Origin of the sequence: Comamonas composti DSM 21721 (assembly GCF_000429845.1) — a bacterium.
In the GTDB taxonomy this organism is placed as follows: domain Bacteria; phylum Pseudomonadota; class Gammaproteobacteria; order Burkholderiales; family Burkholderiaceae_C; genus Comamonas; species Comamonas composti.
Map to the genome: position 1 here is coordinate 1 of NZ_AUCQ01000017.1, position 55197 is coordinate 55197.

50 protein-coding genes and 2 pseudogenes (1 of these 52 only partly in view) are annotated in these 55197 nt (G+C 64.6%); 29 read left to right on the forward strand and 23 right to left on the reverse strand.

Annotation, left to right across the window (positions count from 1 at the left end; translation table 11 throughout):
• From G486_RS22160 to G486_RS0111695, 7 genes and pseudogenes are all read right to left on the reverse strand, one after another.
• A pseudogene (locus G486_RS22160) lies at positions 1-254 on the reverse strand (IS481 family transposase); the annotation flags it as partial.
• Between the two features lie 189 nt (positions 255-443).
• A complete protein-coding gene (locus tag G486_RS0111670) occupies positions 444-872 on the reverse strand; it encodes a PaaI family thioesterase (RefSeq protein WP_027015698.1) in 429 nt (142 codons plus the stop codon).
• A complete protein-coding gene (locus G486_RS0111675) occupies positions 869-1081 on the reverse strand; it encodes an acetyl-CoA carboxylase biotin carboxyl carrier protein subunit (RefSeq protein ID WP_027015699.1) in 213 nt (70 codons plus the stop codon). Before G486_RS0111675 ends, G486_RS0111670 begins: the two co-directional genes overlap by 4 nt.
• Positions 1082-1092: 11 nt before the next feature.
• Entirely contained in the window at positions 1093-2463 is a 1371-nt protein-coding gene (locus G486_RS0111680) for an acetyl-CoA carboxylase biotin carboxylase subunit (protein WP_027015700.1), read from the reverse strand.
• Entirely contained in the window at positions 2460-4532 is a 2073-nt protein-coding gene (locus G486_RS0111685) for an acetate--CoA ligase family protein (RefSeq protein WP_027015701.1), read from the reverse strand. Before G486_RS0111685 ends, G486_RS0111680 begins: the two co-directional genes overlap by 4 nt.
• Positions 4533-4542: 10 nt before the next feature.
• A complete protein-coding gene (locus G486_RS0111690; RefSeq protein WP_034387455.1) occupies positions 4543-5547 on the reverse strand; it encodes a tripartite tricarboxylate transporter substrate binding protein in 1005 nt (334 codons plus the stop codon).
• A 29-nt stretch (positions 5548-5576) separates the two neighbouring features.
• Complete coding sequence (locus tag G486_RS0111695) at positions 5577-7124, reverse strand: acyl-CoA carboxylase subunit beta (protein WP_027015703.1); 1548 nt, start codon at positions 7122-7124, stop codon at positions 5577-5579.
• Between the two features lie 229 nt (positions 7125-7353).
• Here G486_RS0111695 and G486_RS0111700 point away from each other — a divergent pair, with 229 nt between their 5' ends.
• The 5 genes from G486_RS0111700 to G486_RS0111720 all read left to right on the forward strand — a co-directional run bounded on the left by G486_RS0111700 (position 7354) and on the right by G486_RS0111720 (position 12496).
• Entirely contained in the window at positions 7354-9027 is a 1674-nt protein-coding gene (locus G486_RS0111700; RefSeq protein WP_027015704.1) for a sigma-54 interaction domain-containing protein, read from the forward strand.
• Positions 9028-9194: 167 nt separating this feature from the next.
• Positions 9195-9560 carry a hypothetical protein gene (locus tag G486_RS23135; RefSeq protein WP_156920011.1) on the forward strand — a complete coding sequence of 122 codons (366 nt, stop codon included), beginning with the start codon at positions 9195-9197 and terminating at the stop codon, positions 9558-9560.
• 114 nt (positions 9561-9674) lie between these two features.
• The gene (locus G486_RS0111710) at positions 9675-10166 is read left to right on the forward strand and encodes a copper chaperone PCu(A)C (protein ID WP_027015705.1); all 492 of its coding nucleotides are present in this window, start codon (positions 9675-9677) and stop codon (positions 10164-10166) included.
• 141 nt (positions 10167-10307) lie between these two features.
• Positions 10308-11189 (forward strand): PhaM family polyhydroxyalkanoate granule multifunctional regulatory protein, encoded by an 882-nt coding sequence (locus tag G486_RS0111715; RefSeq protein WP_027015706.1) that lies wholly within the window; start codon positions 10308-10310, stop codon positions 11187-11189.
• A gap of 77 nt (positions 11190-11266) precedes the next feature.
• Positions 11267-12496 (forward strand): FIST signal transduction protein, encoded by a 1230-nt coding sequence (locus tag G486_RS0111720; protein ID WP_027015707.1) that lies wholly within the window; start codon positions 11267-11269, stop codon positions 12494-12496.
• A 62-nt stretch (positions 12497-12558) separates the two neighbouring features.
• Here the strand turns inward: G486_RS0111720 and G486_RS0111725 are convergent, their stop codons facing one another.
• Together G486_RS0111725 and G486_RS22170 are read right to left on the reverse strand one after the other, a co-directional pair.
• On the reverse strand, positions 12559-12954 hold the full coding sequence (locus G486_RS0111725) for a YXWGXW repeat-containing protein (protein WP_034387458.1): 396 nt from the start codon (positions 12952-12954) through the stop codon (positions 12559-12561).
• Between the two features lie 168 nt (positions 12955-13122).
• Entirely contained in the window at positions 13123-13842 is a 720-nt protein-coding gene (locus G486_RS22170; RefSeq protein ID WP_051303451.1) for a TetR/AcrR family transcriptional regulator, read from the reverse strand.
• Positions 13843-13931: 89 nt separating this feature from the next.
• On the opposite strand from G486_RS22170, the gene G486_RS22175 reads away from it, so the two are divergent.
• From G486_RS22175 to G486_RS0111755, 5 genes are read left to right on the forward strand one after another with little or no spacing between them, the layout of a single operon-like run.
• Positions 13932-14480: a TRAP transporter small permease gene (locus tag G486_RS22175; RefSeq protein ID WP_084455231.1), complete on the forward strand. Its 549-nt coding sequence runs from the start codon at positions 13932-13934 to the stop codon at positions 14478-14480.
• Complete coding sequence (locus tag G486_RS0111740; protein ID WP_027015709.1) at positions 14477-15775, forward strand: TRAP transporter large permease; 1299 nt, start codon at positions 14477-14479, stop codon at positions 15773-15775. Before G486_RS22175 ends, G486_RS0111740 begins: the two co-directional genes overlap by 4 nt.
• 45 nt (positions 15776-15820) lie before the next feature.
• Positions 15821-16843 (forward strand): TRAP transporter substrate-binding protein DctP, encoded by a 1023-nt coding sequence (gene dctP / locus G486_RS0111745; RefSeq protein WP_027015710.1) that lies wholly within the window; start codon positions 15821-15823, stop codon positions 16841-16843.
• 18 nt (positions 16844-16861) lie between these two features.
• Complete coding sequence (locus tag G486_RS0111750) at positions 16862-18046, forward strand: lipid-transfer protein (RefSeq protein WP_027015711.1); 1185 nt, start codon at positions 16862-16864, stop codon at positions 18044-18046.
• Positions 18047-18055: 9 nt separating this feature from the next.
• The gene (locus tag G486_RS0111755; protein ID WP_034387461.1) at positions 18056-19612 is read left to right on the forward strand and encodes an AMP-binding protein; all 1557 of its coding nucleotides are present in this window, start codon (positions 18056-18058) and stop codon (positions 19610-19612) included.
• A 406-nt stretch (positions 19613-20018) separates the two neighbouring features.
• On the opposite strand, the gene G486_RS0111760 is transcribed toward G486_RS0111755, so the two are convergent.
• Positions 20019-20759, reverse strand: a complete 741-nt coding sequence (locus G486_RS0111760) for a helix-turn-helix domain-containing protein (protein WP_027015713.1) — start codon at positions 20757-20759, stop codon at positions 20019-20021.
• A 112-nt stretch (positions 20760-20871) separates the two neighbouring features.
• On the opposite strand from G486_RS0111760, the gene G486_RS0111765 reads away from it, so the two are divergent.
• From G486_RS0111765 to G486_RS22180, 7 genes and pseudogenes are all read left to right on the forward strand, one after another.
• On the forward strand, positions 20872-21651 hold the full coding sequence (locus tag G486_RS0111765; RefSeq protein WP_051303455.1) for a hypothetical protein: 780 nt from the start codon (positions 20872-20874) through the stop codon (positions 21649-21651).
• Positions 21652-21719: 68 nt separating this feature from the next.
• Positions 21720-22700, forward strand: a pseudogene (locus tag G486_RS24790) (MFS transporter); the annotation flags it as partial.
• Positions 22701-22919: 219 nt separating this feature from the next.
• Positions 22920-23681, forward strand: a complete 762-nt coding sequence (locus G486_RS24795) for a 1-acyl-sn-glycerol-3-phosphate acyltransferase (RefSeq protein WP_407059796.1) — start codon at positions 22920-22922, stop codon at positions 23679-23681.
• A 157-nt stretch (positions 23682-23838) separates the two neighbouring features.
• The gene (locus tag G486_RS0111775; RefSeq protein ID WP_027015716.1) at positions 23839-24327 is read left to right on the forward strand and encodes a YiaA/YiaB family inner membrane protein; all 489 of its coding nucleotides are present in this window, start codon (positions 23839-23841) and stop codon (positions 24325-24327) included.
• Between the two features lie 54 nt (positions 24328-24381).
• Positions 24382-24837 (forward strand): hypothetical protein, encoded by a 456-nt coding sequence (locus G486_RS0111780; RefSeq protein ID WP_027015717.1) that lies wholly within the window; start codon positions 24382-24384, stop codon positions 24835-24837.
• Between the two features lie 8 nt (positions 24838-24845).
• Entirely contained in the window at positions 24846-25631 is a 786-nt protein-coding gene (locus tag G486_RS0111785) for a DUF2145 domain-containing protein (RefSeq protein ID WP_027015718.1), read from the forward strand.
• Positions 25632-25839: 208 nt separating this feature from the next.
• On the forward strand, positions 25840-27075 hold the full coding sequence (locus tag G486_RS22180) for a diguanylate cyclase (RefSeq protein WP_084455234.1): 1236 nt from the start codon (positions 25840-25842) through the stop codon (positions 27073-27075).
• Positions 27076-27097: 22 nt separating this feature from the next.
• Here G486_RS22180 and tgt read toward each other — a convergent pair whose 3' ends face one another.
• Positions 27098-28270: a tRNA guanosine(34) transglycosylase Tgt gene (gene tgt, locus G486_RS0111795; protein WP_027015719.1), complete on the reverse strand. Its 1173-nt coding sequence runs from the start codon at positions 28268-28270 to the stop codon at positions 27098-27100.
• 136 nt (positions 28271-28406) lie between these two features.
• On the opposite strand from tgt, the gene G486_RS0111800 reads away from it, so the two are divergent.
• On the forward strand, positions 28407-28892 hold the full coding sequence (locus tag G486_RS0111800) for a universal stress protein (RefSeq protein WP_027015720.1): 486 nt from the start codon (positions 28407-28409) through the stop codon (positions 28890-28892).
• Positions 28893-29019: 127 nt separating this feature from the next.
• Here G486_RS0111800 and G486_RS0111805 read toward each other — a convergent pair whose 3' ends face one another.
• Positions 29020-29418, reverse strand: coding sequence for a hypothetical protein (locus G486_RS0111805; protein WP_027015721.1), 399 nt, complete (start codon positions 29416-29418; stop codon positions 29020-29022).
• Between the two features lie 123 nt (positions 29419-29541).
• The gene (locus G486_RS0111815) at positions 29542-30705 is read right to left on the reverse strand and encodes a helix-turn-helix domain-containing protein (protein WP_027015722.1); all 1164 of its coding nucleotides are present in this window, start codon (positions 30703-30705) and stop codon (positions 29542-29544) included.
• A 256-nt stretch (positions 30706-30961) separates the two neighbouring features.
• Between G486_RS0111815 and G486_RS0111820 the strand changes: the two genes are divergently transcribed.
• Together G486_RS0111820 and G486_RS0111825 are read left to right on the forward strand one after the other, a co-directional pair.
• Positions 30962-33070, forward strand: coding sequence for a PQQ-dependent dehydrogenase, methanol/ethanol family (locus G486_RS0111820; protein WP_027015723.1), 2109 nt, complete (start codon positions 30962-30964; stop codon positions 33068-33070).
• Positions 33071-33165: 95 nt separating this feature from the next.
• Entirely contained in the window at positions 33166-34053 is an 888-nt protein-coding gene (locus G486_RS0111825) for a transporter (protein WP_027015724.1), read from the forward strand.
• 90 nt (positions 34054-34143) lie between these two features.
• Here the strand turns inward: G486_RS0111825 and G486_RS0111830 are convergent, their stop codons facing one another.
• Genes G486_RS0111830 through G486_RS0111840 form a run of 3 tightly spaced genes read right to left on the reverse strand, consistent with a single transcriptional unit; the run spans position 34144 to position 37894 of the window.
• A complete protein-coding gene (locus G486_RS0111830) occupies positions 34144-35346 on the reverse strand; it encodes a phospholipase A (protein ID WP_034387465.1) in 1203 nt (400 codons plus the stop codon).
• A gap of 26 nt (positions 35347-35372) precedes the next feature.
• Positions 35373-35813 (reverse strand): hypothetical protein, encoded by a 441-nt coding sequence (locus G486_RS0111835; protein ID WP_245587302.1) that lies wholly within the window; start codon positions 35811-35813, stop codon positions 35373-35375.
• Positions 35814-35830: 17 nt separating this feature from the next.
• Positions 35831-37894 carry an ATP-dependent helicase gene (locus G486_RS0111840; RefSeq protein ID WP_027015727.1) on the reverse strand — a complete coding sequence of 688 codons (2064 nt, stop codon included), beginning with the start codon at positions 37892-37894 and terminating at the stop codon, positions 35831-35833.
• A gap of 164 nt (positions 37895-38058) precedes the next feature.
• Between G486_RS0111840 and G486_RS0111845 the strand changes: the two genes are divergently transcribed.
• From G486_RS0111845 to G486_RS0111860, 4 genes are all read left to right on the forward strand, one after another.
• Complete coding sequence (locus tag G486_RS0111845) at positions 38059-38790, forward strand: hypothetical protein (RefSeq protein ID WP_027015728.1); 732 nt, start codon at positions 38059-38061, stop codon at positions 38788-38790.
• A complete protein-coding gene (locus G486_RS0111850; protein WP_051303457.1) occupies positions 38787-39350 on the forward strand; it encodes a GTP-binding protein in 564 nt (187 codons plus the stop codon). Before G486_RS0111845 ends, G486_RS0111850 begins: the two co-directional genes overlap by 4 nt.
• Entirely contained in the window at positions 39347-39748 is a 402-nt protein-coding gene (locus G486_RS0111855; RefSeq protein WP_027015730.1) for a roadblock/LC7 domain-containing protein, read from the forward strand. The genes G486_RS0111850 and G486_RS0111855 overlap by 4 nt, the downstream gene beginning before the upstream one ends.
• A gap of 66 nt (positions 39749-39814) precedes the next feature.
• Positions 39815-40174, forward strand: coding sequence for a hypothetical protein (locus G486_RS0111860; RefSeq protein ID WP_027015731.1), 360 nt, complete (start codon positions 39815-39817; stop codon positions 40172-40174).
• 24 nt (positions 40175-40198) lie between these two features.
• Here the strand turns inward: G486_RS0111860 and G486_RS22185 are convergent, their stop codons facing one another.
• Positions 40199-41383 carry an ABC transporter substrate-binding protein gene (locus G486_RS22185; protein WP_051303459.1) on the reverse strand — a complete coding sequence of 395 codons (1185 nt, stop codon included), beginning with the start codon at positions 41381-41383 and terminating at the stop codon, positions 40199-40201.
• Positions 41380-42699, reverse strand: a complete 1320-nt coding sequence (locus tag G486_RS0111870; RefSeq protein WP_027015732.1) for a CitMHS family transporter — start codon at positions 42697-42699, stop codon at positions 41380-41382. Before G486_RS0111870 ends, G486_RS22185 begins: the two co-directional genes overlap by 4 nt.
• Positions 42700-42810: 111 nt before the next feature.
• Between G486_RS0111870 and G486_RS0111875 the strand changes: the two genes are divergently transcribed.
• The 5 genes from G486_RS0111875 (at position 42811) to G486_RS0111895 (ending at position 47704) form a co-directional block, all read left to right on the forward strand.
• Positions 42811-43761 carry an AEC family transporter gene (locus G486_RS0111875; protein ID WP_027015733.1) on the forward strand — a complete coding sequence of 317 codons (951 nt, stop codon included), beginning with the start codon at positions 42811-42813 and terminating at the stop codon, positions 43759-43761.
• A 68-nt stretch (positions 43762-43829) separates the two neighbouring features.
• Positions 43830-45422, forward strand: coding sequence for a glycosyltransferase family 39 protein (locus tag G486_RS0111880; protein WP_027015734.1), 1593 nt, complete (start codon positions 43830-43832; stop codon positions 45420-45422).
• A gap of 21 nt (positions 45423-45443) precedes the next feature.
• On the forward strand, positions 45444-46448 hold the full coding sequence (locus G486_RS0111885) for a glycosyltransferase family 2 protein (protein WP_027015735.1): 1005 nt from the start codon (positions 45444-45446) through the stop codon (positions 46446-46448).
• A 3-nt stretch (positions 46449-46451) separates the two neighbouring features.
• Entirely contained in the window at positions 46452-46874 is a 423-nt protein-coding gene (locus tag G486_RS0111890; protein WP_027015736.1) for a GtrA family protein, read from the forward strand.
• Positions 46871-47704, forward strand: a complete 834-nt coding sequence (locus tag G486_RS0111895) for a ChbG/HpnK family deacetylase (RefSeq protein WP_027015737.1) — start codon at positions 46871-46873, stop codon at positions 47702-47704. The genes G486_RS0111890 and G486_RS0111895 overlap by 4 nt, the downstream gene beginning before the upstream one ends.
• 574 nt (positions 47705-48278) lie before the next feature.
• Here the strand turns inward: G486_RS0111895 and priA are convergent.
• The 5 genes from priA to G486_RS0111920 all read right to left on the reverse strand — a co-directional run.
• Positions 48279-50429, reverse strand: a complete 2151-nt coding sequence (gene priA / locus G486_RS0111900) for a replication restart helicase PriA (RefSeq protein WP_027015738.1) — start codon at positions 50427-50429, stop codon at positions 48279-48281.
• Between the two features lie 560 nt (positions 50430-50989).
• A complete protein-coding gene (gene hemE, locus G486_RS0111905; protein WP_027015739.1) occupies positions 50990-52102 on the reverse strand; it encodes a uroporphyrinogen decarboxylase in 1113 nt (370 codons plus the stop codon).
• 111 nt (positions 52103-52213) lie between these two features.
• Positions 52214-53179, reverse strand: coding sequence for a Bug family tripartite tricarboxylate transporter substrate binding protein (locus tag G486_RS0111910; protein ID WP_027015740.1), 966 nt, complete (start codon positions 53177-53179; stop codon positions 52214-52216).
• 106 nt (positions 53180-53285) lie between these two features.
• A complete protein-coding gene (locus G486_RS0111915) occupies positions 53286-53549 on the reverse strand; it encodes a DUF2783 domain-containing protein (protein WP_027015741.1) in 264 nt (87 codons plus the stop codon).
• Between the two features lie 19 nt (positions 53550-53568).
• Positions 53569-55197, reverse strand: the 3' portion of a protein-coding gene (locus tag G486_RS0111920) for an FAD-dependent oxidoreductase (protein ID WP_027015742.1). Its footprint extends 54 nt past the window's final position; only the last 1629 of its 1683 coding nucleotides appear in the window; its start codon lies off the right edge, out of view; it ends in the stop codon at positions 53569-53571.

Here is a 55197-nt window from a genome sequence, read left to right on the forward strand (position 1 = left end):
ACCAAGTCATCCAAGGGCAGAAGCAACAGACGACGCAACTCCACGGTAATGGCCTCTTGCATGGGCGAGAGTGTCGTATGAAGCGTGTGGGGCCTGTGTGAAAGGTCTTGGGGACTCTCACGACGCTTCCATTTACGAACCGTAGCCAGGCTGATGTTGTAGCGCTGAGCCAATTGCTCATGGGTGGCTGACGAGGCCTTGATCTCAGCCCTTGTTTTGGGGGTGGTGCGCGCCTGGGCATGTACTTGGCTCATGTGATCTGCTCCCGTTGAAAGGACTCCAGGACACTGAGCATGATCTCTTGCTTCAAAGAGTGCCCAGCTTCTACGAGGGACATGATCACATGAGATGGAACAGCTACTCCAAATTTTCCAGATCTTGCGCCCCAGTCGCCTGCATGCGACTGGGGCTTGTGCAATCGCGCCTCGCTGAGCAGGTAATGCTCAAGCAAGGGTCACCAGCTTGAAAACGGCACGTGCGGTGCAGACCTTGCCACCGCTTTGATCGAGCACATCGCCCTCGCAGAACACGGTGCGTGCGCCCTGGCGCAGAATGCGTGCCTCGATCAGCATGTCGGTGCTGGCCGATGCCAGAAAATGGGTGTTCATCTCCATGGTAATCACGCCCAATCCCAGTGGGTTGTGGGAGCGTGCCACCGCGCTGAGGGTGAAGTCGAGGGCGCTCATCAGTGCTCCCCCATGGCCATGGCCTCGGCTGTTGACCAGTTCGGCGCGAAGAGGCAGTCGCGTGCGTGCCAGACCAGGCTCCAGGCTGACGGGAAGCAGGCCTATGTGCCGCATGAAGGGCACATCTATGCCGAAGTAGCCGCATTCCAGGGCCTGAGCTTGTAGTTGGCTGGCCTCGGGGCTCATTCGATTTCGGCCACGGCCTGGCCTTCTGCGATCTGATCGCCCACGGCCACGAGCATGCGGCGGACCACGCCAGGGGTTTGAGCCTCGACGGGAATTTCCATTTTCATGGACTCCACGATGATCAAGGTATCGCCTGCGGCGAGCTGTGCGCCTTCGGCGGTTTCGACAGCGGCCACCAGGCCGGCGATGGGGCTTTCAATCATGGTCATATCGGACTCCTTCAAGATGTCTGGTTTGTCAGCACGCGTTGGACAATGCCGGTGTCTATGCGGCCTGCCACAAAGTCTGCGTGGCTGAGGATTTGTTCTATGAACGGGATGTTGGTCTTGACGCCCTTGATCTGGGTTGCGGCCAGCGCCTGGCCGAGCCGCAGGATGGCATCGGTACGATCACGGCCATGGACCACGATCTTGGCAAGCATGGGGTCGTAGAAGGGTGTCACGCTGCAGCCCTGGGCATAGCCGGTCTCCACGCGCAGGCCTGGCCCTGGATCCGGCAGCACGAATTGCTCCAGCCGCCCTGGCGAGGGGAGGAAGCGCAGCGGGTCTTCGGCATAGATGCGTGCCTGCAGTGCATGGCCGCTGGCGTGCACTGGCTGCGGCAGCACGGCCTGCATGGACTCGCCTGCGGCGAGGCGAAGCTGGGCCTCGACAATGTCAATGCCCGTGATCTCCTCGGTCACTGCATGCTCTACCTGTAGCCGGGTGTTCATTTCCAGAAAGGCAAAGCCGTGCTCGGGGGTGTAGAGCGTCTCCACCGTGCCGATCACGTCATAGCCGATGCGGGAGAGCATGTCTTGCAGCAGTTCACGCATGGCAGCCAGCTGTGCTTCTGGAATGCCGATGGGGCGGGCCTCCTCCACTATCTTCTGGTGACGGCGTTGCACCGAGCAGTCGCGCTCGAACAGTATGCGCGCCTGGCCGTGGCGGTCAGCCAGGACCTGAAACTCGATATGGCGCGGCGCCTCGATGAGCTTTTCTAGGTAGAGCTCGGGCGTGGCAAAAAACTTGCTGGCGATGCCGCTGGCCTTGGTCCAGGCGGTTTGCAGTTGCTGGGCATCATGTGCCGGGAGCATGCCTATGCCGCCGCCGCCGCCGGCGGGCTTGACCAGCACCGGATAGCCTATGCGTGCGGCGGCTTCGCAGGCCGCTGTGGCGCTGTCCAGCACTGCTGAGCTGGGTGCCTGGGGCATGCCTTGCTTGGCCATGAATTCGCGAGCCTGGGTCTTGTGGCCCAGGGTGCTGATCCAGTGCGACGAAGGTCCGATGAAGCACAGACCCTGCTGTTGCACTGCCTCGGCAAAGCCCGCGTTTTCGGCCAGAAAGCCATAGCCGGGATGCAGGGCATCAGAGCCGGTGGCATGCGCAACCTCCAGCAGCCTGGCCTGGTTCAGATAGCTGTGCTGCGCAGCCGGCGGACCTATGCATACGGACTCATCGGCCTGCTGCACATAGGGCAGGTCGGCATCGGCCTCGGAGTAGACGGCCACGGCCTGCAGTCCCATGCGCTGCAGGGTGCGAATGATGCGCGCGGCCACGGCACCTCGATTGGCAACCAGTACGCGGCGCAGGGTATGAGGTGTGCAGTTCATGAGCGCTCCTCGCAGGCCACGGCCACCACGGCATCCACGATGACCGGGGGGCGTGCGCCACGCGCCACCAGCACCGGATTGGCATCCACTGACTGCACGTGGCCGTCTTGCTCCAGCATCCAGTCGCCAAGGCGGACCATCATGTCGGCCACGGCGCTCAACTCCACTGCCGGCATGCCGCGTGCAGCGGCAAAGGCCGGGGCAATGCCCAGCCGCTGGATGGCCGCCAGTGCCTGGCTCTGGTCAAACGGAGCCAGCAAAAACTGCACATCCTTGAGCGTCTCCACCAGGACTCCGCCTTGGCCGATCATGACGACGACGCCGAATTCGGCATCGATATGCGCCCCCAGTGCGAGCTCGAAATCGGCCTTGTGCTGCGTGCACAGGAGCATGCCTCCGTCATTTGCCTCAAGGGCGCGCAGTTTGGCGGCGAAGTCATGGAAGGCCTGAAGAGCACTTTCCTGCCGGTCTATGTTCAGGCGCACCAGGCCATGCTCGGACTTGTGGGCCAGATCGGCGGAGATGCCCTTGGCCACCAGGGGCGTGCCCAGGGCTTCGAGTGCCGGCAGTACATCGGATGCGCGGGTGCAGACCTGGTGGTGCATGACGGGCAGGCCGGCTTGCTGCAGCCGCGCCAGGCTGCCTGGCTCATCCAGTGTGGTGCTGGCGGCCACGGGCGGCTGCTGCGGGCTGCTCATGGAGGCCGGTGCACATGCCTGCTCGGACAGCAAGGCCAGGCCCCGCATGGCTGCGCGCTCGCTCCAGAAGGTGGGCACGCCTTGCTCCTGGAAGGCCCGGGCCACCCATTCCTGGTTGACACTGACGGCTATCGGTATGCCGCTGTCGCGTGCAAAGCGGCTGGCCTGGGCCGCAAAGTCGGCAAAGTCATAGCCTTCCCCTCCAATGGGAAAGCCTACATGCACCAGGTCGGCGGCATTGCTGCCGCGCAAGGCTTGCAGCGTGTGGCCAAAGGTGTCCGGCTTGCCCAGCAAGGCCGTCGTCATGTCGATGGGGTTGCGTGCTGTCACATAGGGCGGCAATGCCTGCTTGAGTCCTGCCAGCGTGGCCTGATCGAATTGCTCGACGGCAAGTCCGTATTCCTCGGCGGCGTCGGCAGAGAGCACGCAGGTGGCGCCAGAGTTGCTGATGCTGACCACGCGCTGCCCGCGCGGCATGGGCTGAGACAGGAACAGCGGCGCGTAGTCAATGAGCTCGCGGAAGTCGGCCAGGCGCAGAATGCCGTGCTGGCGCAAAAAGCTGTCGGTCAGGGCATCCTCGGCCGCCAGCGCGCCGGTATGAGAGCTGGCCGTGGCCTGGCCCGCGCTGGTGCGGCCGGCTTTGACTGCCAGGATGTGGGCGCCGCGCTCGCGAGCCAGCCGGGCGGCCTGGGCCAGCTGTGCACTCTGGCTCAAGGTCTCCACGTACAGCACCACCAGGCGGACCTGTTCGTCGCCCAGCAGGGCGCAGGCGGCTTCGGCCGCGCAGACATCGGCCTCGTTGCCCGTGGAGACCATGTAGCGCACACCAAGGCCTGCGCGGCGCAGGCCGCCATAGAGGATGGCGGCTCCGGCGCCGCTTTGGCTGACGATGGCCACGGGGCCATCGGCCGGTGGGCTCTCGTTGATCATGGTCGAGAAGTTGAGGATCGCGCCCTGGGCGAAGTTGGCCACACCCTGGCAGTTCGGGCCGAACAGGCGCAGTCCGCCCCGCCGTGCGCGTGCCAGCAGTTCGCTTTGCTGGGCCCGCCCCGCATCGCCAAGCTCGGCAAATCCCGAGGAGTAGATCACGGCCATGCGGGCGCCCAGGTCTACGCATTCATCTATGGCATTCGCGACTTCCTCGCCGGGAAGGCTGATGACCACGGCGTCGGGCGCCTGTGGAAGGACGCGTAAAGATGGATAGGCGGGCAGTCCCTGGACCTCGTTGCGCTTGGGGTTGACCGGGAGGATGGCACCCGAAAAACCATGACGCAGCATGTAGTCGATGGGGCGCCCGCCCGGCTTGATGGGATTGTCCGAGGCGCCAAGGATGGCGACCGAGCGAGGATTCAAGGCTTGAAGCAAACTCATGCAGCCACCTTCAGTCCAGCGACAGCGCTTCGCGCCGTATGACCTGGCCCCAGTCCGCGACTTCCTGGGTGATGCGCTGGCCGAACTGGGCTGGCGGCAGCATCACGGGCTCGCCCTGACTGTCGAGCACGGCGCGTATGCGCTCGTCCTTGAGCATGCTCTGGCTGAGCTCATGGAGCTTGTTGACGATGGCTGGCGGTGTGCCAGCTGGAGCCAGCAGGCCGGCCCAGAATGTGGCGTTGAAATCTTTGTAGCCGGCTTCACTCATCGTGGGGACATCCGGCAGTTGCTGTATGCGCTTGGGCGCAGTCACGGCCAGTGGCAAGAGCTTGTCTGCAGCGATATGGGGCAAGGCGCTCCAGGTGTCGAACTGGGTGTCCAGCTCGCCGCTGAGCACGGCCATCTGGGCTTGGGAAGCGCCTTTGTAGGGCACATGCGTGGCCTTGATGCCTGTGCGGTTGCTCCAGGAGGCGTAGGTCAGGTGGGCAATATTGCCCGGGCCGGCAGAGCCGTAGCTGAGCTTGTCCGGGTTGCGCTTGGCAAAGCTGATGACGTCCTGGGCCGTGCGGATCTGGTTTTTCTTCGCCCACTCGGGATTGACGGTGAGGATGAAGGGCGAGTCCAGCACCATGGTGATGGGGGCGAAGTCCGATGCCCGGTAGGTGATCTTCTTGTAGAGCTGCGGGTTGAGCGTGATGCTGCTGGAGTTGGTGACCAGCAGCGTATAGCCGTCAGGCGCGGCGCGCGCCACCTCGCCCACGCCGATGGCACCGTTGGCTCCGGGCTTGTTGTCCACGACCACGGGCTGGCCTAGCTGCTTGCTCAGGTGCTCGGACAGTGCGCGGGCAATGGTGTCGGTGAACGATCCTGCAGGAAAGCCCACGACCATGCGTACGGGGCGAGTGGGCCATTGGTCGGGCTGTGCGGCCCAACCGGCCTGACCTGACAGGGCCGCACAGGCGAGAGCGGCCAGGGCAGCTCGACGCGGTACTGTAGGCAGTTGGTTGTTTGTCATCATTGTCTCCTTGTTGGTGTGGATGGGGCTCAGGGGCGCAGACCAAACCGCGGCGCGCCCGGCTCTCGCAATGGGGCGGCCAGATCGGCGAACTCGCAGAGCAGGGCGCGTGTACTGCGAGGGTCTATGACCTCGTCTATGCCAAAGGCTTCGGCTGTGCGGAAGGGGGAGGTGAGGCTGCGCACGCGCTGCTCTATTTCGGCGCGCTTTTGCTCGGGGTTGTCGGCGCCTTCGATCTCGGCCTTGTAGGCCACTTCCAGCCCGCCCTCGATGGGCAGAGAGCCCCAGTTGGCCGAAGGCCAGGCGTAGCGGAAGTTAAAGCGCCCCATATGCTGGTGGCCGGCAGCAGCCACGCCATAGGCACGGCGTACGATGATGCTGCACCAGGGCACGGTGGCCTGGTAGACGGCGGCCAGGGCGCGTACACCGTAGCGCATGATGCCGGCCTTTTCGGCCTCCACGCCGATCTGAAAGCCTGCGATGTCCACAAGGTTCACCACGGGCAGGTGGAAGGTCTGTGCGAGATCCACAAAGCGCGTGAACTTCTCGGCCGATGGGCCATCCCAGCCCCCGCCGTAGAAGTACGGGTCGCTGGCCACAACGGCCACGGGCCAGCCGTTGATGCGTGCCAGGCCCGTGACGATGGCCCGGCCCCACTGGCGGCCCATTTCCATGAACGAGCCCTGGTCCACCAGACATTCGACAATGGGCCGGATCTTGTAGACCTTGCGGCCGTCGCGTGGAATCGCCGACAGCAGCCACTCGTCGCGGCGCTGCGGGTCGTCGCTGACCTCGGCGCGCGCCGGCAGCTCGTACACCGAGGAGGGCAGGTAGGAGAGAAAGCGGCGCACGCGCTCGAAAGCTTCTTCTTCGCTGGCCACCTCGTCGTCGACCACGCCGTTGCGTGCATGGATCTGGCTGCCGCCCAGCTCGTTCTTGGTCACATGCTGGCCAAGGCGAGCCACCACCGGCGGGCCGGCATTGAACAGCTGGGCCGTGTCCTTGATCATGACCGAGTAGTGGCTGGAGGCCACGCGCGCAGCCCCCATGCCGGCGACCGAGCCCAGGGCCAGCGAGACCACGGGCACGGTGGAGAGGTTTTGCACCACCTGGCCCCAGACCTTCATGGTCGGGATGCTGGTATAGCCCTTGGTCTCTATGTTGCGCACCGAGCCGCCGCCGCCTGTGCCATCCACGAGGCGCACCATGGGCAGGCGCAGGTCATGCGCCATTTTTTCGGCAAAGATCAGCTTCTCGCCCACGGCGCCATCATTCGCGCCACCGCGTACCGTGAAGTCATCGCCAACCACAACCACGGAGCGCCCACCCATGCGTGCACGGCCCATGATCAGGTTGGATGGGGTGAACTCCACGAGCCGGCCCATGGCGTCGTAATGACCAGATCCGCTCAGGGAGCCTACTTCCGTGAAGGACTGGGCATCCGTGCAGGCCGTGATGCGCTCGCGCACCGTGAGCTTGCCGGCGGCCTTGTGGCGTGCGACCTTGTCCTCTCCACCCAGCTTTTGCGCCAGAGCCTGGCGATAGGCGATCTCATCTACTTCGGGTTGCCAACTCATGTTCAAGTCTCCTTTGTGCAAATAGATGCACAAGGTGTGCCAATCTGCAACCAATTGATTTGAAATGATTATTTTTGGTGGTTCGATATGCGTGTCCTTGGTGGAGACGGCGTCGGGCTTGAAAAGTGTCCATGTCCTTCCTGGGGACATGAAGGAGACATGCCATAGGCTGTGATCTGGGTCGGCGCTGCTAGAGTGCGGGCTCTGCGTGTTCTTCCCCGAGTCCTCTATGCCGGTTTTCAGTGCTTTTGACCATCGCTTTGGCGTATTTGTCTGGCGTCGCGATGCCCGTGTCCCGGTCGTGCTGCTGGGGCTGGCCCAGGATCCGTTGTTGCGCGCAGCCGTCGACAAGGCGCGTCTCGCACAGGAGGATGGGGCTTTGGGCGCGGGCAGGCTGCTGCATGTTGAAGTGCCGGGCGTGCGTGGTGCCGTGTCGCGCTATGTGGCGATCGAGCTTGCCGATGCGGAGAGCACGCTGGTCCTGGTGCGCCCGGCGGATGAGGCTGCGGCCCTGCTTGATCTGGCTGCGACCGTGCCTTTTGCATTTGCCATACTCAACATGTTCCTGACCCACCCCTACCAGGCGATTACGGTGGCAGACCATGAAGGCCGCATGCGCTACATCAGCCCGGTGCATGAGAAATTCTTTGGCCTGGAGCCCGGGGCTGCGATAGGCCGGCGCGCCGAGGAGGTGATCCCCAACTCCCGGCTGCCGCATGTGGCTCGCAGCGGCAAGGCCGAGATCGGGGATCTGCAGCAAGTCAGTCCGCAGGCAACCCGGGTTGTGAATCGCATCCCGATTTTTGAGGGCGGCATGGTGGTGGGGGCCGTCGGGCAGGTCAGCTTCAGCGGGGTTGAGGCGCTCAATCGCATGCAGCAGCGCCTGCAGCAGTTGCGCGACGAGGTGCAGCACTACCGGCGTGAGCTCAGCCAGCTCAGGGACAGTGCGGGCAGCTTGGCGCTGGTGGGCAGCAGTGCTCCCATGCAGCGCCTGGCACGCGAGATCGATGCCGTGGCCAGGCTGGATGTGCCCGTGCTCATTCTTGGCGAGAGTGGCAGCGGCAAGGAGCTGGTGGCCCAGGCCCTGCATGCGCGTGGGCGAGACCCCGGCGCTCCCATGGTGTGCCTCAATCTCGCGGCACTGCCTGCAACCCTGATCGAGGCGGAGCTGTTCGGCTATGAGGCCGGGGCTTTTACCGGAGGGCGAAAGCAAGGTCAGCCGGGCAAGCTCGAACAGGCCGAGGGCGGCACCTTGTTTCTTGACGAGGTGGCCGACATTCCCATGGAAGTCCAAGTCAAGCTGCTGCGTGTGCTGGAAGACCGGCAGGTGCAAAGACTGGGTGCTCGATCGGGGCGGCACGTGGATTTTCGCGTGGTCGCCGCCACTCACCGCGATTTGCGTGCCCTCATAGACAGCGGGCGCTTTCGGCTGGATTTGTTCTACCGGCTCAGCGGTGTCGTGCTGCAGGTGCCGGCCTTGCGCCAGCATCTGGAGGACATTCCTGCCCTGGTACAGCGCTTCGTGCAGTCGTTCTGCGAGCGCAATCAACTGCCTCTGCCGCGTATCGCGCCGGGCGTCATGGCCTATCTGGCCCAGAACAGCTGGCCCGGCAATGTGCGCCAGCTGCGCCAGCGCATCGAGGAGGCCTTGGTGTTTTGCGATGGCAAAACACTGGCCGTGGAGAATTTTGCTCGTTACCAGGATCCGCTGGGGCTGGTCGCCGCTGGGTCTGAACAGCTTGCGCCCATGGCAGCGACTGCCCCGGTGGCGGCTCCACTCAAGGTGGTGGAGCGCCAGGCCATACTCGCCGCCATAGAGCGCTGCAGCGGCAACAAAAAACAGGCCGCGCAAGCGCTGGGAATTTCTCGTTCCTATCTGTACAAGGTGCTCGCCAGGTCTTGAGCGTGGGGGCACGCCGCTCGGGCATGCGTCAGCCGTTCTGGATGAGGGTGCAGGAACTGCATCGGGCAGGTCATGCGAAAGGCCGTGGCTTTAGCTCTGGCCTGTGAACGTGCTCCTGGATCGGGCCCAGGGCCTGGCTTGCGGATGGGCTGGCCTAGAATCGCGCCATGCCGCTTCGCTCTCCCCATGTCATGCAGACCTGCTCCCGCTGGGTGTTGTATGTCTGGCTGTGGCTGGTCGGGCTGAGCGCTCTGTCGCCTCTGGCCTCTGCGAGTGCCGTGCAGTGGGAGCGTGTCTGCAGTGCCTCGGGTGCGCCGCAATGGATTGCGAGCCCTGGCTCTCAGGAGCCGGTCCCTGCGGGCATCCATGGTCTGGACTGTGCCTTGTGCTTGCCGGCCATGGCTCCCGGGCCGCATGCCATGGCGCACGTGGTGGTATCTCTGGAGCCCGGCGCGTGGCAGGCCGTGCGGTATGCCCAGCCCGATTCCGGCGCGAGTCTGGCGCTGCCTCCCGTGCGCGCACCGCCGCAGTAACTTTTCGGTTTCACCTTTTCTTTTGACCGGCAGTCGCAAGCTGCTGTTTCCTCGTTTGAATTGAAGAATGCCAAGGCGGTGGTCGCCCTGGAAGAAATAACTGGAGTTACTGTGATGACATTGCGCCAATGGACAAGCTCTTTTCTGATCGCTGCCTCCATGGGGCTGAGCCTGGCTCAGGCCCATGCGGGCCCGGCCCATGTCAAGGCCGAGAATGGCTGGGTCAGGGCCAGCGTGCCTGGCCAGCAGGCCACAGGGGCGTTTGTGCGCCTCACGGCCGAGGAGTCGCTGCGCCTGGTGGGCGTGGAATCGCCCGTGGCCGGCGTGGCCGAAGTGCATGAGATGAAGATGGAAGGCGACGTGATGCGCATGCGTGCCATCGAAGGCCTGGACCTTCCCAAGGGGCAGGCCGTGGAGCTCAAGCCCGGTGGCTACCATCTGATGCTGCAGCAATTGAAGAGCCCCGTCCTCAAGGACAGCAAGGTGCCTTTGACCCTGGTGTTCAAGGATGCCAAGGGCGAGACCTCGCGGCTGAGCCTGGAGTTGCCTGCACGTGCCATGGCGCCTGCAGGCGGGCATGGAGGGCATGCCGGTCATTCGCATTGATGCCGGCTGCACAGGGTTTGTGACAGGCAGGCCTTGATGGCCGTGGGGCCGGCCTGGGTTAAGCTGATGGCGTGGCCTGTCCGGAAAGGACGGCCACGCCATTTTTATTGGCCCGTTCATCCGTTTTTGTGAGAGCAGCCCATGAGTCAAGCTTTTGGTTTCGGCAACTTCATTCCCGGCTTTGATTTTCTGCAAGGTCTGGCCCAGGCCGCAGGTGCGGCCAAGCCCAGCAGCGCCATCCCCCAATGGGTTGCCCCCACGGTCAGCATAGAAGAAGTGGACAAGCGCATTGCCGAATTGAAGGCCGTGCAGTTCTGGCTGGAGCAAAACAGCAAGGCCCTGGCCGCCACCATCCAGGCGCTGGAGGTGCAGCGCATGACGCTGTCCACCCTCAAGGGCATGAATGTGAGCCTGGGCGAGCTGGCCCAGTCCTTTCAGTTCCCCGGAGCTGCGCCGGCCAGCGGGGCTGGGGTCAAGCCCGGCTGGCCCATGCAGGATGCCAGGGAAGACAAGGCCCAGGGCCGGGCCGCGCCAGCTCAGGCCTCCGAGGCAGGAGAAGACAGGGCAGCCCCCCAGGCTGAAGCCCGCAGTGAAGGCTCGGCCCAGGCCACGGCAGCAGCAGCCGAAGCCCAGGCTGCGGCCATGGGACAGGCCGTGCAATGGTGGGGCGCCTTGACCCAGCAGTTCCAGCAAATTGCAGCCAAGGCCATGGCAGAGCCACTGGCGCCTGAGGCCTTGGCCGCTGCCCAGCGTGCCACAGGCGCGGCTGGAGACCTGGCCAAGAGTGCGGTGGAGCGCATGTCGGCCCAGGCCCAGCAGCAAGGCAAGGCCTTTGCAGAGCAGCTCAAGTCTGCTGCAGCCAAGACCGATAAAGGAGCAGGCGCGGCCTCTGGCTCGAATGCCAGGCCGGCGCCGAAGGCTGCAGCGAGTCTAGGTGCTGCGACCAAACCCGCCGCCCGCAAGGCTGCAAGCAAGAAGGCGGCAGCCAAACCGGCTGCACGCAGTGCCCCCAGGGCGAAATGAGGACTGAGTCCGGGCCTTGCTGTACCTGATGGCTGTACCAGCCTCACGAGCCAGGCCAACAGATGAAGGGAATGGGCATGCTACTGTTTCCCGTAGGTCATGCCAGTCACGATGATTGGCGTTGTGCTGCCGACGAAGTGCTGCAGCAGCTTGTGGCCCAGATGGCCGAGCCCGGATATGCCAAGCGTTCGCGCCTGGGCCTCATGTATTTTTCCCGTGATCACGAGCGCCATGCCCAGCAGTTGCTGCAGTATCTGGCCCTGCATCTTCCCCAGGTCGCGGATTGGGTGGGCTGCTCGGCCTCGGGTGTGTTGGCCATGGGGCATGAATATCTGGGTGGCCCGGCGCTGGCCGTGATGCTGCTCGACATTCCTGCTGCGCATTACCGCTTGTACAGTGGCCTGGCTCCGCTGGCGCTGAGCGGAGGAGAGGCTGGCTTTAGCGCCCACTCGGCCCTGGTGCATGCGGCAGGCGGCCAGCCCGAGCTGGCCGAGCTGCTTCACGAACTGTCCGAACGCACCGAGTCCGGCCTGCTGTTTGGCGGGGCCTGCGATGCGGGTCCGGGTCGGCAGGCGCTGCAGATCGCCTGCCGCAATGAAGACCTGCCGTCCTTGCGCGCAGGCGCGCAGGTGGGTGTGTTCAGCGGAGGCTTCTCCGGTCTTGCCTTCTCGGAAGAGGCGGCCTGCATGACCGGCATGGCCCAGGGCTGCGTGCCTCTGGCCGCCGGGCTGGAGATCACCGAGTCGCGCGGCTCCTTGGTGACCGGCCTGGATGGGGTGCCGGCGCTGGAGAGGCTGCTGCAACTCCTGGGCGTGGAACTCGACGGTGGAGACTGGCAGCCTGCGCTAAGCACGGTGCGCTCCACCCTGGCCGCGATTGCTCCGCCGGGCAGGGGCGTGGAGCGGGGCCTGCTGACGGGCGAAGCCCAGGTGCTGACCCTGGTCGGGCTGGATCCCTTGCGCCAGGGGCTGGCCTTTTCATCGGCCGTCGAGGCTGGGCACTCGGTGATCTTCTGCCGCCGCCAGGCTCAGGCTGCGCGCCATGAGCTCATGCAACTGGGGGCGGCCCTGCGCGATGCCAGCGACCAGGAGGATCAGCCTCAGCAACCGGTGTCGCAGCGCATACGTGGTGCCATCTATGTGAGCTGCGGCGGTCGCGCAGGCCTGTTCGGGCAGGCCGGCTCCGAACTCGGCACCCTGTCCCATGCCCTGGGCCGGGTGCCTCTGATCGGTTTTGTGGCCAACTCCCAGATCATGGATGCACGCATGCACCGCCTGGCGGGCGTGCTCACGGTATTCATGGAGTAATTGGCCTGTAGCCCTTGTGTGGATTGCGCTACCAGCTATGTTTTTGATAGTTTTTGGCGAATTCAACGACGGTGGTGATGGCCGGGTCCATGGTCGCGGTGTCCATTTTTTCCGCCATGCTTGTACCGGCCGGGATGCTTAGGCCGGTGGTGCTGCCGGCCTGGCTCCCAGTAGCCTGCGGCCCAGCGCCATTGGTTGCCATGCCGGGACCAGGCGGGCTGGCGATAGATTTGGCCGTGGCGTGTGCGCATCCAGTGGCCTGCGACCCAGACATGCTGGCGGCCTTTGGGTTGCCAGTAGCCAGGCGCCCAGATATAGCCGGGGCGGGCTGCCGGGATGACCTCGTGGCGCGGGGGCGGCGGGGCCCCCAGCTGTATCGTGACATTCACCTGGGCCTGGGCGGCTGTGGCCGATGCCGCCAGCAGAAAGCAGGCGAGCAGCGTGCGGACTGGGCTCATGGGAACTCCTTTCGATTGTTGGAAACAGCGCTCATGGCGACCGATCATGGCCAGACAAGGTCAAAGCGGCGTAGACCTTGAGCGAAGTCCTGCAATCTTGTGTATGGGTTTCATGAAGCGCTGTTGCCAGATGTGCTGCGAGTCCGGGCTCAGAACGTAAACACGTTCTCAGTGCCGTATCGACGCCTTGAGCAGCAATTCGGTAATGTCCGAAGGCTCTGCAGCCTCGGCATCCGCCGTGTCTGCCGCTGCAGGTGAGGGAGCAGCGGCTGGCACAGCATCACCTTTCCAGTGCTTTTGCGCGGGCTGGCCCGAGCCCTCGGCGTTCTTCATGAGGCCGTGCAAAAGCAGGGCGTAGAACTCGGCAAAAGCCTCTTCCAGTGTCAGCCCCGTGCGTGCCAGAAAGCGGGTGCGGCGTATGCGCAAGGCGCCTCCCATGAGGATCTCCGCCACCAGCTCCGCATGCCTGGGGTTGAACATCCCCTGTGCCACGCCTTGCTCCACAAGCCTGGCCAGGCCCTGCCCGCGTTTGGCCTGATAGGAGTCGAACAGACGTCGTCCCTGGCGTGTGGCATCCAGATCCCGCAGGAACGGGACGCCGAGCTGGGCCGAGGCCCGTACGCCGATGTCCAGATAACGTCTGATGGCCGGGACGATGTCGCCACCGGCGGCTTCCACAGCCTTGCTCTCCTCCAGCAGCAATCCCAGATAACGCTTGGCCATCAAGAGAAAAAGCTCTTCCTTGGTTTCGGCAATCGCGTAGAGCCTGCTGCGTGAACAGCGCAGCCGCTTGGCAAGCTCGGCCACGGTGAGGTCGGCAATTCCTTCCAGGCGCAACAGGTCGAACAACTCCTGAAAAAAAACATCTTGGCTGCGACGCGTGCTCATAGGTGGATTCCCTGGATTGGTACCAAATCATTTGACTTGGTACTTTTTATTGTCTTCAATAGTACTGAATTTGTTCGAATGGTACCAATATGAGTGAGAACACGAAGACCTGCCCCGCTCAGGGGAATCCCTCCAAGCCCGGTCCTCAGAGGCCAGCGAGAAGCCTGGAAGAGCACTTTGGCGCCATCGTGCTCATGGCCCTGGTGCTGATCACCCTGGTCAATGTGCTCGTGCGCTATTTCAGCGATCAGTCCTTTGCCTGGACCGAGGAGATCTCGGTGTTCCTGCTGGTGGTGCTGACGCTGGCCGGATCGGCGGTTGCCGCTGCGCGCGACGACCACATCCGCATAGGCTTTTTCTACGAGCGCGTGGGCCCGCTCATGCGCAAGCGCCTGGTCTGGCTGACGACGCTGGCGACGGTGGCCATGTTCATGCTCCTGGCGCTGCTGATGCTGCGCACCGGCTGGCAGGAATATGTGTTCGAGGAAACGACGAGTGGTCTTGGCGTTCCCCGCTGGTGGTATACGGTCTGGCTGCCACCGTTGGCGGCGCTGATTGCCTTACGCTCCTGGCGTGCACGGCGTGTGCATGCCGCAAGTGCAGCGCCCGTCGAGGCCTCGCAGGAGTCGGGCGTATGACCGGGGGCCTGTTGATCCTGGGCTTTGTGCTGCTCATGCTGGCCGGTGTGCCCATCGGCGTGGCCATGGGCGTCAGTGGCACGCTGGTGGTGGTCGCCACGGGCATGGACATGCCCTGGTTCGGGCTGTTCACCGTGCAGCAGAACTTTGACGCCGGCATTGGAAAGTATCCGCTGCTGGCCCTGCCCATGTTTGTGCTCGTGGGTTCGGCCTTTGACCGCTCGGGTGTGGCCCAGCGCATGGTGGACTTTGCAACGGCCGTGCTCGGGCGCGGGCCGGGCATGCTGCCCATCGTGGTGATTCTGGTGGCCATGGTGCTGGGCGGCATCTCGGGCTCGGGTGCGGCCCTGGCTGCGGCGATCGGCAGTGTGATGGTCGGTGCCATGACCCAGGCCGGCTACCCGCGCGCGTTCTCGGCCTCGGTCATAGGCTCGGCCACGGCGACCGACATCCTGATCCCGCCCTCGCTGGCCTTTGTGATCTACAGCATTCTGGTGCCGGGTGTGTCCTTGCCCGAGTTGTTTGCTGCGGGCATGGTGCCTGGCGTGCTTGCCGGCCTGGCCCTCATCGTGCCCGCATGGTGGATTTCGCGTCGCCAGGGCTTTGGCCAGGCCGAGCGCCAGATGCCACGCCCGCCGTTCTGGCGCAGCCTGCGCGAAGCCAGCTGGGGCCTGGTCACTCCGGTGCTGATTCTGGGCGGCATGCGTGCAGGCTGGTTCACGCCTACCGAGGCCGCCGTGGTGGCTGCCGTCTATGTGTTGGGCATAGGCCTGTTCATTCACCGCACCATAGGCTGGCGCGATCTCTACGAGATCTTTGCCGATGCCGCCGTCGTGTCATCCGTAATCCTGGTGATCCTGGGCCTGGCAGGCGTGTTTGCCTATTGCATACAGACGCTGGGCATTGTCGATCCGCTGGTTCACTGGTTTGCGCAAAGCGGCTGGAGCAGTCTGCTGACTCTGGTGGTCGTGCTGGTGGTGCTCAAGCTCGTAGGCATGTTTCTCGACGGGGTTTCGGTCTTCATGGTGTTCCTGCCCCTGCTGGTGCCGTTGATCCAGTTGTTCGGCTGGGACCCGGTCTGGTTTGGCGTGCTGCTCACCATGGTCATTGCGCTGGGCCAGTTCACGCCGCCTCTGGCCGTGAATCTGCTCGTGGCTTGCCGCATCTCGGATGTATCCGTGGAAAAGACTCTGCCCTGGATAGGCTGGTTCTTTCTGAGCTTTGCGCTGGCCATTGCGGCCGTCGTGGCCTGGCCCGCGCTGGCGCTGTGGCTGCCCAGGTCCCTGGGTTACTGAGGCTGTGGCCTGCCCGATCTTCATCACAACAAAAGGAGACTTTTCATGATTCAACGCCGCCAATTGCTGCGCGCGGGAGCTGCCGCCGCAGCCATGCCCCTGCCCATGCTGGCCTTGTCGCAGCCCAAGTACCGCGCCGAGTACCGGCTGTCCCTGGTCGTGGGGCCGGGCACGAACTGGTATTACGCAGCCGAGCGCTTTGCGACGCTGACGCGCGAGAAGACTCAGGGGCGCATCAACTTCAAGCTCTACCCGGCCTCATCCCTGGTACAGGGGCAGCAGGACAGAGAGCTCACGGCCCTGCGTCAGGGCGTCATCGACGTACTGGTCGGGACAACCGTGAACTGGTCGGGCACGGTCAGGGACTTCGGGGTGTTCAGCCTGCCGGGCCTGCTCTCCAGCGACAAGGCCGTGGATGCCGTGCTGGCCTCCGAGGCCTTGAGCAAGGACTTCTATGAGCTGGTGCGCCGCGCCGGCATGGAGCCCCTGGCCAGCGGCGAGTACGGTGCCATTCAGCTCATCAATGCCAAGCGCCGCCTGGCTTCGCCGGCCGATCTCAAGGGCCTCAAGATGCGCGTGGTGGCCACGCCCATGCAGCAGCAGATCATGAGTGCCATGCATGCCAATCCCACGACGATGACTTTTGCCGATGCCCAGCCGGCCCTGGCTTCTGGCGCCATCGATGGTCTGACGCTGACGTTGGAGCAGTTCGTGGCCTACAAGCTCCAGAGCCTGGGGCAAAAGTATGTGACCTACTGGAACCAGTCGAATGAGCTGATTCACTTTTTCGTGGCCAATCCGATCTGGAAAACCTGGAGCGCCGAGGATCAGCAACTGGTGCGCGAGGCTGCGCAGCAGGCGGGGCGGGAGCTCACCCGAAGAGTGCGTGAGACCGTCGTCAGCAACGAGCAGCTTGTCACCCAGCAAGGCGTGGACATCTACAAGCCCAATGCCCAGCAGCAGGCCCAGTGGAGCGAGGCCACGCGCGAGGTCTATCAACGCTGGAAGCAGCAGACCAATGCAGCTTTGGCAAGCAAGCTGGAACAGGCCGTGGCCAAGGCCGGTTGAATTTTTGGAGACTCGGAAATGAATGAAGTGATTGTTGCCGGCGTCGGCATGACGCCTTTTCGCAAGCCCGGAGACCATGCTCCCTACACGCAGATGGCGGCCCAGGCGGTCCGGGCCGCGCTCACCGATGCGGGCATGGCCTATGAGCTGGTGCAGGAGGCGTTTGCGGGCTATGTCTATGGAGACTCGACCTGCGGGCAGGCTGCACTCTACGAGGTCGGCATGAGCGGCATCCCCGTGGTCAATGTCAACAACAACTGCTCCACGGGATCGACGGCGCTGTACCTGGCGCGCCGGGCCATTGCCTTGGGTGCGGCGGATTGCGTGCTGGCTCTGGGTTTCGAGCAGATGGCACCGGGTGCCTTGGGCTCGCACTGGATGGATCGTCCCTCGCCGCTGGCGAAGTTCGATGCCACGACCACGGCCCTGGCCGGAGACAGCGATCTGCCCATGGCAATCCGCTATTTCGCGGGAGCAGGGGCCGAGCACATGCAGCGCTACGGCACGCCGCTGGAGACTTTTGCCAAGGTGCGGGCCAAGGCCAGCCGGCATGCGGCGCGCAATCCCCTGGCCCTGTTTCGCAAGGAGGTCAGTGCCGAGGAGGTGCTGGCGAGCCCGGTCATTGCCGAGGGCGTGATGACGCGCCTCATGGCCTGTCCGCCGACCTGTGGCGCAGCGGCAGCCCTCCTGGTCAGCCCGGCTTTTGCCAAGCGCCATGGAATCGACTCCCGTGTGCGAGTGCTGGCCCAGTCCATGACGACGGACAGGCCTTCGAGCTTCGAGTCCGGCTCGATGATGAGTCTCGTGGGGCTGGACATGTCGCGCGAGGCCGCCCAGGCCGTGTACCGGGAGGCCGGTATTGGTCCAGAGGATGTGGATGTGTGCGAGCTCCATGACTGCTTTGCGCAAAACGAACTCATCAGCTACGAGGCCCTGGGTTTTTGCGAGCCCGGAGGCGCGCAGCGCTTTGTGGATGCCGGCGACAACACCTACGGCGGAGCCGTGGTCATCAACCCCTCGGGCGGCCTGCTGTCCAAGGGGCACCCCCTGGGCGCAACGGGGCTGGCGCAATGCTATGAGCTGGTGCAGCAGTTGCGCGGCCATGCCGATCTGCGCCAGGTGCAGGGCGCCAGGCTGGCGTTGCAGCACAACATCGGCATCGGCGGTGCGGCCGTGGTCACCCTGTATGGCCTGCATGACTGAGGAGTGCATATGAACCACGCCCACGCCTTGGACCGGGGCCTGGCACTTGGCCCGCACATGCCCTGCCTGCAGCAGGGATCGCAATCCTGGAGCTATGCCGATGTCCATCAACACAGCAATCGCCTGGCGCGCAAATTGCGCATGCAGGGGCTGGGGCCGGGCCGCAAGGCCTCGGTGCTCAGCCGCAACCATGCCGAGGCTTTCATCTGCGTGTTCGGCATCGCACGTGCGGGGCTGGCCTGGGTGCCCGCCAACCCCAGGCTCAACGAGGAGGACAACGCCTATCTGCTGGAGTACATGGATTGCGAGCTGCTGATCTTTCACAGCGAACTGCAGGACATGGTCAGAGGGCTGCAGGCGCGACTGCCCGCTCTGAGGCATTGGATATGTCTGGACCGAGAGCTGCCGGGCTTTCCCTCGCTGGAGTCATGGCTGGAGGGTGTGGATGACGCCCCGCTGGACGCGTATTACGAGCCCGAGGCCGTAACCATCATTGCGCCCACGGGCGGCACCACGGGGCGCTCCAAAGGCGTACAGCTCACGCAGCGCAATGTCGGCGCCTTCATGGCTGCCCATCTGGTCAGTCTGCACTACCCGCACAGCCAGAGGCCGGTGAATCTTGCGGCTGCGCCGCTCACCCATGCTGCGGGATTCACGGCCCTGCCCACGATCGCCAGAGGGGGCAGGGTCGTGGTTCTCGAGTCCCCGGACCCGGTGTCGGTGCTGGATGCCATCGAGCAGCAGGGTGTCACCGAGCTGTTCCTGCCGCCAACGGTGATCTACCGCCTGCTGAGCACGCCGGGCGTGCGCGGCCGCGACTACAGCAGCTTGCGCTATTTCATCTATGCGGCCGCGCCCATGGCGGTGGAAAAGCTCAAGGAGGCCATTCAGGTCTTCGGTCCCTGCATGACCCAGGTGTTCGGCCAGGCCGAGGCTCCGATGATGTGCACCTATCTGGCGCCCGACGAGCATATGTGTGATGGGGCGCTGGCTGACGACGAGCTCTTGTCCAGCTGTGGCCACCCCACGCCCATGGTGCAGGTGCGTATCCTGGACGAAGACCATAGGGTGCTGGGCACAGGCGAGCGCGGCGAGATCTGTGTGCGCGGCGACCTCGTCACGCCGGGCTACTACAAACAGCCCGAGGCCACGGCCGCCACCATCGTCGACGGCTGGCTGCACACCGGTGATGTGGGCTATGTCGACAGCCAGGGCCGGGTGCATATCTGCGACCGCAAAAAGGACATGATCATCTCGGGCGGCTTCAACATCTATCCCCAGGAGATCGAGCAGGTGCTGTGGTCCCATCCCAGCGTCGAGGACTGCGCGGTGATTGGCGTCCCCGATGAGGACTGGGGCGAGGCCGTCAAGGCCGTGGTCGAGCTCAAGCCCGGAGCCAGCGCGACAGAGCAAGAGCTGGTGGCCCTGTGCAAGTCCAGGCTGGGCTCGCTCAAATCACCGAAGTCGCTGGACTTCGTGGCCACGCTGCCGCGCAGCCCCAACGGCAAGGTGCTCAAGCGGGACTTGCGCGACATGTACTGGAAGAACATGGCGCGCAGGATTTAGATCGTAAACACGCTCTTAGAGCGTGTTTACGATCTCTACACAGGTGCGTTGGAGCGCAATCGGGATGAGTTTGAGTCGATGGGCCGCAGCTTGCACCGGGGTGCAAGCAAGGGCCAGTGCGAAGAAATCGCCCGATTTCGCTCCAACCCTTCGGGACAGTGCCTTTGCGGGCGGTCTACAGCGTTGCGAATCCTCGCAATAGCACAGCTATTGCTGCGGTGTCGCGCCTCGTATCCCATCCCGCAAAGACACTGGCGCGGCACCGAGGAGATCGTAAACACGTTCTTAGACCCACTAACACAAGCCTTGATACGTCGTTGCTTCGCCTTGTCGTACTTTGGTACTGCCTGTGGCTTCGCGCCTCGTCTCAACGCTGCTGGGTTGTGCTAGCCGCTCTTGGCACGCCTCAGACGCCTGCGCGGCGCAGGGCCGTGAACGGTGCGAACTCCCAGCTGCGCATGCCCATGACCAGGGTATAGCCTTCGAGCGCCTCGGGCGCCAGGCGCTGGTCCTGCAGGTGCTGCTGGGAGAAATCATGGGCCAGGCGCTGTAGGCGCTCCCAGAAGCTGGGCCCCAGGTGGCGCGCGATGGAGCCATGGACCATGAGCATGCCTTCGCCGGGCTGGTCGAAGCTGCCGCCAAAGTAGTCGAGCACGGCATGCTCGCGAAAATACTCCATCACCGGGCCGCGCGGGTGCCAGCGAAAGGTCTTGGCCAGGCGCAGGCGGTAGCGGTTGGCGGGGCGCAGTTCGATGATGCCGATGCGGTCGAGCTGGGCCAGGTAGGCAATGCCTTCGGTCTCGGTGATCCTGTAGGTGGCCACGATCTGTTCGAGTGTCCAGAGGCTGAGCACGCAGATTGCCATGAGCAGCAGCTTGCGATCGGCGACCACGGCGCTTTCCTGCTCGCGCGTCATCTGCTGCAGCAAGGGCTGGTTGTCGGCCACGTGGCGAGCGAGGTCGGCAAAGTCCAGATGCAGGACCCGGCAGATGGCGTCTATGCGCGACAAAGGCATGTCGCCCTTGGCCAGCATGCGCTTGACGCTGGACTCGGCCATGCCCAGGCTGCGGGCCAGGTCGGCATAGGTCATTTGGGCGGATTTGAGCTCTTTCTTCAGAGCCAGGACAAGATCGGCAGTGGTACTCATGAGTAGCGATTATCGATACCTGGGGTGCCTGGCTGCGCGGCCGGTATAAATAATCGATGACCTTTGCAGGGAGGCGCCACAAACTGCGCGCAAATTGCACAAGGAGTTGTCCATGTTTTATGCCCTTTGGGAGCCCGCCAAAGCCTGGCGCATTCTGCTGAGCAGTGCCGCCATGCTGGTTGTTGCGGCCCTGTTGCTTCCACCCCTGGCCCAGCCTGCCCACTATCACGATTTTGCAGATCAGCGTGCCTGGGGCTGGTTGCCGCACGCGCTCGATGTTCTCAGCAATCTGGGTTTTGCACTGGCCGCACTTGCGGGCTTGCATGTGCTGGGCCGCAGCGGGGTGACGCAGAGCGCGGTGGTACGCGGTCTGGCCGGCGTGTTCTTTTGGGGGCTGGTCTGTTCTGCTCTTTGTTCGGCTCTCTACCATTGGTCGCCCGATGACGCAAGACTGATGGCCGACCGCCTGGGGATGAGCATTGCCTTTGCGGCCATGCTGGGGCTGGCCGTGCAATCGCGCATCGGCGATGCTCCGGCCTGGGGCACAGCCGCCGGCATGTTGATTGCCGCCGTGCTGGCTGTGCTGTACTGGAAGGCCTCGGGCAATCTGCTGCCCTGGGTGCTGGTGCAGGGTGGCGGCATGCTGGCTGTGCTGGGGCTGGCGCTGTTGAGGCGCCGTGCCCAGGGACTTGCGCTGAACCTCGGGGCGGTCATTGCCTGGTATGCATTGGCCAAGCTGTTCGAGTGGGGCGATGCTGCGGTATTCGATCTCACCAGCGGCCTGGTCTCCGGCCACAGCCTCAAGCATTTGCTGGCTGCCATGGCCGCCTGGCCCGTGCTTGCAGCCCTGAACGCCTCCCGGATCCGGGGCTGCTGCATCGCAGCGCAATAATCAGTGCTTTGATTCGCGCCTTGACCCGCTTTGAGGACACAGGCATCTTCCTCGCCGAAAAAATCAAGATGAACCAAGACCATCGTGCTGCTGCGCCGAGCCAGGCCGGTGCTGCCGATCAGCCGCATCCCAACCAGTTTGCGCTGCTGACGCAAAGGCGCTTCGCCCCTTTCTTCTGGACCCAGTTTGCGGGCGCAGCCAACGACAACCTGTTCAAGTTTGCGCTCACCGTGATGGTGACCTATCAGCTCAGCGTTTCCTGGCTGCCGGCGTCCATGGCCGGCCTGGTCATCGGGGCGCTGTTCATTCTTCCGTTTCTGCTGTTCTCGGCAACCTCGGGCCAGCTCACGGACAAATGGGACAAGCAGCGCATGTTCCGCCTCGTCAAGAACCTGGAGACCGGCATCATGCTGCTGGCTGCCTGGGGCTTCTGGCAAGGCCAGGTTCTATTGCTGCTGGCCTGCGTGTTCTTCATGGGCCTGCACTCCACCCTGTTCGGCCCCGTGAAGTTTGCCTACTTGCCCCAGGTGCTCGATGAGCGCGAGCTCACAGGCGGCAATGGCATGGTGGAGATGGGCACTTTCGTCGCCATCTTGCTCGGCAACATGGCTGGCGGCCTGCTGGTGGCCGTGCCCGAGGTCGGGCATTTGCAGGTGGCACTGGCCTGCGTGGCCCTGGCTCTGGTGGGGCGTGCCTGTGCCCAGCTCATTCCCCATGCACCGGCCACCGATCCCGACCTGGTCATCAACTGGAACCCTTTGACCGAGACCTGGCGTAACCTCCAGCTGGCGCGCCAGCAGCCCGTGGTGTTCCGCTCCCTGCTGGGCATTAGCTGGATGTGGTTTTTCGGCGCTGTCTTTCTGTCCCAGTTTCCCAGCTTTGCCAAGGACGTACTGCATGGCAACGAGCATGTGGCTTCGCTCTTGCTTGCGGTGTTTTCCGTAGGCATTGGCACAGGCTCGCTGCTGTGCGAGATGCTGAGCCGCCGCCAGGTCGAGATCGGCCTGGTGCCTTTGGGCGCCATAGGCATGAGCCTGTTTTCCATAGACCTGTTCTTTGCCGTGCGCCACCTGCCGGCGTCCGGACTCATGGATGTGGCAGCCTTCGTGGCCAGGCCTGCGCATTGGCGCGTCATGGCCGATCTGGCCTTGCTTGCCCTGTCTGCAGGTATTTACAGCGTGCCCATGTATGCGCTGATCCAGATGCGCAGCCAGCCCACGCACCGTGCGCGCATCATCGCCGCCAACAATATCCTGAACGCCTTGTTCATGATTGCCTCCAGTGTGCTGGCCGGTGCCCTGCTGGCAGTGGGCTGCAGCATTGCCCAGGTGTTTCTGTTCACGGGGATTGCGAATGCCGTGGTCGCTCTCTATGTCTTCCTGCTGGTGCCCGAATACCTGCTGCGCTTCGTGGCCTGGGTAGTCACGCATTTCATCTATCGCTTCAAGGTGCGCGGTGCTGTCCATATTCCGGCCGAAGGTCCGGCCCTGCTGGTCTGCAATCATGTGAGCTTCGTGGATGCGCTGCTGCTCATGGCGGCCAGCCCCAGGCCGATTCACTTCATCATGGATCACCGCATTTTCCAGACGCCCGTGCTCGGTGCCCTGTTCCGACTGGCCAAGGCCATTCCCATCGCCCCGCAAAAAGAAGATCCGGCCACATATGAAGAGGCATTCAGACAGGCCAGCCAGGTGCTGCGTGAAGGCGATCTGCTGGCCATCTTCCCCGAGGGCGGAATTACGCGCGACGGGCAGTTGCAGGCCTTCAAGCCGGGGTTTGTGAAAATCCTCGACCAGGCCCGAGCCGATGGGCTGGAGGTGCCAGTGGTGCCCATGGCGTTGACCAATCTCTGGGGCTCTTATTTCAGCCGCATAGAGCAGCGCGGCGGAAAGCCCGTGGCCATGGTCAGGCCCTGGCGGCGCGGCTGGCTCAATCGCGTGGGGCTCAATGTGGGGCCCGTGCTCACGGCATCCCGGGCAGAGCCTGAGCATTTGCGGGACCAGGTGGCAGGCTTGCTCAAGGCCGGGTGAAGCGGCTGTCGTGTGCTGGAACTGTGGTGTGAAAAGTATCGTTTTTCAATGCTTTTTGTGCTGCGGCCCACTACCTTGACGATTGTTGTGCCTTGGGTTCGAGGCTTGTCGGCATGATGGCGCCGTCTTCAACAACGGCTCTGATGCCAAGATTTTTATGCGATCTTCCTCCTCCGCCATCATCCAGCGCGACAGCCGTGCATGGCAGCTTCAGGTCTGGGTTTCCTTTGGTCTGGCGGCTGCCCTTTGCGCCATCGGGCTGGCCTGGCTTCCGGGAGCGCAGATGGAGCGCATCTTCATGGTGATGGGGTATGTGTTCTGTCTCTCGGCGGCCTTCATGCTGTCCAAGTTCGTGCGCGACAACGAAAGCACGGCCGGGGATACGCCTTTGTGGGGGGTGGTGGTCTGGGGCGGGTTTGCCGTGGCCATGGGCTTGACGGGCTGGGGCCTGTTCGGCATGGAGGTCAGCCCGCCCTACAAGGCTTTTCTGGGCGTGAGCTGGCTTTATCTGATCACCACGGCCTTTACCCTGGCCAAGATGCTGCGTGACCGCCATGAGGCCGATCTGCAGGATGCACGTGTGGCAGGGCGCCGCGAGGTCTTGCATGCTGAGCCGGGGCAACAGGCCGGCGAGCACAAGGCCTAATCCAGAGTCTGTATGAGCAGGCCGCCTGGCGGCCTGTGCTTGAGGAGAGACATCATGTTTTCGTATTTCCGTAAAACTCTGGGCGCAGCCCTGATCGGGTTGGGGCTTTCGACTGCAAGTCCTGCGCTGTGGGCGCAAAGCGAGGCATCGGCAGCCCTGTCCATGCTGCCCGTGGCTTCGGTTGCCAGCGCCGCGGGCGGCGCCTCGGCAGCTGCCGGGGTGGCGGTGAGCATTCCCGTGGCCCTGTCTGTCGGCGGGGTCATGCTCACGATCAAGGTGGTCGAGGCCTCGGCCACGGGCACGGTGTATTTGCTGGAGCGGGTCTCGGATGGTGCCCAGGCAAGCATCAAGGTGGCCGGCAATGGTTTGTCGGCCGTGGCCCACGGGGTGGGCACCATGGTCGAGTGCAGCGTCATCGGTGCCGGCGTGGTGTTGTCCGTGGCAGGTGAGGTTCTGGCCTTTGTACCCAATACCCTGGGGCAGGCCTTGTTGCACAACGAGCGTCTGTGAGGGCCCGCATGAACAAGATGATTGCCGCCATGGCATGCGCTGCGGCCATGCTGGCCTCTGCTGGCGCCCACGCAGGGCGCTCCTGCGAGCAGCGCAGCCTGACGCCCGAGGTGCTCAAAAAATCCCTGAATCTGGCCGAGAAAACGGCCAAGGTGCTCGATGCCAGCGGTGCCAGGCTGGTGTTGCTGGGGCGTGCGGGCCAGGATCTGTCCAAATACGGCCTCAAGTACTCGCACCTGGGCTGGGCTTATAAAACCCCGGAGGGGCCGTGGCGCGTGGCGCACAAGCTCAATGAATGCGGCACGGCGGGAGGGCATGTGTACCGTCAGGGGCTGGGCGAATTCTTCCTCGACGACTTATGGCGCTACGAGGCCGTCTACCAGACTCCTTCTCCCGAGGTCCAGCAGGTGCTGTGGGACTTTCTGAACCAGCCGCAGAATGTGCTCAGAATGCAGCACGAGCCCTACAGCATGGTCAGCTATGCCTGGGGCCAGCGTTACCAGCAGTCCAACCAGTGGGCCCTGGAGACTCTGGCTGCGGCCATGGAGTCCAGGACCGTGATGCGCCGCGACCAGGCTCAGGCATGGCTGGGCTTCAAGGGCTATGAGCCCAGTGTGCTCACGATTCGTGCGCTCACCCGCCTTGGCGGGCGCATGACGGCAGCGAATATCGCCTTTGACGACCACCCCAACGACAAGCGCTATGCCAGCCGCATAGAAACCGTGACCGTCGATTCGGTGATCCGCTGGATGCAGCGCAGCCAGCTGGCCGGCGAAGCGCGCCTGATCCACTGATCCGGCGTCCATGACCGCCGCGTAACGCAGACAGGCGGCGGGATCTGGCCTGCCATTGCAGGATTCATCGCTGCAATGGCTTTCGATGAGCCGTGATACACCAGGGCTTGCATTTCGCACTCATGGCTGGCGGCCCACTCCATGGAGCCGGGTCGCCAGCCATTTTCCCGTTGATGCCGGTTTGCTGCCCTTGTTTGGCGAGGAGCCTATGCCCAGCTTGGAGAAGGATGTTGGAGAGGATGCCGAAGGAGCCGAAGCCCGAGGAAGCCGTGGCCGTCGCCTGCCGCTGAGTGCTCCGCTTTGGGGCTCGCTGGCGGGAGCGTTGCTGCTGCTGGCCCAGCTTGCGGTACAGGGGGCGGACCATGTACGGGTCGTGCTCTGCTACTTGCTGCTTTCGGGCGGAGGCGGGCTGGTGTGGGCCTGGTGGGGCCACAAGCAAGGCCTGGGGTGGACGGCGACATGGCGCGGTCATGGGCTGATCCAGTGTGTGACGGCCTTGCCGCTGGTGCTGCTGCCCCAGATGAGCTGGCTGGCTGTCGGCCTGTGGCTTGCAGGCACGGCCTGGCTGCCCTGGGATGTGCGCCGGGAGCAGCCCTGGTATCTGCCCGCCTGGCTAGGGGGGCTGCTGGTGCTCATGGCCATGGCGCTGCTGCTGGCGCTGAATCTGGGCGTATCCGCAGCCCCTCCTGCGGCCAGCGGCGGGCGCAATCTGTGGCTGGCCGCTGCGTTCTTGCCCGTGCTGGCCCATGTGCTCGCAGCCAGGCTGGCAGGAGAGGCCAGCCGCCAGCACTTCGATCAGGAGCTGGTGCAACTGTCCGCTTACTGCGAGCAAATGATCAAGGACGTGCAGCAGTTGCAGCAGCAGGTCGGGGGCTTGCGTCAGATGTCTTCGGGAGAGCGCGATGCGCTCACCGGCGTCAGCAGCTTTATCCGGATCATGGAGGCCGTGGATGCTCTGCGCGAGCGCCATGCTCGCAAGCGCGAGGAGTTCTGCGTGGTTTTGCTGGCGCTTGATCCCTTGGAGCCGCCTGCGCCCATGGCTGAGCCTGTGGGCAAGGGGCCATCGCTGCAGGAGCGCATGCTGCTCATGGTCAGTGGCCTGCTGGTCACGCAATTGCGTGAAGTCGATGAGGTGGGTCGCTATCGGGACGATATTTTCATGCTGGTGTTGCCTGACACGCTTGCGGAGCAGGCCGTTCCGGCCCTGCACAGGCTGCGCCAGGCCGTGAGCCAAAAGCATTGGGCGCTGAGTCCGACCTCGGCGGAGTTCGAGGCCAAGCAGCCCCTGACCCTGACGATTGCAGTGGCAGAGTATGTGAGTGGAGAAACCTCGGAATACCTGGTGCAGCGCACCTATGTAGCGCTGCAGCGGGCCCATGCCATGGGGCGCGATCAGATCGTGCTCGCGGAGGACTCCATGCCCCCCGGCCCAGGCGCTATGTAGGCGGTGGCCCCGCGCCGCCTCTTCAGACCCCGCGTGCGCGCTCGTTCTTGAAGCGCGCGCGGAATTCGGCAAACGAGCCTGCATCCAGCGCATCGCGCACTTCCTGCATCAGGTTCAGGTAGTAGTGCAGGTTGTGGATGGTGGTCAGCATCGGGCCCAGCATTTCGCCGCAGCGATCCAGATGGTGCAGATAGGCGCGCGAAAAGCCCTCGCGTCCGCCCTGGTCCCAGCTCACGCCGCTGCTGCCTGCGCAGGCGTGGCAGGTGCAGGTGGTGTCCAGCGGCTGGTGGTCGCTCTTGTGGCGTGCATTGCGGATCTTGAGGTCGCCATAGCGCGTGAAGATGGTGCCGTTGCGCGCATTGCGCGTGGGCATCACGCAGTCGAACATGTCCACGCCGTCGGCCACGCCCTGTACCAGATCCTCGGGCGTGCCCACGCCCATCAGATAGCGCGGCTTGTGGGCCGGCAGCAGATGCGGTGTGTGGGCCATGATCTCCAGCATCTCGTCCTTGGGCTCGCCCACGGAGACACCGCCCACGGCATAGCCGGGAAAATCCATCTCCACCAGCGCCTGCAGGGATTCCTCGCGCAGATTCAGGAACATGCCGCCCTGCACGATGCCGAACAGCGCATTGGGGTTGCCCAGGCGCTCGAACTCGTCCTTGGAGCGCTTGGCCCAGCGGCGGCTCATTTCCATGCTCTTGCGCGCCTCGGCCTCGGTGGTCTTCTTGCCGTTGGTTTCATACGGCGTGCACTCGTCGAGCTGCATCACGATGTCCGAGTTCAGCGTCGTCTGGATCTGCATGCTGACCTCGGGCGACATGAACAGCTTGTCGCCGTTCACGGGGCTCTGGAAATGCACGCCTTCCTCGGTGATCTTGCGCATGGATCCCAGGCTCCAGACCTGGAAGCCGCCCGAGTCGGTGAGGATGGGCTTGTCCCATTTCTCAAAGCCGTGCAGGCCGCCAAAGCTCTGCATGATGTCCAGGCCCGGTCGCATCCACAGGTGAAAGGTATTGCCCAGAATGATTTGCGCGCCCATCTCCTGCAGGCTGCGCGGCATCACGCCCTTGACGGTGCCATAGGTGCCCACGGGCATGAAGATCGGGGTCTGGACTTCGCCGTGGTTGAGGGTGAGCTTGCCCCGGCGTGCATGGCTGGTCGGATCGGTCTTGAGCAGGTCAAATTGCAGCATAGGCGTGCATTGTCCTAGAAAAACAAGAGCCCCCTGGGCCGTCTTCGGCAGCTCCCCCGGGTGTGGCCGCCTCTGCCTCTTCCAGGGCTTCATGGCATCTACACTGGAGTGCATCGTCAGACTAGGAGAAATCGCCATGCTGAAAATTTTGATTGCCGTGGATGGCTCCAGCCCTTCGCTGGATGCTGCACGCCATGCCATCCTGCTCGCGCAGCAGGGCTTGAAAGCCCATTTCGTGCTGGCCCATGTGCAGCAAGAGGCGTCCTTGCTGGAGCTGGCCACCCAGGGGGCCGATCTGATCGCCGCCGCCAGCCTGGAGGCCGGCAAGCACCTGGTGGCCGAGGCCGAGAATCTGATCCGGGCGGCAGGCCTGTCCTACGAGGTCGAGATCGAGCTTGGCGAGGCTGCGGGCAAGCTCGTCGAGATCGCCGAGCGCATGCAGTGCCAGCAAATCATCATCGGCGCCCTGGGGCGCAGCGGCCTGCGCTCCGTGCTCATAGGCTCGGTGTCGCGTGAGGTGGCGCGCAAGAGCCGTTTGCCGGTGACCATCGTCAAGCATGCGGATGCGTCGGACGAAGCCTCGGCCCAGAACCAGGAGCCTGCCGAGGAAGACTTCAACTGAAAGGCGCTTACTCCTGATTTAGAGCGTGTTCACGATCTCTACGCAGGCGCGTTGGAGCGCAATCGGGATGAGTTCGAGTCGATGGGCCGCAGCTTGCACCGGGGTGCAAGCAAGGGCCAGTGGCCAGTCAGGCGGCGCGGCGCTGATCGGGGGTGGCGCGTGCCTGCAGCTTGCCATGGGGCAGGCTGGCCAGGCGGGCCAGCATCCGGCAGCAGTAACCGCGGATGCGCAGGCATTTGTTGATCTCATCTTCGGGCAGCGGGCCCGAGACGACGACCAGACGGTCGGCCGAATCCCAGTCGCCGGCGGCGCGCAGCCGGCGCCTGGTCCCCAGGGCCCAGGAGTGGATGCGTGCGGGCTGGCCGTGCTGGTGGATCTGCCCCGTGTCCTGGTCGAAGGCAATCGCAACCAGGCAGGTCTTGAGCCGGAAGCGCCGCTCTCCGGTGACGCTGCTGGGCTGGTCCCGCAGGTCGTACAGGTAATAGTGTCCGGCCTTGAGCTGGTAGCGCAGATGCTGTGATTCCATGATCCTGGCCCTCCGGGGCGACTGGCTGCAGGCCCCGATGCTAAACAGGATCCATGGTGTGCTCCATAGGGTCTCTATGCAGGCAGCCTGGGTTTTGGGGCGCATGCGCGGCCCCCGGCTGGTCTAGGGCTGGCCCCAGTCGCGCAGCCGCCGGTACAGCAGGCCGCGCGATACGCCTAGCATGCGCGCGGCCTGGGAGATATTGCCCTGGCACTGGGCCAGGGCCTGCTCGATCAGGCCCCGGCTGGCCTCGCCCAGCGAGGGCGGGGGGCTGTTATGTGCCGGTGCGGCATCGGCGGGTCTGGCGTCGGGCACGGCCGCGACGGGCGCTGTACCCTGCTCGTGCAGCGAGGCCTGCAGCCACAGCGTCAGCCCGGACGGCAATCTGTGAGGGCGTGCCTGGCCATGGTGGGCCAGGTCGAGCAGCAGGGGCAGGCCCAGGCCCAGCACCTGCTCGGCATCCAGGCCATGCTCGGGCCAGCGTGGGCTGGCCAGCAACTGGGCGCCCGTGCCGTTGAACCAGCGCACCAAGCCTTGCTCATCGACGGCTGCAAGTCCTTCCAGAGGAGTGCCGAACATGTTCGGGCTGGATTGAAAGCGCAGCAGCAAATGCCTGCTGGCAGCGCCCATGAGCAGGCGGTTCTCTATGGAGGTGGCGTACATGTGGGCCATGGCACCCGCGTCAAAGCGAAACGGCCCGGCTTCGCTGCTGAGATCGAGCATGGCTACGGTGCGTCCCTGGGTGTCGCGTATCGGGGCTGCCGTGCAGTGCAAGGGCGCAAGACAGTGGAAGAAGTGTTCGCCTCCGCGTATGTGGCAGACCTCGCCCGTGCTTGCCGTGACGCCGGGCGCGCCCGTGCCCACAGTGTCCTCGGCGACCTTCACGCCCACGCGGGCCACGCAGTCCAGCAGGGGCGCATGGCCGCTGGTGGGGCGCGAGGCCAGCAGCACCACGCCATCGCTGCAGGTCAGCATGGCGCGTACCTGGCTGCCGGCGATCACGGTTTCGAGCTCGGCAATCGGTGCCTTGGCCGCTTCGAGCAAGGCCTTGTTGTGGGTCAGCAAGGTGGCGATGCGGATCTTGCTGACTGGGTCGAAGCAGATCTTTTCATCGGGGCTGCGCTGGGCGCTCAGGCAGCGTATCCAGGATTGCAGCACGGGCTCGGAGACCAGGCCGGAGGGGCGCTCGCCATGCTCGAAATAGCGTTCGCGGGCCAGGGCCACGCGGTCCTGGCGCGTGACGTAGAAGGGGTTGGCCGGCAAGTGGGCGGAGAAGGCGGCAGGCATGACTCGGATCAATAAGGCCAGGGGATTGTCGGTCCGCTGCCGCCGCCTCCAGTACTAGGGAAATCTCCTGGGTGGGACTCTGGGGCGCGCCAGCGTTCCGCTCCGGTCCAGGCACTGTTCCGAGCCGGCACAGATAGGGCCGAGGGTATGTACGAGTGTTGAGAGCGCAAAGGCTTTTTTCTATGGTTGCGCTCACGAGTCCGGGTCATGTCCTCCGGCCTCATCCAGGCTTTACCAGACCGTTCAGGAGACAAGAATGAAATCCCACACCACCTCGGCCGCGCTGCTGGCCGGCATGCTGCTGGCCTTGCCAGGCATTACCTGGGCCCAGGCCAAGGGCTCGCCCGAGCATGTGCGCGCAGTCACGGCAGGCGTGGATGCGCAAGGCATCCTCGACAACGCACGCACCGGCAAAAACTGGCTCAGTCATGGCCAGGACTATGGCGAGACGCGCTTTTCCCGGCTCAAGCAGATCGATACCCGCAATGTGCAAAAGCTGGGCCTGGCCTGGTCCTACGATCTGGAGTCCACGCGCGGCGTCGAGGCCACGCCTTTGGTCGTGGACGGCATCATGTATGTGAGCGCGAGCTGGAGCGTGGTGCATGCCATCGACGTGCGCAGCGGCAAACGGCTGTGGAGCTTCGATCCCGGCGTGGACCGGGCCAACGGCTTTAAGGGCTGCTGCGATGTGGTCAACCGCGGCGTGGCCGTCTACAAGGGCAAGGTGTATGTGGGCGCTTTTGACGGCCGGCTGATCGCCCTGAATGCGGCCACGGGCAGCAAGGTCTGGGAAAAGGACACCGTGATCGACCACAAGCGCTCCTACACGATTACGGGCGCTCCGCGCGTCATCAAGGGCAAGGTGGTGATCGGCAACGGCGGCGCCGAATACGGCGTGCGCGGCTATGTGACGGCCTATGACGCCGAGAGCGGCGAGCAGAAATGGCGCTGGTTCACCGTGCCGGGCGACCCGTCCCAGCCCTTCGAGAACGAGGCCATGGAGCGCGCGGCCAAGACCTGGGATCCGGCCGGCAAATGGTGGGAGAGCGGCGGCGGCGGCACGGCCTGGGACTCCATGGCTTACGACCCCGAGCTCAACCTGATGTACATAGGCACGGGCAACGGCTCGCCCTGGGCGCGCAGCAAGCGCAGCCCGGCCGGGGGGGACAACCTCTATCTGGCCAGCATCGTCGCGCTCAACCCCGATACCGGCGAATACGTGTGGCACTACCAGGAGACGCCCGGCGACAGCTGGGACTTCACCTCCACCCAGCCCATGATCCTGGCCGACCTCAAGATCGGCGGCAAGCAGCGCAAGGTGATTCTGCATGCGCCCAAGAACGGCTTTTTCTTCGTCGTGGACCGCACGAATGGCGAATTCATCTCGGCCAAGAACTTTGTCGACGTGAACTGGGCCACGGGCTACGACAGCAAGGGCCGGCCTATCGAGACCCCGATTGCGCGCAGCGGCGACCGGGCACGCGACATCATTCCCAGCCCGTTTGGCGGGCACAACTGGCATTCCATGTCCTTCAATCCACAGACGGGGCTGGTCTATCTGCCGGCCCAGCATGTGCCCCTGACCCTGCAGGACAACCAGAACTGGAAGCTCAATGCCGGCAGCCAGCCCGAGCCCCATAGCAACATCGGCTGGAACATTGCCACGCTGATCAACATGGAGCCCGCCAAGAGCAAGCCTTTCGGGCGCCTGATCGCCTGGGACCCGGTGGCCCAGAAGGAGCGCTGGCGCGTGGAGCAGGTCTCGCCCTGGAATGGCGGCACCCTGAGCACGGCCGGCAACCTGGTGTTCCAGGGCACGGCGGACGGGCGCTTTGCGGCCTACGATGCGCGCAACGGCAAGAAGCTCTGGGAAAAGCCCACGGGCACGGGCGTGGTGGCGGCGCCCATCACCTACGAGGTCGATGGCCGGCAGTATGTGTCCATCGCCGTGGGCTGGGGCGGCGTCTACGGCCTGGCCGCACGTCACACGGAGCGCAAGGGGCCGGGCACGGTCTACACCTTTGTGCTCGATGGCAAGGCCAAGCCCCCGGCCTTCGTCGACTACCAACTGGGCAAGCTGGTACAGGGCGTGCCCTACGACAAGAGCCAGGTGGCCGAGGGCACGGCGCTCTATGTGAGCAATTGCGCGTTCTGCCATGGCGTGCCCGGCGTGGACCGTGGCGGCAACCTGCCCAATCTGGCCTATCTGGACAAGGCCTACATAGAGCACCTGGACAAGTTCATCTTCAAGGGGCCGGCCATGGCGCGCGGCATGCCCGACTTCACGGGCAAGCTCAGCATGGATGACGTGGAGAAGATCAAGGCCTTCATCCAGGGCACGGCCGACGCCATACGCCCTCAATAAACCCCGCCAGCTTTCCAGGCCCGTGCTCAGGCCCGGCTGCATGCAGCCGGGCCGGGGCCGGCCTGCGCCCCACCCAAGACAAAAAGGAGACTTCCATGCCCATCCGAACCTCACCTGGACAAGCGCTGGCTGCGGCCTGCGCCCTGTGCGCAACCCTGCTCTGCGGCCCGGCCCGCGCGGTGGACATCGATGCCGGCGACTACACGGCCCTGCCTGCGGGCACCACCCTGGGCATGGTCTATTACCAGCACGCCACGCGCGACAAGCTGTATGCGGATGGCGAGAAGGTCGCGGTGCGGCCCAGGCTCAGCTCGGACATCGGCATTGTGCGCGGCGTGCACTTCATGCGGCTGGGCGACTATGTGATCGATCCGCAGTTTCTGCTGCCCTTCGGGCGGCTGTCGGCATCGCGCGACATCGCGGCCCTGGGCAGCAACAGCGGTGTGGGCGATCTGACGCTGGCCGCCACGCTCTGGCTGACCGAGCCCGGCGACAAGGAGCATCTGGGCATCACGCCCTTCATCTGGCTGCCCACGGGCCAGTATGAGCGCAGCAACTCCCTGAATCTGGGAGAGAACCGCTGGAAGGCGGCGCTGCAGGTGGGCTGGATCAAGCCGCTGGGCTCCAGGCTGACCATGGACCTGGCGGCCGATGTGACGGTGTTCGGCAAGAATGACGACTTCGGCCCCGGCGGCGCCACGCTCAAGCAAAAGCCGCAGTTCCAGTTCCAGGGGCTGTGGCGCTATCACCTGTCCGATGCCTCCGATCTGCGCCTGGGCCTGTCCTACCTGAACGGCGGCGAGACCCGGGTCAACGGACAGGACCAGAGCGACCGCCAGGCCGCGACCAAGATCTCCCTGGGCACCGGGGTGTTCGTCACGCCCAAGACCCAGCTCGTGGCCACCGTGGGGCGCGATCTGCATGTGCGCCAGGGCTTCAAGGAAAATGCGCGCATCAATCTGCGGCTGCTCCAGGTTTTTTAAACAAAGAAACAATAGCTGCAAGCGCCTTCTACAGCTTGATTTCAGATATGAAAGTGCCTGAAATCGTTTGTATGCAGGCGCTGCAAGCTATCAAAAATCAAGCAGACTCAGGCCCACGGAGAACATGGTGCGTTTGAAGTTGTAGTCCACCAGGCTGTCGCCATAGCCGCTGAACAGCTGCACATGCAGGCGCAGATTGCTCTTGCCGCCGTTCCAGCCTTCGCCCAGGGTGCGGAACCATTCGATCCGGCCCGAGCCCCGGCCCTTGCCCAGGGAGGCGCGCGCGGTCAGCGCCAGGTGGTGGCGCTCGTTCACGTTCCAGCCCAGGCGGACCTCGCCACGGCCGATGTAGTCCTGAATGCCCGGGTTGTCGTCCTTGTCGCCTCTTTCGCTGATGCGGTGCCAGGCCTTGAGGTGGAACTGCCAGCGGTTGTCGAGCTCGGCACCGGTCATCACATACCAGCGGTTCCAGCTGCGCGACAGCGGATCGCTCTGGCCGTTGGACTGGTGGACCAGGCCTACGCCGCTGTAGCGCCAGCGCCAGCCAAACGGCAGCGGGGCATCCGTGGGGTAGACGTAGAACACCTCGGGCTCATGGTCGGTGTTGCGAAACGGCCGTGAGAGGCCGGGGTTGAACAGCTGCCAGTAGGACTGCTGGGTGTAGCCGAACCACAGCGAGTCCTTGCCGCTGGAGGTGGGGCCGGTGAGCATGCCCTGGGCGATCTTGGTGCGCGCCGACAGGTGCAGGCGCATCTCGTTCTTCTGGTAGTCCTCCTCGGCCGGCGCGCCGCGCGTGGGCGAGTACGGCTGCTGGTTGATGCGGCTGCTGGTGACCACGGAGACCGACATCGGCCGGTAGCCGCGAAAGCTGAAGGTGCCGCAGTCGCTGCCGGGCTCCAGCTCGAAATAGCGCGAGACCTCGCTGTAGCGCGGATCCCGGCAGCCGCCGTTGGTGGGCGTGGCCGGCAGGGCCAGACCCTGGCCGGCGTCGGCGGTCACCACGGGCTCGGGCAGGGGCAGGTTCCGGGCCTCGGCATCGGCATTGGCCAGTGCGCTGGCGGCGGGTGCATTCCAGCCCGAGGCCGGCGGCGGCGTCAGCGGCTGCTGTTGCTGGGCCCAGGTGTCGAAGCAGGCCAGGCGCGCCTGGTTGTCCGTGGTGGCCGCGCACTGGCGCCAGGTGTCGGCATCCACGGTCTGGGCCTGCAGCAGTCCGGGCGCGGCCGACAGGCCCAGGCCCAGCAGGGGGCATAGAAGAAAAAAGCGATCCAGCGGTGTGCGGGGGCTCGTGCTCATGAGTGCTGTCCTGTGCATGATTGGATTCAGGGCGCAAGCTTGCGCAAAACAAAGGGGCGTGCAGGGCGGTCTTCGCCTTCGAGAAACTCGCCCCGGATCTCGCGGCCGCAGCTGCCTTCGACGACCTGGCCGAACCAGGTGGCGCTGATGCGCTGGCCGTCGCGGCTTTCTTCCAGGGTCACCGTTCCATCGTCGACATCGCCGGCCATTTGAGGGCTTTGTTGCTCGCTTTTGCGTTCGATACGGCCCTTGACCATTGCTTTCCATTCGGGATGGGGGCCGAGTGTGATCAGGACGCGCTCGCCGCTGTCCTGCAGCCGGCCTTCCCAGCGGCCCTGGAGCTGGGCATCGTCCATCTCCTCGGGGCAGGAAGGGGCCGGCTCCGCTGCGAGAGCGGGTCCGCACAAGAAGGCCAGGGCGGCCAGGGCCGGGAACACAAGGCGGCAGATCAGGGCATGCAGGCGCATGGAAGACTCTTTCTCTTTCAGGAAGCGGGGGGCTGCTGGGCCTTGAGCGCGAACTCCTCGCGCAGCTTGCGCAGCTTTTCGCGCGGGTCCTCGCGCGCGGTGGCGGCGTCCAGGCCCATTTCCTTGATGAAGCGGCTGGGCAGGGTGGAGACCATCTCCCGCCCCTTCTTGCGGCGCTTGGTCCAGCTCACGGCCAGGGTCTGGCGCGCGCGCGTGATGCCCACATACATCAGGCGGCGTTCCTCCTGCAGGCGCTGCGCGGTGTCGTCGCTGACTTTCTGCTGGCGGCCGTCGTCGTCATCGAGCTTGAAGGGCAGCATGCCCTCGGTCACGCCGACCAGCATCACATGCGGCCATTCCAGGCCCTTGGAGGCATGCAGCGTGGAGAGCACGACCATGTTCTGCTCTTTCTCTCGCTCGCCGATGGTGGACAGCAGGGCCACGTTCTGCGCCACGTCGAGCAGGCTCTTGATCTCGGTCTGGGTCGTGGTGCCGGCCGCATCCTCGATCTGCCCGCCCGCGCGCTGGGCCATCCAGTCGCAGAACTCCAGCACATTGCTCCAGCGCGCGGCGGCCACGGACTCGCTGTCCTCGCTGTCGTACAGATACTGCTCGTAGCCGATCTCCTGGAGCCATTCGAGCAAGAAGGCGCGCGCCTGCTCGAAGCCCAGCGTGTGGCGCGCACGGTATTCGAGGTCGTTGATGTAGCGGCCGAACTCCAGCAGGGATTCATGCGCCTTCTTGGGCAGAACGGCCTCCAGCATGTGGCTGAACAGCGCGCCGAACATGGACAGCTTGTGCTGGGACGAGAACTCGCCGAGCTTGCCCAGCGTGGTGTGGCCTATGCCGCGCCTGGGCGTGCCTATGGAGCGCAAGAACGCGGGGTCATCGTCGTTGTTGACCCACAGCCGGAACCAGGCGCACAGGTCCTTGATTTCGGCGCGGTCGAAAAAGCTCTGCCCGCCCGAGACCTTGTAGGGGATGTTGGCCTTGCGCAAGGCCTTCTCGAAGGGCTTGGCCTGGTGGTTGGCGCGGTAGAGCACCGCAAAGTCCTTCCACTCGGGCGGCGGGTTCATGGCCGCGCGCAGGCCCTGGATGCGGGCCACGGCGCGCTCGGCCTCATGCTCCTCGGTGTCGCAGTCCACGATGCGCACGGGCTCGCCCTCGCCCAGCTCCGAGAACAGGGTCTTGGGAAACAGTTTGGGGTTGGGCTGGATCACGTTGTTGGCCGCGCGCAGGATGGCCGAGGTGGAGCGGTAGTTCTGCTCCAGCTTGATGATCTTGAGCTGGGGAAAATCCAGGGGCAGCTTCTTGAGGTTTTCCAGCGTGGCGCCGCGCCAGCCGTAGATGCTCTGGTCGTCGTCGCCCACGGCCGTGAAGCGCGCGCGCTCGCCGACCAGGAACTTCAGCAGCTCGTACTGGGTGGCATTCGTGTCCTGGTATTCGTCCACCAGCACATGGCCGAGCACGCGCTGCCATTTCTCGCGCACCTCGGCATGGTTGCGCAGCAAGCGCATGGGCATGCCGATCAGGTCGTCGAAGTCCACGCTCTGGTAGGCGGTGAGCCGCTCCTCGTAGCGCTGCATGATCAGCGCGATGGAGCGCTCGTTGTCGTCCTGGGCCATGGCCAGGGCCTTGCGGCTGTCCCAGCCCGCGTTCTTCCAGTTGCTGATCGTCCACTGCCACTGGCGCGCCGTGGCCAGGTCGGTGGTGCCGCCCGAGCAGTCCTTCAGGATGCCGGTCACATCGTCGGCGTCGAGGATGCTGAACTGGGGCTTGAGCCCCAGCACATGACCGTCCTCGCGCACCATGCGCACGCCCAGCGCGTGGAAGGTGCAGACCAGCACCTCCTTGGCCTGGCGGCCGATGAGGCCGGCTGCGCGCTCGCGCATTTCGGCGGCCGCCTTGTTGGTAAAGGTGATGGCCGCGATGCGCCTGGGCGCGAGCCCGGTCTCTATGAGGCGGGCGATCTTGTGCGTGATCACGCGCGTCTTGCCCGAGCCCGCGCCTGCCAGAACCAGGCAGGGGCCTTCGGTGTAGTGAACGGCCTGAAGCTGGGCCAGATTGAGTCCTGCGGACATGGATGGGGGAGAGTGCGTGCAAACCTGGAAAAACGGGCGAAGCATAGCGCTTTACGCAGCTTCGCTTGTGTCAAAGCCTTGTAAAAAGCTCTTATGGGAGGACTTCAGCAGTCCGGATCACATCTTGCAAACAAGCGTTCTGTTGAAAAGCGGCCATCTCAGAAATGTCAAAAATAGAGCGGGCGAAAAAGGAAATCGGACTGGCGATGGAGCTGGGCTCCTCTGCATTGCAGCAGAGGTTCGAGACCCTGTTCTCCGTCGCTGCCCGCAAATCCCTGCAAGGCTGGCGTCACGTCTCTGTGATGCAGGCCCAGGTGTTGGTGGTCGATGGCGAGCAGCCCGGCGACGAGGCGGCCGTCTGGACGCCCTGCGTAGTGTATGTGGGGGGGCAACCCCAGGCCCTGCACCTGGGCAGTTCGCCACAGCGCTGGGCCACGCGGCTGGATGCCGACTTTACCCTGGCCGACCTCATCGACATGCTGGACCGGGCCGGGGTGTTCATCATGCAGTGGTCGCAGCGCCAGCAGATCGCGGCCCAGCAGTCCTTGACCAGGGCCCTGGCCGATCTGGAGGGCAAGGGGCTGGACTGCTCCTACCACTTTCATCTCAAGGCCTGGGTTGCCTTGCCTGCGCCCTGGAATCAGGTGCAGGGCTTGCGCGCCCTGGCCGTCCTGAGCCGCAAGGCGGTGGATGTGCGCTCGCTGTGCACGCATAGCGGGCTGGAGGTTGCCGAGCTTGCCCAGTTGCTGGCCCACCCTGGGCTGCGCAGTGCTCTGGTTTGCAGTTGGCGACCAGCCGATGCGATGAAGGCCGCCGGCCGGGCACCTGCGGCCCGGTTTTCCGGGCAATGGGTGCGCAGGCTGGCGGGCTGGGTCGCGCGAGGAGGACGGACATGACGGGACAGGCCATGAGTGGGTTGGCAGGAAATTTGACGCGCATCAGCCTGATAGGCCCCATGGGCATAGGCAAGACCACGGCCATGCGCTCGCTGTGCGGCGAGCTCATGGCGTCCACGGACGTTCCCAATCTGGATCGCTCGGCCCATGCGAAGGCGTTCACCACGGTGGGCGCGGAGTTCGGCGAGATCGACCTGGGAGGCGGCGAGCGTTTGCAGCTCGTGGGCAGCCCCGGGCAGGACCGCTTCGACTTCGTGCGCCAGTGGGTGCTGGCGGGCAGCGTCGGCGTGCTGCTGATGCTGGATCTCAACCAGGCATCGGCTCTCGACTATGCACAGCAGTCGCTGGCTGCGATGGCCCGGCTGGAACGGCCGCCCACGGCCATTGCGCTGAGCTGCCGTGATTGCAGTGCCCAGCAGCAGCAGGATTTCAGCGCGGCCTTGACCGCGCAGGGGCATGGCGTCCTGCCCCTGGTGCCCGCAGATCCCCGCGAGCGCGCCCAACTGCTGGATGCGCTGGACGTGCTTGTTTCCCTGCTTCTTTTGCAGAGCCAAGAATGAAGAAACAGACGACTCCTTCAATTCCCGCCAGGCTCATCGAGGCTGGCAAGGCCGAGCTTGCCCGCGTGATCGCGCCGCTGGAGGGCGTGCATGTGGCCTTGCTGTGCACTCCCGATGGCTTCGAGATCGCCTCCCTGCGCGTGAGCAGCGACCTGTCCATGGAGCGGCTGTCGGCCATGGCCGGATCCCTGATCGCCATGGCCATGGCGGTGGCGACCGAGATCGGGCACCGCTCCTGCCGGCGCCTGACCTTCGAGACGGAGCTGGGCACCGTGGTCTTTCAGAGCGTCGGTGGCCACCCGGCCGCGATTCTGTGCATGGTCTTGGACAAAAGCGCCCTGCTGGGGCGCGCGCTATGGGCCGCAGGAGAGGTCGTTGCCGGGCTTCAGAAGAAATAGCTTTTGCAGTGGTAGCCCGGCCCGATGAGGGTTCATGCCGGGTGATTTTTTTGAGAGGGATGGTTTATGGCTTCGATAACTGACTCGTTGAACGCTTTGCTCACGATTGATGGCGCCATGTGCGCGGGACTGGTGGACAGCTCCAGCGGCATGCTGATGGGAAGTGTGGGCTCCGGCCTGGACATGGAGCTTGCGGCCGCAGGCAATACCGAGGTCGTGCGGGCCAAGCTCAAGACCATGCGCATGCTGGCGCTGCACGATTCGCTGGAGGACTTCCTGATTACGCTCGGACACCAGTACCACATCATCCGCCCCGTCGTGGCCCATGACGGCGTGTTTTTCTACCTGGTGCTGGACAAAGACCGCTCCAACCTCGCGCTGGCCCGCCGCAAGGTCCAGGATGTGGAGAAGGAGCTGGCTTTGTAGATCGTGAACCGGCTCTTGGCCTCGTCAGGCCTTGCCGGGGGCCGGTCTGCGGACCCTGGCCTGCCCGAGGGCCGTGCGCCAGCGCAGGATGAAGTCGTTGTAGGACGCATTGTCCAGCGGGGCTGCAAGCTGCGGGCTCAGGGCAATGGGGCGTGCGCGGTCGCCGAGCTGCTTGAGCAAGACTGCCCTGGTGGTCTCGCCCTCGGCATCTGCGCGCAAGGCATAAAGCCCGGCAGACCGGGCCATGAGCGATTGGCCGCGCCTGGATAGCAGATAGTCCAGCCACAGGCGGGCTGCGTTGGGATGGGCGGCCTTGCTGTTGATGAGCAGGACACGCGAGGCGATCAGCGTGTAGTCCTGTGGGTAGAGGATGCCCAGCGTGGGCCGCTTGCGTGCCTGTGCCAGCGTGTAGGAGCCCAGAAGGTTGATGCCCAGACTGGCCTTTCCGCTGGCCAGCTGGCTTGCCTGAGCATCGGTGGTCAGCACAAGCCGGGTCTGGCGCTTCCCCAGCTCCTTGGCCATGGACCAGAAGCTGTGAGCGTCGGCGGCCTCATCCTGGGCGGCAAGAAAATAGCCTATGCCTGACTTGAGAATGTCATAGCTGACTGTGCGACCCTGGTTGTGCGCCAGCCAGGAGGCCAGCTCCTTGTGGCTGCGCGGCGCCCGGCTGGCGGGAAGCGATGGCTTGTGATGGGCAAACACCACGGGCTCGTAGGTCGTGGACCACAGCCTGTCCTGCCATCGGGCCCAGTCCGGGTAATGGCTTTTCTCAGGGGAGTCGTAGGGCTGGGCGTGGCCGGCTGTCGCCAGCGCCGCCATGTGGTCCATGGCCGAGCTCCACAGCACATCGGCCGAGGCCCGGCCCAGCTGTCTTTCGGCAATGAAGCGGTGGTACAGCTCGGTACTGCCAAGGTCTTCGTAATCGACGGCGATGCGCGGATAAAGACTTTGAAAATCTGCGACCAAGGGCGCTGCCACAGGCTTGTCGGTGTTCGTGTAGATGCAGAGCCGGCCTTCGTCCTCGGCCGCTCTGACCAGTGCTATATAGGATTCGGGATAGCCCGGAGGAGCCTTGGCTCGCGGTGCATAGTCGAGCAAATTATCAGAATCGGCTGCCAGCGAAGGCCCGGCCAGCCATGGGGCAGAGCCCAGGAGCATCAACTGCCCGAGGGCAAGGCGGCGCGAGGAAGGCTTTGGGGGCCGGGTCATGCGGCACTTCCCATCAGCGGAATCACGCCCAGGGCCAGCGTGGCCACAAGCATGACCATGGCGGCTGACAGTGCCCACAGCAGCGTGAATCGCTGGTGGTCGCCGAATTCCACCTTGGCCAGGCCCACGAGGAGATAGGTCGAGGCCACGAGGGGACTGAGCAGATGCACCTGCTGGCCGATGAGCGAAGCGCGTGCAATCTCTGCATGGCTGATCCCATAGACCGCCGCCGTCTTGGCCAGAATGGGCAAGATGCCGAAGTAGAAGGCATCGTTGGAGATGAAGAAGGTAAAGGGAATGCTCAGCAAGGCCGTGACAACGGCCATGTAGGGGCCGACCTGCTCAGGCACCATGGCGATCACGCTGTTGGCGATGGCATCGACCATCCTGGTGCCGGACAGAATGCCCACGAAAGCGCCTGCTGCAAAGATCAGCGACACCACAGGCACGATATTCACTGCGTAGGCTTCGATGCGCTCCTTTTGCTGGGCCGGGCTGGGATAGTTAATCATCAGGGCAATCGCTGAGGCCACCAGGAACAGCACCTGCAGCGGGACCACGTCCATGACCAGTAGCGTCATCAGGGCGACGGTGAGCAAGGTATTCGCCCACAGCAGCTTGGGACGTGCCAGGGCGGGGTGCTGGTCCGTGACAGAGACGGCGACGTGGGTTGCCTCGCTTGTGCCGTCATCCAGGCGGAGGGTGCCAAGACGCCGGGTTTCGCGTCGTCCAAGAATGAAGGCCACAAAGGTGCACCAGAGGCCGGTCAGGAGCATGGGGCCGATCATGGGGACGAAGACCTCGCCCATCTCCACGCCCAGCACACTGACGGCACGTGCCGTGGGGCCTCCCCAGGGGAGTATGTTCATGAGCTGGCCGGCCATCATGGTCACGCAGGCCAGCACCAGGCGATTAATCCCCAGGCGCTGGTACAGCGGCAGCATGGCGGCGCAGGTGATCATGTAGGTGGTGGAGCCGTCGCCGTCCAGAGAAACCCCGGCGGCCAGCAAGAAGGTGCCCACGACGATCTTGGTCGGGCTGCCTCCCACCAGGCGCAGCACCAGCCTGACCACAGGGTCGAACAGGCCGGCATCGATCATCACGCCGAAATAAAGAATCGCAAACATCAGCATCACGCCCGTGGGCGCAAGCTTTTTGATGCCGTCGAACATCATCGGGCCCAGCTCCATGCCAAAGCCGGCCAGCAGACCAAAGAGTATGGGAACGAGAATCAGCGCCACCATGGGTGACAGGCGCTTGGTCATGATGAGCACCATGAACGCGACAATCATGGTGTAGGCGAGTGCGGTCAGCATCGACAGGTCTCCGTTATTGTTCAAAGGCCTTGGCTGGCCTTTTTTGAAATGGAGCGGGATGTTAGCGCAAACTCTCGCAATGCGATAAATGAATAAAAAGATTTCTGAGCCATGTTGTCGATTTTTCTTGTCACTTTTCCATTTTTTGCGCTGATCGCATGCGGGTATTTGAGCGTTCGGCGTGGTTTTTTGCCACAAGCTGCGATTCCTGGACTGAACGCTTTTGTCCTGTATTTCGCTCTGCCCTGCATGCTTTATCGGCTGGGGGCACGCACGCCGGTGGCGCAGCTGCTCGATCTCCAGGTCGCGGGGGTCTATGCGCTGGGTGCGGTGATCATGTTGGCGCTGACGCTGGTCCTGTTGCGTGCACGTCTGGGCTGGAACAATGCGGCCTTTGCAGCTCTGGTCGCGGCCTTCCCGAACACCGGCTTCATGGGCGTGCCCATGCTGGCGGCCCTGCTGGGCGAGCACAGTGCAGGCGTGGTCATTGTTTCCATGGCGGTGGACATGGTGTTCACAAGCTCGCTGTGCATTGCCTTGTCGCGGCTGGAGGCGGCGGGCGGCCATGGCGCCATGGTGGCGCTCAGGCAGGCTTTGAAGAGTATGGCGGCCAACCCCATGCCCTGGGCGATCGTGCTGGGCGGTCTGGCATCGGTCGGAGGATGGAGCCTGCCTGGCCCCATGGAGGAAACGGTGGCCATGCTGGCCGCAGCAGCTTCGCCCGTGGCCTTGTTCAGCATAGGAGCTGTGCTTGCGCGCTCACAAATGGAGAGCGCTGAACGCCTGCCCGTGCGCGATTACCTGCCCGTGGTCGGGTTCAAGCTGCTGCTCCACCCCCTGCTGCTCTGGTGTCTTGCGCGCCTGGCGCAGGCCCTGGGTGTTGAGCTGGAGCCGCAAACAGTGCTGGTGCTGGTGCTGCTGGCGGCTCTTCCAAGTGCCAGCAATGTCGTGCTCTTGACAGAGCGTTTCGGAGCACACAGCGGCCTGATCGCACGCATCATCCTGGTCTCGACGGTGCTGGCCTTCGTCAGCTTCCCGGTGATCGTGGCGAATTCGGTTTAATCCTTTTGATCGGGCAGTCACGAGCGCTTGCCTACAATTTCGCTGATGTTTCTTTTTGTGATCTACACATGACTTCGACCCCCCGTGCTTTTTCCATCATGACAGGGCGTCGCATGCTGTGGGCGGTGAGTGCGGCCTGCCTGCTCTGGGCTCTGGTGTCCTGGCTGTCCAATGGCAACCTGGACAGCTATCACGACATGCTGGAGAACTATGTCTGGGCCCAGCCCCTGCAATGGGGCACGCACAAGCATCCGCCGTTCTTCGCCTGGGTCGTGGGCCTGTGGTTCATGGTGTTTCCGCAGACCGACGGCTTTTACCGTCTGCTTTCCTATGCCAACGTGGGCGTAGGCATCTGGGGTGTTTACGTGCTGGGGCGTCGTCTGGGCATGGCCCGTCTCGCGCCTCTTGGTGCGGCCTTGCTGCTGTGGACCTTCCCCTACACGACACTGGCGGGCAAGTTCAATGCCAACAGCCAGCTGCTGTCGCTATGGCCATGGGCTGCAGCCCTGCTCATCGCCAGCTGGCAGGAAAAGGGCGTGCGCGGCTTCTTCTACAGCCTGGGCCTGGGGCTGGTGGCCGCTGCCTGCATGCTCAGCAAGTACTACAGCGGCGTGTTTCTTGCCGGCTTCTTGCTGCCCATCTTTCTGTCATCTGTGGGGCGCCGATGGTTGCGTACCCCGCGCCCCTATGTGGCCCTGATTTCCTTTGGCCTTTTCTTGCTGCCACATCTGCTGTGGATGGCTCACCATGACTGGGCAACCCTGGGCTATGCGATGGAGCAGGGTGATGGTCATGTGGTCTGGAGCTATATAGGGCGCTTCATTCTGTCGCCGATTTTCTACTGGCTGCCGGCCTGGCTGGCCGTCTGCCTGCTCTATGGCCTGGTGCATGCGCGCCAGAGTGGACTCTCACGTCTGCGTTGCTGCATGGGCTTTCTGCGCCGCAGCTGGGGCTGGCAGGGCCCGGACGATCCGCTGTTCTGGCTGGCCTTTGCGCCTTGGGCCCTGACCCTGGTGTTTGGCATTACGGGTGTGGTCGAGCTGTCCACGCCCTGGTCGATTCCCATTGGCTATGCCTTCGTGCTGCTCTGGCTGCGCAACCTGCACCTGCAAGCCCCGGAGGCGACGGATGCCGTCCTGGCGGCGCTCACGCGGGCCTGGTGGCCCAGCCTGGTGCTGGTTCTTGCCCTGAGCCCGGTGGCTGCCTGGATCAAGGCCAGTGACAGCCGCGCTGACTATTACCGGCCTGCGTCTGAGGCTGCACATGCGATTGTCCAGTCCTTCAACCAGCGCCACCCCGAGCAGCCCTTGCAGTGGGTCGGCGGAGACTGGGCAGAGAACGCGATGCTGGCGTTCTACGCCCAGCCGCGTCTGCGTACGGTGCCTGGTCTGCCCGATGGTGGGCGGGCGTCCGTGCTGGCCCCGCTGGACTGGAGGCATCAGGCCGGCCTGCTGCTGTGCCCGCGTGGGCCGGTGGGCGAGGCGCCAGGTGTGACGCCGCAGTCGGCCGAATGCGAGGCTCAGGCCAGAGAGTGGCTTGCGCATCGCGGCCAGCCCCCCGAGCCGCATGTGCTCACCCTCAAGCGCCAGGGCTGGCGCTTCCCGCTGGCCCGCAACTATGCTTATGCCGTGTTTGACGTCATGCCGGACGCAAACCGCTGAGGCCATGAGAACCTATGGACTATGACCGACTTGCACGCTGACGTGACTCCAGCAGCCCCGATGGGCACTCTGCCCAGGGCGCCATTGCGGCTGAGCTGCGTGGTGCCTGCTCATAACGAAGAGGGCAATCTGGAAGCCTTTTTGCGCGCCCTGAGCCAGGCCGCGAGCGCGCTGACACCCGATTACGAAATCATCGTCGTGAACGATGGCAGTCGTGATGCCACGCACGACATTGCCATGCGCCTGACCAGGGAGCTGCCGCTGCGCTATCTGGCGCTGTCGCGCAACTTCGGCAAGGAGGCTGCTCTGTCTGCAGGCATTGACCATGCACGTGGCAATGCGGTGCTGCTCATTGACGCCGATTTCCAGCACCCCCTGGAAATGCTGCCCCAGATGTGCGAGCTATGGCTTGCGGGCTATGACATGGTCTATGGCGTGATTGCCGATCGGGCCGGGGAGAGCGGCGCCAAGCGCATGGGCACCAATCTGTTTTACCGGCTCATGAACGCAGGCAACCTGGTGAAGATTCCGCCCAACGCCGGGGATTTCCGCTGGCTGGACCGCAAGGTGGTCGATGCGCTCAAGGCCTTGCCCGAGAGCAATCGCTTCATGAAAGGCCTGTATGCCTGGGTGGGCTACAAGACCGTGGCCTTGCCGTTCGTGCCTGCCGACCGGGCGGCTGGTGCATCGAGCTTCAACTTTCGCCGCTTGAGCGCACTGGCCTTGCTGGGCCTGACTTCATTCACCACCTTGCCGCTCCGGGTCTGGAGCGTGGTGGGCGGTCTGATCTCACTGGGTGCCCTGGCCTACGGGCTGTGGATTACCGTGGAAACCATACTCTTTGGCAACCATTTGCGCGGCTGGCCCACGCTGGCCGCGAGCATCATGCTGTTCTCGGGCGTCCAGCTCATGTCCATCGGCATTCTCGGGGAGTATGTGGGCCGTGTTTACGACGAGGTCAAGCGGCGGCCCACGTATCTGCTGGCGCGTGATGAGGACAGCAGCCCTCTGGGCGAAAAGGATTAGGCCATGCAGGCCTTGATCAAAAGGCTGCGCGGCCTGCCTCAGGGCCTGCAGTTCATCTTTGTCGGCGGCTGTGCTGCGGCCGTGCACCTGGCCGTGGTCGGCCTGCTGGTGCAGTTCGCAGGCATGCAGCCGTTGCAGGCCAATGTGCTGGCGTTTCTGGTGGCCTTCGTGGTGAGCTACAACGGCCATGTCTTGCTGACCTTCTCGCGCGCCGGCGTTCATGGAAGGGCGGCACTGCTGCGGTATTTCACCGTGGCCTGTGCGGCGTTTGCGGCCAACGAGCTGCTTTACTGGCTGGCCCTGGATCAGCTGCGCTGGCATTACTTCTGGAGCCAGGCGCTGGTGCTGGTTCTCGTGGCGCTTGGTACTTTCGTGAGTGCCAAGCTCTGGGCTTTTTCCGCGCCAGGGCGCAAGGAGGCGGGATGAGCGCGCAGCCCGTGAAAAGCATTGCCCTTTGTGCCGACGACTATGGCTTGCATCCGCTGGTGGATGAGGCCGTGCGAACGCTTGCGCAGGCCGGCCGGCTCTCGGCCACCAGTTGCATGAGCACCGCCCCAGGATGGAAGCTGGCAGCCAAGGGGTTGCAGGACCTGCGCGGGCGCCTGTCGCTGGGACTGCACTTCAACCTCACCGAAGGCCATGGCGTGCAGCCCGATCAAAGCATAGGCAGCGTGATTGCCCGCGCCTATACGGGACGGTTGGGACGCATCACCATGGTCCATGCGCTGGAGCATCAGCTCGATGCGTTTGAGGATGCTCTGGGCATGCGCCCGGATTTCATCGACGGGCATCAGCATGTGCACCAATTGCCGCAAGCCAGGGCGGCCTTGGTCGAGGTCATGCAAAAACGCTGGGGCGATGGCCCCGGGCCCTGGCTGCGTTCCACGGCGCCCGCTGGCCGCCTATGGCGCGAGCCCAAGGCTGCCGTGATCGCGCTGCTGGGCGGCTGGAGCAGCACGCGCCTCATGCATCGCAAGGGCTTTGCGCATAACCGGGGCTTTGCAGGTGTCTATGGCTTCGATGCTGCAACACCGCAAGATTATGGTCGGCACATGCAGCGCTGGCTGGCCGAGGTCGGGCATGGAGCACTCATGATGTGCCACCCCGCAGCAGCCCCGGTCGACGGCGATGCCATAGGCCGGCAAAGAGCCGTGGAATACGCCTACCTGGGCTCCGAAGATTTTTCCCAGGCGCTCACGCAGTCGAATTGCCTGATCACCCAGGGGCCGCTGACTTGGCTGTTCGCCGGCTCTTGAGTCAAGCCCACCCCGGGATTGCACGGCGGCCAGCTTTGCGGCCGCCGTCATCCGCGCCTATAGCTCCAGAAAATCTGCGAGTGGCTCGGTGACCTCCTGCTTCATATTGGGAACATCTACGCTGCCGCGTTGGAGCGCAATCGGGATGAGTTCAAAGCGATGAGCCGCAGCTTGCACCGGGGTGCAAGCAAGGGCCAGCGCGAAGAAATCGCCCGATTTTGCTCCAACCCTTGGGGCCAGTGCCTTTGCGGGCGGTCTACAGCGTTGCGAATCCTCGCAATAGCACGGCTATTGCTGCGGTATCGCGCCTTGCATCCCATCCCGCACAGACACTGGCGCGGCGCCGAGGAGATCGTAAACACGCTCTTACGGAGCGATGGGTCACCTCTGCCTGAGCCGGCCAGCCGTTTGCCCACCGGCACCTTGGCCTCCGTCTAGGTCGTGCTGTTGAGTGCACTGGCGTCTGTGCTCGCAATCGTCGCGGACGAAATTCATGCTTGCATGGGTGTTGCAAAAAAGTGAGCGTGAAGCGCCTTCTGGACAAGCGCTACAGGCATGAAATGCCGAGTTTTTACTAGATGGCCAGTGGATCGACATCGATCAGCCAGCGCACCAGGGACTTGTGTTCGGGCTGGCTTCTGAGCCAGTGCAGATGGGCCTGCCAGGCCCTGAGAAAGTGCTGCAGGGCCGGGCGGCTTGCCGATTCGATGAGCATTTGCGCGCGCTCCACATTGGCCACGCGCTGGATGGAAAGCGGGATCGGCGGATAGAGAAACACCTGGTCCAGATGCGGCAGGCCGGCTGCACGCGCGGCCTCCTGCGCGGCGCGCAAAAAGCCCTGGGCGCTTTCCTGGCTGCGGGCGTCGGCACGCACCAGGGCCTGGTAGGCAAAAGGCGGCATGCCCGCATCACGGCGCTCCCCCAGTTGCTGGGCCGCGAAGGCGGGATAGTCGTGTTCGCGCAGCGCCGCATAGACCGGATGGTCGGGGTCATGGGTCTGAATCCACATCTCGGGGCGGCTGCTGCGGGCCTGCACATAGAGCGCGTCGCGCCCCGCACGGCCTGCGGCCTGCATGAGCAGGCAGAACAGCCGCTCGGGCGCTCGGTAGTCGCTGGAGAACAAGGCGTTGTCGGGATCGACCGCAGCCACCAGGGTGATGCGCCTGAAGTCATGGCCCTTGGCGACCATTTGCGTGCCCACGAGCACGTCCACATCGCCGGAGTGCACCTGGGCCAGCTGCTGCTCCAGAGAACCCTTGGCGCGCGTGGTATCTGCGTCGATGCGGGCCACGCGCGCGGGCTCGCGGTCGGGGCGCTGCACATTGCGCAGCAGTCTGGCGAGTTCTTCCTCGAGCTGTTCCGTGCCCTTGCCCAGCGGCAGGATGTCGGGGTTGCCGCAGCCGGGGCAGGTGCGCGGCACGCGCTGGGTAAAGCCGCAGTGGTGGCAGCGCAGCGTGCGGTCGGCCTTGTGAAACACCTGGTGGGCGCTGCAATGCGGGCAGTCGCTCTTGTAGCCGCAGTCGCTGCAAAACAGCACGGGCGCAAAGCCGCGCCGGTTGAGCAGCACCAGGCTTTGCTCGCCGCGCTGCACGCGCTCGGTCAGGGCTGCGATCAGGGCTGCGGAGAACACGGTCTTGCGCGGCTGCTGGCCCATGTGGACCACGCGCACCTGCGGCAGGGTGGCCGCACCGATGCGGCTGGGCATGAGCAGTCGCAGGTAGCGCCCGCCCTGCGGGTCTGTGCTGTCGGGCGGGCGGCTTGCATGCCAGCTTTCCAGCGAAGGCGTGGCGCTGCCCAGAATGATCTTGGCGCCCGCATCGCGGGCCCGCCAGATGGCCAGGTCGCGTGCCGAGTAGCGCGCGCCTTCCTGCTGCTTGTAGCTGGCGTCGTGCTCTTCGTCGACCACGATCAGCGCCAGCCCCGGCAGGCTCGCAAACACGGCCATGCGCGTGCCCAGGACGATGCGGGCCCGGCCTGCATGTGCGGCCAGCCAGCTCTTGAGCCGCTGGGGCTGGGTCATGCCGCTGTGCATGCTGACGACGGCTGCCTCGCCGTAGAGCGGCACAAAGCGCTGTCTGAAGCGCTGTTCCAGCTGGGGCGTGAGATTGATCTCGGGCACCATGACCAAGGCTTGGGCCTGCGGGTCTGCGGCGAGGGTTTGCTCGACGGCCTGTAGATAGACCTCGGTCTTGCCGCTGCCCGTGCTGCCGTAGAGCAGAAAAGGCCCTGGCTCGGCCTGGATGCGGGCGAAGACCTGGGCCTGCTCGGTACTCAGGGCCAGCGGGGGCTGGGCTGGCGCACAGGCCTGGGCCAGGGCCGCCGTTGAGCTTCGGGTCTTTTTGACCGTCTTGGGCGGCTGGAGCCTGCGTGCCAGCTGGGCGGCCGTCATATCGCGCAGCTGCGGGGGCAGGGCCGTGACGGCGATCTCGCCGAGGCTGCGCTGGTAGTACCGGGCGGCAAAGCGCACAAGCCGGCGCCAGGCCGGGTTCATGGGGGCAATGCCTTCGAGCACGCCGGCGATGGGCCGGAGCTCGAAAGTCTGGGGTTCGGGGCTGGAGGGGGCGTCCCAGACCACACCCAGCAGCTCGCGCGCACCCAGGGGCACGCGCACCAGAGTCCCGGGTTCTAGCGCCTGGGCACAGGCATAGCTCAGCGGTTCACCGACTGCGCTGTGCATGGGCGTATGCACGGCGACATGGACGGTATGCGGAAACTCGGCGGACATGGAGGCTGCTGTGTGCAAGAGGCGGGGCGGCAAAGTCCCCAAGCATAAGCGCAGGTCACAGGCAAGCCGGGATGGCCTGCTTCACTGCTTCAGCGCATCTCCTTCGTTTTTGTGGATAACTTTGTGGAGATGCTCTGTCCCAAGGCGTTGACTTTCTGGGCGTTTACTGCATGGGCCCCTCTTTGCTCCATCTCGTGCTATAGAAAAAGGTATTGAAAAACAAGGGTTTGAGTTGATTTGTCAACGGCTTGTGCGCAAGGGTGACAAGTTTTGTCGGTCCTGGGCTGCTATTGGCGGCCTGTGCATAAGAAGATTTCCCTATACCCATATCTCAGCTCCCAAGCCTGGGGATTGGCCTCAAATGGCATGAATTTCCGGGGGAAATGGCCGCAAATTCAGCGCTTGCGCAGATTCTGGGCGCTGCTTCTCTGCATTTTGTGGATAACTTTGTGCGCAGCAGGGTGCTCGCAGGGCTGTCGAGGCGAGAAAGGCAGGAGGCCTTGCGGGCCTTCTGCCTTTCTCGATCCGGGCTGCCGGCCCTTGGAAGCGTGTTGACGGGCTCAGGCCTGGCGCATGGCGCGCGACTGGCCGTGCACGGCTTCGACCAGGGCCGATACATGCTCGGGCGGCGTGAACTGGCTGATGCCGTGGCCCAGGTTGAAGATGTGTGTCGGGCCTGTGGTGCTGCGGTCGGTATGGGGCTTGCCAAAGCTATCGAGCACGCTGCGCACCTGCTCGGCAATGCGCTCGGGTGGCGCGAACAGCACATTCGGGTCGATATTGCCCTGCAGCGCCTTGCCCGGGCCGCCGGCCTGGCCGCCCACGATGGCGCGGGCACGGCCCAGGTTGGCCGTCCAGTCCAGGCCCAGCACTTCGCAGTCGAGCGCGTTCATCTCTTCCAGCCAGATGCCGCCGCCCTTGGTGAAGACGATGCGTGGCACATCCTGGCCATCCGTGCCGGTGCGCTTGAGCTGCGCCAGCACGCGCCTGGTGTAGGCGAGGCTGAATTGCTGGAACATGCCGTCGGCGAGCACACCGCCCCAGCTGTCGAAGATCATCACCGCCTGGGCGCCTGCGTCGATCTGGGCATTCAGATAGGTGGCCACGCTGTCCGCGTTGATCTCCAGAATCCGGTGCATGAGGTCGGGGCGCGCATACATCAGGCTCTTGACCTGGCGGTAATCGTCGCTGCCCTTGCCTTCGACCATGTAGCAGGCCAGGGTCCAGGGGCTGCCCGAAAAGCCGATCAGCGGTACGCGGCCGTTCAAGGCGCGGCGGATGCTGGTGACGGCGTCGAACACGTAGCGCAGCTTGTCCATGTCGGGCACGGCCAGTGCGGCCACGGCGGATTCGTCGCGTACGTTCTGGGCAAAGCGCGGGCCTTCGCCCTCGGCAAACGACAGGCCCAGGCCCATGGCGTCGGGCACGGTCAGGATGTCGCTGAACAGGATGGCCGCGTCCAGGGGAAAGCGCTCCAGCGGCTGCAGCGTGACTTCGGTGGCGTAGTCCACATTCGTGGCCAGGCCCATGAAGCTGCCGGCCTTGGCGCGCGTGGCCTTGTACTCGGGCAGGTAGCGACCGGCCTGGCGCATCAGCCACAGCGGCGTGTAATCGGTAGCCTGGCGCCGGCAGGCGCGCAGAAAGGTGTCGTTTTGAAGGGGGGCAAAGCTCATGGTGGGGCATTGTCGCCGAGACGCATGCGTTTGCCGCCTGAACCCGAGCGGGTCATGTGTTTTGCCCTTCTCCTGGCGCAGCCTGCGGACGCCAGGGGAAGGGGGGCGGGATCAGTCCAGCTTGATGTGGTTGGTGGAGATCACACGGCTCCATTTGCTGCGTTCGCTGCTCACGAACTGCTGCATTTGTGCGGAGCTGCCGGGCATGGGCTCGACGCCCATGGTCGAGAGCCTGGCCTTGGTACGGGTGTCGGAGAGCGCGTATTGCAGCGCATCGCTGAATTTCTTGACCACCGCGTCCGGGCTGCCCGCCGGCACCACGATGCCTTGCCAGGCATAGCCTTCGAAGCCCTTGAGTCCCTGCTCCTGCAGCGTGGCCACCTGGGGCAGGGAGTCGATGCGCGCAGGGCTGGCCACGCCTATGGCCTTGATCTTTTTTTCGGAGAGAAAGGGAATCGCCGTGGCGCTGTCCACCCACATGGCCGGGATCTGGCCGCCGATCACGTCCTGCACGGCCGGGGCCGCGCCGCGGTAGGGCACATGGGTCATGCCGGCGATGCCGGTCTGCTCGCGAAACAGCTCGCCCACGAGATGGTGGGGGCTGCCAAGACCGGCCGAGCCCCAGCTCACGCCGGCCTTTTGCTGCTTGGCCCAGGCGATGAATTCGCCGAGGTTGCTGGCGGGCACGTCGTTGTTCACGGCCAGCAGCATGGGAAAGCGCACCAGCATGCCCACGCTCTTGAAGTCGCGCTCGGCGTTGTAGCTGAGCTTGCTGAACAGGAACGGGTTGGCGGCCAGGGTGGCGAAGTCGGCCGTGAACATCAGATGGCCGAAGTCGCGTGAGCGTGCGCTGTACTCGGCCGCGATGTTAGTGCCCGCGCCGGGCTTGTTGTTGATGACGATGACCCGGCCCAGCCTGTGGCCCATGGCCTCGGCGATCACGCGGGCGACCACGTCCGAGCCGCCGCCGGCCGCATAGCCCACGACCCACTCCAGGGGCTTGTCCTGGGCCAGGGCGGGGGCCGAGCAAGCCAGGCCGGTCAGGGCCAGGGCGGCCAGAAATTGTTTGCGCTGCATGTTTGTCTCCATGGGTTGTGACGCTTGTCTCGTCCGGCCTGGGTCGAGCGTCCGGGTGGCGTGGTTGGGGTGAGTGAGTGGTCTGCAGAGCGCAGGAAGTCGGCGCTCAGGCCGTGGCATGCACGGGCGCTGCAGGAGTGAGGGCTGCCAGCCCGGTGCCGGCATCGGCAGCCGGCTGCGCCGCGCTGGCGCGTGCCAGTTGCAGTGCGTGGCACAGAATGTCCTGCCGGCCGATGTGGTTGGCCAGCAGCAGCACCAGGCGCGCATTCAGCGCATGGCTTTGTTCGCAGTCAAGCCCCTGGTGGGTGGCGATCAGGGCTTCGTAGAAGTCGTCGCAGGCTTGCAGGTTGGGGGAGGTGATCAGCTGCATGGTGACATCTCATCCTTTGTCAAAGTGATCCATTGCGCATGCCACTGGCGCGCTCCAGCGCGGCCAGTACCCGGGGCTGGTCGGGCTGGCGCCAGCGTGCGCAGACATGCTGGTCGGGACGCAGCAGATAGCTGGTGCCGGGGCGGGCGTCGAGCCGGCTGGCGGCCAGGCCCTGGGCGTCGATGAGATCGGCCACGGGTGCATGGGCCTCGCCGGGGGCGGCGATGGACAGGTTCTTCAGCGGCAGCGCGCGCGCCCAGGCTGGCGTGGGGCCGAAGTGCAGCAGGCTGAAGTCCGGCCCCAGCGCGCGCAGCAGCCAGACGGCATGGCCCTGGCCGTCCTGCATGGGTGCATCGCTGAGCACGGCGCCCGGCACCTGACGGCCCTGGAAAGGTTCGCCGTCGGGCGTGTTGAGCGCGGAGCCGTGCAGCGTGGCGGGCACGGACAGGCGGCCGCTGTTGACGATCTGGCGCGCAAAGCCATGCTCGCGCGCCAGGCCCAGCACGGCGTTGCGAAACAGCAGGCTGATCTCGCTCTTGGGCGTGATGAAGTCGGTGGCGCGCGTGGAGTTCTTGATGTTCTCGTCGGCCGCGTATTCGCGCTCCGCGCCATAGGTCTGCACGAGGCCGGCGCCGGCCTGGCCGCGCAGCACGCGGTCCAGCTTCCAGGCCAGGTTTTCCGTATCCTGCACGCCGCTGTTGGCGCCGCGTGCGCCGAACGGCGAGACGCCGTGCGCGCTGTCGCCCGCAAACACCACGCGGCCGTGTACGAAGCGCTCCATGCGCAGGCAGGCAAAGGTGTAGACGCTGGCCCATTCCAGCGAGAAATCCACCTCGCGGCCCAGCAGGGCGCGTATGCGCGGGAGGATGTTCTCTGGCCTTTTCTCGGTCTCGGGGTCGGCGTCCCAGCCCAGCTGGAAGTCGATGCGCCAGACATCATCGGCCTGGCGGTGCAGCAGCACGCTCTGGCCCGGGTGAAAGGGCGGGTCGAACCAGAACCAGCGCTCGCTGGGAAAGCCGGCCCGCATCTTCACGTCGGCGATCAGAAAGCGGTCGCGAAAGATGCGGCCATGGCTTTCCTGGCCCAGCATGGAGCGCAGGCCCGAGCGCGAGCCGTCGCAGGCCAGCACCCACTGGGCGTCGATGCGGTAGCGGCCCTCGGGCGTCTCCACCGTGAGCTGGGCGCCGTCTTCATGCGGCGCCAGCCCCACGACCTTGTTGTGCCAGCGCAGCTCGATCAGCGGCAACTGCAGCGCGCGCTCGACCAGGCAGGCCTCGGCGTAGTACTGCTGCAGGTTGATGAAGGCCGGGCGCTCGTGGCCGGGCTCGGGCAGCAGGTCGAACTGGTAGAGGGCCTGGTCCTTGAAGAAGACCTTGCCCAGGTTCCAGGACACGCCCTTGTCCACCATGGCCTGGCCCACGCCCAGGCGGTCCCAGATCTCCAGCGTGCGCTTGGAAAAGCAGATGGCGCGCGAACCCATGGAGAGCTTGCCGTCGTTGTCCAGCAGCAGCACGCGCTGGCCGCGCTGGGCCAGGTCTATGGCCAGCGTCAGCCCCACGGGCCCGGCTCCCACGATGACCACGGCATGGCTTGCGGGTGCGGCCAGATCCTGGTCCGCATGGCGGCGGTAGGGAATCTCCAGCGCCTG

What these genes read in the sequence shown, in the direction of transcription:
- G486_RS0111670 (WP_027015698.1), bottom strand. Translation starts at nt 872, where the DNA reads ATGAGCCCCGAGGCCAGCCAACTACAAGCTCAGGCCCTGGAATGCGGC.
- G486_RS0111675 (WP_027015699.1), bottom strand. Translation starts at nt 1,081, where the DNA reads ATGACCATGATTGAAAGCCCCATCGCCGGCCTGGTGGCCGCTGTCGAA.
- G486_RS0111680 (WP_027015700.1), bottom strand. Translation starts at nt 2,463, where the DNA reads ATGAACTGCACACCTCATACCCTGCGCCGCGTACTGGTTGCCAATCGA.
- G486_RS0111685 (WP_027015701.1), bottom strand. Translation starts at nt 4,532, where the DNA reads ATGAGTTTGCTTCAAGCCTTGAATCCTCGCTCGGTCGCCATCCTTGGC.
- G486_RS0111690 (WP_034387455.1), bottom strand. Translation starts at nt 5,547, where the DNA reads ATGACAAACAACCAACTGCCTACAGTACCGCGTCGAGCTGCCCTGGCC.
- G486_RS0111695 (WP_027015703.1), bottom strand. Translation starts at nt 7,124, where the DNA reads ATGAGTTGGCAACCCGAAGTAGATGAGATCGCCTATCGCCAGGCTCTG.
- G486_RS0111700 (WP_027015704.1), top strand. Translation starts at nt 7,354, where the DNA reads ATGCCGGTTTTCAGTGCTTTTGACCATCGCTTTGGCGTATTTGTCTGG.
- G486_RS23135 (WP_156920011.1), top strand. Translation starts at nt 9,195, where the DNA reads ATGCCGCTTCGCTCTCCCCATGTCATGCAGACCTGCTCCCGCTGGGTG.
- G486_RS0111710 (WP_027015705.1), top strand. Translation starts at nt 9,675, where the DNA reads ATGACATTGCGCCAATGGACAAGCTCTTTTCTGATCGCTGCCTCCATG.
- G486_RS0111715 (WP_027015706.1), top strand. Translation starts at nt 10,308, where the DNA reads ATGAGTCAAGCTTTTGGTTTCGGCAACTTCATTCCCGGCTTTGATTTT.
- G486_RS0111720 (WP_027015707.1), top strand. Translation starts at nt 11,267, where the DNA reads ATGCTACTGTTTCCCGTAGGTCATGCCAGTCACGATGATTGGCGTTGT.
- G486_RS0111725 (WP_034387458.1), bottom strand. Translation starts at nt 12,954, where the DNA reads ATGAGCCCAGTCCGCACGCTGCTCGCCTGCTTTCTGCTGGCGGCATCG.
- G486_RS22170 (WP_051303451.1), bottom strand. Translation starts at nt 13,842, where the DNA reads ATGAGCACGCGTCGCAGCCAAGATGTTTTTTTTCAGGAGTTGTTCGAC.
- G486_RS22175 (WP_084455231.1), top strand. Translation starts at nt 13,932, where the DNA reads ATGAGTGAGAACACGAAGACCTGCCCCGCTCAGGGGAATCCCTCCAAG.
- G486_RS0111740 (WP_027015709.1), top strand. Translation starts at nt 14,477, where the DNA reads ATGACCGGGGGCCTGTTGATCCTGGGCTTTGTGCTGCTCATGCTGGCC.
- dctP (WP_027015710.1), top strand. Translation starts at nt 15,821, where the DNA reads ATGATTCAACGCCGCCAATTGCTGCGCGCGGGAGCTGCCGCCGCAGCC.
- G486_RS0111750 (WP_027015711.1), top strand. Translation starts at nt 16,862, where the DNA reads ATGAATGAAGTGATTGTTGCCGGCGTCGGCATGACGCCTTTTCGCAAG.
- G486_RS0111755 (WP_034387461.1), top strand. Translation starts at nt 18,056, where the DNA reads ATGAACCACGCCCACGCCTTGGACCGGGGCCTGGCACTTGGCCCGCAC.
- G486_RS0111760 (WP_027015713.1), bottom strand. Translation starts at nt 20,759, where the DNA reads ATGAGTACCACTGCCGATCTTGTCCTGGCTCTGAAGAAAGAGCTCAAA.
- G486_RS0111765 (WP_051303455.1), top strand. Translation starts at nt 20,872, where the DNA reads ATGTTTTATGCCCTTTGGGAGCCCGCCAAAGCCTGGCGCATTCTGCTG.
- G486_RS24795 (WP_407059796.1), top strand. Translation starts at nt 22,920, where the DNA reads ATGATTGCCTCCAGTGTGCTGGCCGGTGCCCTGCTGGCAGTGGGCTGC.
- G486_RS0111775 (WP_027015716.1), top strand. Translation starts at nt 23,839, where the DNA reads ATGCGATCTTCCTCCTCCGCCATCATCCAGCGCGACAGCCGTGCATGG.
- G486_RS0111780 (WP_027015717.1), top strand. Translation starts at nt 24,382, where the DNA reads ATGTTTTCGTATTTCCGTAAAACTCTGGGCGCAGCCCTGATCGGGTTG.
- G486_RS0111785 (WP_027015718.1), top strand. Translation starts at nt 24,846, where the DNA reads ATGAACAAGATGATTGCCGCCATGGCATGCGCTGCGGCCATGCTGGCC.
- G486_RS22180 (WP_084455234.1), top strand. Translation starts at nt 25,840, where the DNA reads ATGCCCAGCTTGGAGAAGGATGTTGGAGAGGATGCCGAAGGAGCCGAA.
- tgt (WP_027015719.1), bottom strand. Translation starts at nt 28,270, where the DNA reads ATGCTGCAATTTGACCTGCTCAAGACCGATCCGACCAGCCATGCACGC.
- G486_RS0111800 (WP_027015720.1), top strand. Translation starts at nt 28,407, where the DNA reads ATGCTGAAAATTTTGATTGCCGTGGATGGCTCCAGCCCTTCGCTGGAT.
- G486_RS0111805 (WP_027015721.1), bottom strand. Translation starts at nt 29,418, where the DNA reads ATGGAATCACAGCATCTGCGCTACCAGCTCAAGGCCGGACACTATTAC.
- G486_RS0111815 (WP_027015722.1), bottom strand. Translation starts at nt 30,705, where the DNA reads ATGCCTGCCGCCTTCTCCGCCCACTTGCCGGCCAACCCCTTCTACGTC.
- G486_RS0111820 (WP_027015723.1), top strand. Translation starts at nt 30,962, where the DNA reads ATGAAATCCCACACCACCTCGGCCGCGCTGCTGGCCGGCATGCTGCTG.
- G486_RS0111825 (WP_027015724.1), top strand. Translation starts at nt 33,166, where the DNA reads ATGCCCATCCGAACCTCACCTGGACAAGCGCTGGCTGCGGCCTGCGCC.
- G486_RS0111830 (WP_034387465.1), bottom strand. Translation starts at nt 35,346, where the DNA reads ATGAGCACGAGCCCCCGCACACCGCTGGATCGCTTTTTTCTTCTATGC.
- G486_RS0111835 (WP_245587302.1), bottom strand. Translation starts at nt 35,813, where the DNA reads ATGCGCCTGCATGCCCTGATCTGCCGCCTTGTGTTCCCGGCCCTGGCC.
- G486_RS0111840 (WP_027015727.1), bottom strand. Translation starts at nt 37,894, where the DNA reads ATGTCCGCAGGACTCAATCTGGCCCAGCTTCAGGCCGTTCACTACACC.
- G486_RS0111845 (WP_027015728.1), top strand. Translation starts at nt 38,059, where the DNA reads ATGTCAAAAATAGAGCGGGCGAAAAAGGAAATCGGACTGGCGATGGAG.
- G486_RS0111850 (WP_051303457.1), top strand. Translation starts at nt 38,787, where the DNA reads ATGACGGGACAGGCCATGAGTGGGTTGGCAGGAAATTTGACGCGCATC.
- G486_RS0111855 (WP_027015730.1), top strand. Translation starts at nt 39,347, where the DNA reads ATGAAGAAACAGACGACTCCTTCAATTCCCGCCAGGCTCATCGAGGCT.
- G486_RS0111860 (WP_027015731.1), top strand. Translation starts at nt 39,815, where the DNA reads ATGGCTTCGATAACTGACTCGTTGAACGCTTTGCTCACGATTGATGGC.
- G486_RS22185 (WP_051303459.1), bottom strand. Translation starts at nt 41,383, where the DNA reads ATGACCCGGCCCCCAAAGCCTTCCTCGCGCCGCCTTGCCCTCGGGCAG.
- G486_RS0111870 (WP_027015732.1), bottom strand. Translation starts at nt 42,699, where the DNA reads ATGCTGACCGCACTCGCCTACACCATGATTGTCGCGTTCATGGTGCTC.
- G486_RS0111875 (WP_027015733.1), top strand. Translation starts at nt 42,811, where the DNA reads ATGTTGTCGATTTTTCTTGTCACTTTTCCATTTTTTGCGCTGATCGCA.
- G486_RS0111880 (WP_027015734.1), top strand. Translation starts at nt 43,830, where the DNA reads ATGACTTCGACCCCCCGTGCTTTTTCCATCATGACAGGGCGTCGCATG.
- G486_RS0111885 (WP_027015735.1), top strand. Translation starts at nt 45,444, where the DNA reads ATGACCGACTTGCACGCTGACGTGACTCCAGCAGCCCCGATGGGCACT.
- G486_RS0111890 (WP_027015736.1), top strand. Translation starts at nt 46,452, where the DNA reads ATGCAGGCCTTGATCAAAAGGCTGCGCGGCCTGCCTCAGGGCCTGCAG.
- G486_RS0111895 (WP_027015737.1), top strand. Translation starts at nt 46,871, where the DNA reads ATGAGCGCGCAGCCCGTGAAAAGCATTGCCCTTTGTGCCGACGACTAT.
- priA (WP_027015738.1), bottom strand. Translation starts at nt 50,429, where the DNA reads ATGTCCGCCGAGTTTCCGCATACCGTCCATGTCGCCGTGCATACGCCC.
- hemE (WP_027015739.1), bottom strand. Translation starts at nt 52,102, where the DNA reads ATGAGCTTTGCCCCCCTTCAAAACGACACCTTTCTGCGCGCCTGCCGG.
- G486_RS0111910 (WP_027015740.1), bottom strand. Translation starts at nt 53,179, where the DNA reads ATGCAGCGCAAACAATTTCTGGCCGCCCTGGCCCTGACCGGCCTGGCT.
- G486_RS0111915 (WP_027015741.1), bottom strand. Translation starts at nt 53,549, where the DNA reads ATGCAGCTGATCACCTCCCCCAACCTGCAAGCCTGCGACGACTTCTAC.